Annotated in this window: 64 protein-coding genes (1 of these 64 only partly in view); 57 read left to right on the top strand and 7 right to left on the bottom strand. The window is 48.7% G+C overall.

The window, feature by feature from the left end:
- From AAHA41_RS07535 to AAHA41_RS07490, 10 genes are all read left to right on the top strand, one after another.
- On the top strand, positions 1-385 hold the 3' portion of the coding sequence (locus tag AAHA41_RS07535) for a hypothetical protein (RefSeq protein WP_136502030.1). 644 nt of this gene lie to the left of the window's left edge; 385 of the gene's 1,029 nt are visible here — the last part of the coding sequence; the start codon falls outside the window, past its left edge; it ends in the stop codon at positions 383-385.
- Positions 386-639: 254 nt separating this feature from the next.
- A complete protein-coding gene (locus AAHA41_RS07530; RefSeq protein ID WP_323071432.1) occupies positions 640-1,488 on the top strand; it encodes a Dam family site-specific DNA-(adenine-N6)-methyltransferase in 849 nt (282 codons plus the stop codon).
- Positions 1,489-1,608: 120 nt separating this feature from the next.
- On the top strand, positions 1,609-2,319 hold the full coding sequence (locus AAHA41_RS07525) for a hypothetical protein (RefSeq protein WP_323071433.1): 711 nt from the start codon (positions 1,609-1,611) through the stop codon (positions 2,317-2,319).
- Positions 2,320-2,327: 8 nt separating this feature from the next.
- Complete coding sequence (locus AAHA41_RS07520) at positions 2,328-2,729, top strand: hypothetical protein (protein WP_323071435.1); 402 nt, start codon at positions 2,328-2,330, stop codon at positions 2,727-2,729.
- A gap of 308 nt (positions 2,730-3,037) precedes the next feature.
- Entirely contained in the window at positions 3,038-4,009 is a 972-nt protein-coding gene (locus AAHA41_RS07515) for a hypothetical protein (protein WP_323071436.1), read from the top strand.
- Positions 4,010-4,290: 281 nt separating this feature from the next.
- Positions 4,291-5,208 carry a hypothetical protein gene (locus AAHA41_RS07510; protein ID WP_323071437.1) on the top strand — a complete coding sequence of 306 codons (918 nt, stop codon included), beginning with the start codon at positions 4,291-4,293 and terminating at the stop codon, positions 5,206-5,208.
- Positions 5,209-5,292: 84 nt separating this feature from the next.
- Positions 5,293-6,396, top strand: coding sequence for a hypothetical protein (locus AAHA41_RS07505; protein ID WP_323071439.1), 1,104 nt, complete (start codon positions 5,293-5,295; stop codon positions 6,394-6,396).
- Positions 6,397-6,440: 44 nt separating this feature from the next.
- Positions 6,441-7,541 carry a hypothetical protein gene (locus AAHA41_RS07500; RefSeq protein WP_323071441.1) on the top strand — a complete coding sequence of 367 codons (1,101 nt, stop codon included), beginning with the start codon at positions 6,441-6,443 and terminating at the stop codon, positions 7,539-7,541.
- Between the two features lie 86 nt (positions 7,542-7,627).
- Positions 7,628-8,377, top strand: coding sequence for a HEAT repeat domain-containing protein (locus AAHA41_RS07495; RefSeq protein WP_323071443.1), 750 nt, complete (start codon positions 7,628-7,630; stop codon positions 8,375-8,377).
- Between the two features lie 30 nt (positions 8,378-8,407).
- A complete protein-coding gene (locus AAHA41_RS07490) occupies positions 8,408-9,412 on the top strand; it encodes a hypothetical protein (RefSeq protein WP_323071444.1) in 1,005 nt (334 codons plus the stop codon).
- Between the two features lie 42 nt (positions 9,413-9,454).
- On the opposite strand, the gene AAHA41_RS07485 is transcribed toward AAHA41_RS07490, so the two are convergent.
- Positions 9,455-10,633 (bottom strand): tyrosine-type recombinase/integrase, encoded by a 1,179-nt coding sequence (locus AAHA41_RS07485; RefSeq protein ID WP_323071446.1) that lies wholly within the window; start codon positions 10,631-10,633, stop codon positions 9,455-9,457.
- A gap of 406 nt (positions 10,634-11,039) precedes the next feature.
- Between AAHA41_RS07485 and AAHA41_RS07480 the strand changes: the two genes are divergently transcribed.
- Together AAHA41_RS07480 and AAHA41_RS07475 are read left to right on the top strand one after the other, a co-directional pair.
- Positions 11,040-11,711: a type II CAAX endopeptidase family protein gene (locus tag AAHA41_RS07480; RefSeq protein ID WP_323071506.1), complete on the top strand. Its 672-nt coding sequence runs from the start codon at positions 11,040-11,042 to the stop codon at positions 11,709-11,711.
- Between the two features lie 597 nt (positions 11,712-12,308).
- Positions 12,309-13,121 carry a hypothetical protein gene (locus AAHA41_RS07475; protein ID WP_136502020.1) on the top strand — a complete coding sequence of 271 codons (813 nt, stop codon included), beginning with the start codon at positions 12,309-12,311 and terminating at the stop codon, positions 13,119-13,121.
- Positions 13,122-13,127: 6 nt separating this feature from the next.
- On the opposite strand, the gene AAHA41_RS07470 is transcribed toward AAHA41_RS07475, so the two are convergent.
- Together AAHA41_RS07470 and AAHA41_RS07465 are read right to left on the bottom strand one after the other, a co-directional pair.
- Entirely contained in the window at positions 13,128-14,408 is a 1,281-nt protein-coding gene (locus AAHA41_RS07470; protein ID WP_136502019.1) for a CHC2 zinc finger domain-containing protein, read from the bottom strand.
- Between the two features lie 272 nt (positions 14,409-14,680).
- Entirely contained in the window at positions 14,681-15,379 is a 699-nt protein-coding gene (locus tag AAHA41_RS07465) for a hypothetical protein (protein ID WP_323071508.1), read from the bottom strand.
- 447 nt (positions 15,380-15,826) lie between these two features.
- Between AAHA41_RS07465 and AAHA41_RS07460 the strand changes: the two genes are divergently transcribed.
- The 4 genes from AAHA41_RS07460 to AAHA41_RS07445 all read left to right on the top strand — a co-directional run bounded on the left by AAHA41_RS07460 (position 15,827) and on the right by AAHA41_RS07445 (position 23,281).
- Positions 15,827-16,954 carry a ParM/StbA family protein gene (locus AAHA41_RS07460; protein WP_323071509.1) on the top strand — a complete coding sequence of 376 codons (1,128 nt, stop codon included), beginning with the start codon at positions 15,827-15,829 and terminating at the stop codon, positions 16,952-16,954.
- Positions 16,955-17,002: 48 nt separating this feature from the next.
- On the top strand, positions 17,003-17,842 hold the full coding sequence (locus tag AAHA41_RS07455; protein ID WP_342697321.1) for a hypothetical protein: 840 nt from the start codon (positions 17,003-17,005) through the stop codon (positions 17,840-17,842).
- A gap of 657 nt (positions 17,843-18,499) precedes the next feature.
- Positions 18,500-19,342: a hypothetical protein gene (locus AAHA41_RS07450; protein ID WP_323069856.1), complete on the top strand. Its 843-nt coding sequence runs from the start codon at positions 18,500-18,502 to the stop codon at positions 19,340-19,342.
- 2,673 nt (positions 19,343-22,015) lie between these two features.
- The gene (locus tag AAHA41_RS07445; protein ID WP_136501938.1) at positions 22,016-23,281 is read left to right on the top strand and encodes a hypothetical protein; all 1,266 of its coding nucleotides are present in this window, start codon (positions 22,016-22,018) and stop codon (positions 23,279-23,281) included.
- A 91-nt stretch (positions 23,282-23,372) separates the two neighbouring features.
- Here the strand turns inward: AAHA41_RS07445 and AAHA41_RS07440 are convergent, their stop codons facing one another.
- The 3 genes from AAHA41_RS07440 to AAHA41_RS07430 form a co-directional block, all read right to left on the bottom strand.
- On the bottom strand, positions 23,373-23,783 hold the full coding sequence (locus AAHA41_RS07440) for a hypothetical protein (RefSeq protein WP_323069857.1): 411 nt from the start codon (positions 23,781-23,783) through the stop codon (positions 23,373-23,375).
- The gene (locus tag AAHA41_RS07435; RefSeq protein ID WP_136501936.1) at positions 23,767-24,069 is read right to left on the bottom strand and encodes a hypothetical protein; all 303 of its coding nucleotides are present in this window, start codon (positions 24,067-24,069) and stop codon (positions 23,767-23,769) included. The genes AAHA41_RS07440 and AAHA41_RS07435 overlap by 17 nt, the downstream gene beginning before the upstream one ends.
- Positions 24,070-24,165: 96 nt before the next feature.
- Positions 24,166-24,450, bottom strand: a complete 285-nt coding sequence (locus tag AAHA41_RS07430) for a hypothetical protein (RefSeq protein ID WP_323069858.1) — start codon at positions 24,448-24,450, stop codon at positions 24,166-24,168.
- A 138-nt stretch (positions 24,451-24,588) separates the two neighbouring features.
- Between AAHA41_RS07430 and AAHA41_RS07425 the strand changes: the two genes are divergently transcribed.
- The 41 genes from AAHA41_RS07425 to AAHA41_RS07225 all read left to right on the top strand — a co-directional run bounded on the left by AAHA41_RS07425 (position 24,589) and on the right by AAHA41_RS07225 (position 56,832).
- Positions 24,589-25,230, top strand: coding sequence for a 3'-5' exonuclease (locus AAHA41_RS07425; RefSeq protein ID WP_323069859.1), 642 nt, complete (start codon positions 24,589-24,591; stop codon positions 25,228-25,230).
- A 57-nt stretch (positions 25,231-25,287) separates the two neighbouring features.
- Positions 25,288-26,382, top strand: a complete 1,095-nt coding sequence (locus AAHA41_RS07420) for a hypothetical protein (protein WP_323069860.1) — start codon at positions 25,288-25,290, stop codon at positions 26,380-26,382.
- Positions 26,383-26,396: 14 nt separating this feature from the next.
- Positions 26,397-26,912 (top strand): hypothetical protein, encoded by a 516-nt coding sequence (locus tag AAHA41_RS07415; RefSeq protein WP_136501932.1) that lies wholly within the window; start codon positions 26,397-26,399, stop codon positions 26,910-26,912.
- A complete protein-coding gene (locus AAHA41_RS07410; protein WP_136501931.1) occupies positions 26,905-27,174 on the top strand; it encodes a hypothetical protein in 270 nt (89 codons plus the stop codon). Before AAHA41_RS07415 ends, AAHA41_RS07410 begins: the two co-directional genes overlap by 8 nt.
- 180 nt (positions 27,175-27,354) lie before the next feature.
- A complete protein-coding gene (locus tag AAHA41_RS07405) occupies positions 27,355-28,074 on the top strand; it encodes a hypothetical protein (protein WP_323069861.1) in 720 nt (239 codons plus the stop codon).
- Positions 28,075-28,276: 202 nt separating this feature from the next.
- Positions 28,277-28,939 (top strand): hypothetical protein, encoded by a 663-nt coding sequence (locus AAHA41_RS07400; protein WP_323069862.1) that lies wholly within the window; start codon positions 28,277-28,279, stop codon positions 28,937-28,939.
- A 104-nt stretch (positions 28,940-29,043) separates the two neighbouring features.
- On the top strand, positions 29,044-29,469 hold the full coding sequence (locus tag AAHA41_RS07395; protein ID WP_136501928.1) for an AP2/ERF family transcription factor: 426 nt from the start codon (positions 29,044-29,046) through the stop codon (positions 29,467-29,469).
- A 100-nt stretch (positions 29,470-29,569) separates the two neighbouring features.
- Positions 29,570-29,797 (top strand): hypothetical protein, encoded by a 228-nt coding sequence (locus AAHA41_RS07390; protein ID WP_136501927.1) that lies wholly within the window; start codon positions 29,570-29,572, stop codon positions 29,795-29,797.
- Between the two features lie 410 nt (positions 29,798-30,207).
- On the top strand, positions 30,208-30,468 hold the full coding sequence (locus AAHA41_RS07385; RefSeq protein WP_323069863.1) for an AbrB/MazE/SpoVT family DNA-binding domain-containing protein: 261 nt from the start codon (positions 30,208-30,210) through the stop codon (positions 30,466-30,468).
- Complete coding sequence (locus tag AAHA41_RS07380; RefSeq protein ID WP_323069864.1) at positions 30,468-30,830, top strand: type II toxin-antitoxin system PemK/MazF family toxin; 363 nt, start codon at positions 30,468-30,470, stop codon at positions 30,828-30,830. The genes AAHA41_RS07385 and AAHA41_RS07380 overlap by 1 nt, the downstream gene beginning before the upstream one ends.
- A gap of 14 nt (positions 30,831-30,844) precedes the next feature.
- Entirely contained in the window at positions 30,845-31,156 is a 312-nt protein-coding gene (locus AAHA41_RS07375; protein WP_323069865.1) for a hypothetical protein, read from the top strand.
- A gap of 268 nt (positions 31,157-31,424) precedes the next feature.
- The gene (locus tag AAHA41_RS07370) at positions 31,425-31,688 is read left to right on the top strand and encodes a hypothetical protein (RefSeq protein WP_323069867.1); all 264 of its coding nucleotides are present in this window, start codon (positions 31,425-31,427) and stop codon (positions 31,686-31,688) included.
- Between the two features lie 13 nt (positions 31,689-31,701).
- On the top strand, positions 31,702-31,938 hold the full coding sequence (locus tag AAHA41_RS07365; RefSeq protein WP_136501923.1) for a hypothetical protein: 237 nt from the start codon (positions 31,702-31,704) through the stop codon (positions 31,936-31,938).
- Positions 31,939-31,971: 33 nt separating this feature from the next.
- Entirely contained in the window at positions 31,972-32,205 is a 234-nt protein-coding gene (locus AAHA41_RS07360; protein ID WP_136501922.1) for a hypothetical protein, read from the top strand.
- A 12-nt stretch (positions 32,206-32,217) separates the two neighbouring features.
- Complete coding sequence (locus AAHA41_RS07355; RefSeq protein WP_323069869.1) at positions 32,218-32,460, top strand: hypothetical protein; 243 nt, start codon at positions 32,218-32,220, stop codon at positions 32,458-32,460.
- 3 nt (positions 32,461-32,463) lie between these two features.
- Positions 32,464-32,658, top strand: a complete 195-nt coding sequence (locus AAHA41_RS07350; RefSeq protein WP_323069870.1) for a hypothetical protein — start codon at positions 32,464-32,466, stop codon at positions 32,656-32,658.
- A gap of 12 nt (positions 32,659-32,670) precedes the next feature.
- Positions 32,671-32,820, top strand: a complete 150-nt coding sequence (locus AAHA41_RS07345; RefSeq protein ID WP_323069871.1) for a hypothetical protein — start codon at positions 32,671-32,673, stop codon at positions 32,818-32,820.
- A gap of 54 nt (positions 32,821-32,874) precedes the next feature.
- Positions 32,875-33,366, top strand: a complete 492-nt coding sequence (locus AAHA41_RS07340) for a GNAT family N-acetyltransferase (RefSeq protein ID WP_323069872.1) — start codon at positions 32,875-32,877, stop codon at positions 33,364-33,366.
- 502 nt (positions 33,367-33,868) lie between these two features.
- Positions 33,869-34,405 carry a hypothetical protein gene (locus AAHA41_RS07335; RefSeq protein WP_323069873.1) on the top strand — a complete coding sequence of 179 codons (537 nt, stop codon included), beginning with the start codon at positions 33,869-33,871 and terminating at the stop codon, positions 34,403-34,405.
- A 318-nt stretch (positions 34,406-34,723) separates the two neighbouring features.
- A complete protein-coding gene (locus AAHA41_RS07330) occupies positions 34,724-35,764 on the top strand; it encodes a hypothetical protein (protein ID WP_323069874.1) in 1,041 nt (346 codons plus the stop codon).
- Between the two features lie 48 nt (positions 35,765-35,812).
- Complete coding sequence (locus AAHA41_RS07325; protein ID WP_323069875.1) at positions 35,813-36,340, top strand: hypothetical protein; 528 nt, start codon at positions 35,813-35,815, stop codon at positions 36,338-36,340.
- Between the two features lie 59 nt (positions 36,341-36,399).
- Positions 36,400-37,041, top strand: a complete 642-nt coding sequence (locus tag AAHA41_RS07320; RefSeq protein WP_323069877.1) for a hypothetical protein — start codon at positions 36,400-36,402, stop codon at positions 37,039-37,041.
- Positions 37,042-37,351: 310 nt separating this feature from the next.
- Entirely contained in the window at positions 37,352-38,776 is a 1,425-nt protein-coding gene (gene sbcB, locus AAHA41_RS07315; RefSeq protein WP_323069878.1) for an exodeoxyribonuclease I, read from the top strand.
- A 554-nt stretch (positions 38,777-39,330) separates the two neighbouring features.
- Complete coding sequence (locus tag AAHA41_RS07310) at positions 39,331-39,822, top strand: hypothetical protein (RefSeq protein ID WP_323069879.1); 492 nt, start codon at positions 39,331-39,333, stop codon at positions 39,820-39,822.
- A gap of 101 nt (positions 39,823-39,923) precedes the next feature.
- Entirely contained in the window at positions 39,924-40,412 is a 489-nt protein-coding gene (locus tag AAHA41_RS07305; protein WP_323069880.1) for a hypothetical protein, read from the top strand.
- An 87-nt stretch (positions 40,413-40,499) separates the two neighbouring features.
- Positions 40,500-40,763, top strand: coding sequence for a hypothetical protein (locus AAHA41_RS07300; protein WP_323069882.1), 264 nt, complete (start codon positions 40,500-40,502; stop codon positions 40,761-40,763).
- Positions 40,764-40,769: 6 nt separating this feature from the next.
- Positions 40,770-41,243 (top strand): hypothetical protein, encoded by a 474-nt coding sequence (locus AAHA41_RS07295; RefSeq protein ID WP_136501909.1) that lies wholly within the window; start codon positions 40,770-40,772, stop codon positions 41,241-41,243.
- A gap of 288 nt (positions 41,244-41,531) precedes the next feature.
- Positions 41,532-42,119, top strand: a complete 588-nt coding sequence (locus tag AAHA41_RS07290) for a helix-turn-helix transcriptional regulator (protein WP_323069883.1) — start codon at positions 41,532-41,534, stop codon at positions 42,117-42,119.
- A 74-nt stretch (positions 42,120-42,193) separates the two neighbouring features.
- On the top strand, positions 42,194-43,429 hold the full coding sequence (locus AAHA41_RS07285) for a hypothetical protein (protein ID WP_323069884.1): 1,236 nt from the start codon (positions 42,194-42,196) through the stop codon (positions 43,427-43,429).
- 40 nt (positions 43,430-43,469) lie between these two features.
- Positions 43,470-44,243: a hypothetical protein gene (locus tag AAHA41_RS07280; RefSeq protein WP_136501906.1), complete on the top strand. Its 774-nt coding sequence runs from the start codon at positions 43,470-43,472 to the stop codon at positions 44,241-44,243.
- A 45-nt stretch (positions 44,244-44,288) separates the two neighbouring features.
- Complete coding sequence (locus AAHA41_RS07275) at positions 44,289-45,158, top strand: HEAT repeat domain-containing protein (protein WP_136501905.1); 870 nt, start codon at positions 44,289-44,291, stop codon at positions 45,156-45,158.
- A gap of 4 nt (positions 45,159-45,162) precedes the next feature.
- A complete protein-coding gene (locus AAHA41_RS07270) occupies positions 45,163-46,074 on the top strand; it encodes a hypothetical protein (protein WP_136501904.1) in 912 nt (303 codons plus the stop codon).
- Between the two features lie 2 nt (positions 46,075-46,076).
- Positions 46,077-46,508 carry a hypothetical protein gene (locus tag AAHA41_RS07265; RefSeq protein WP_323092157.1) on the top strand — a complete coding sequence of 144 codons (432 nt, stop codon included), beginning with the start codon at positions 46,077-46,079 and terminating at the stop codon, positions 46,506-46,508.
- Between the two features lie 4 nt (positions 46,509-46,512).
- Entirely contained in the window at positions 46,513-47,598 is a 1,086-nt protein-coding gene (locus AAHA41_RS07260) for a HEAT repeat domain-containing protein (protein ID WP_136501902.1), read from the top strand.
- A 2,893-nt stretch (positions 47,599-50,491) separates the two neighbouring features.
- Positions 50,492-51,289, top strand: a complete 798-nt coding sequence (locus AAHA41_RS07255) for a hypothetical protein (RefSeq protein ID WP_136501901.1) — start codon at positions 50,492-50,494, stop codon at positions 51,287-51,289.
- Positions 51,286-51,864, top strand: a complete 579-nt coding sequence (locus AAHA41_RS07250) for a hypothetical protein (RefSeq protein WP_136501900.1) — start codon at positions 51,286-51,288, stop codon at positions 51,862-51,864. The genes AAHA41_RS07255 and AAHA41_RS07250 overlap by 4 nt, the downstream gene beginning before the upstream one ends.
- Positions 51,864-53,798 carry a helicase C-terminal domain-containing protein gene (locus AAHA41_RS07245; RefSeq protein ID WP_136501899.1) on the top strand — a complete coding sequence of 645 codons (1,935 nt, stop codon included), beginning with the start codon at positions 51,864-51,866 and terminating at the stop codon, positions 53,796-53,798. The genes AAHA41_RS07250 and AAHA41_RS07245 overlap by 1 nt, the downstream gene beginning before the upstream one ends.
- Positions 53,795-54,514, top strand: coding sequence for a hypothetical protein (locus tag AAHA41_RS07240; RefSeq protein WP_136501898.1), 720 nt, complete (start codon positions 53,795-53,797; stop codon positions 54,512-54,514). Before AAHA41_RS07245 ends, AAHA41_RS07240 begins: the two co-directional genes overlap by 4 nt.
- Before the next feature lie 13 nt (positions 54,515-54,527).
- Positions 54,528-55,550, top strand: a complete 1,023-nt coding sequence (locus tag AAHA41_RS07235; RefSeq protein WP_323069887.1) for a hypothetical protein — start codon at positions 54,528-54,530, stop codon at positions 55,548-55,550.
- Positions 55,551-55,702: 152 nt separating this feature from the next.
- Entirely contained in the window at positions 55,703-56,296 is a 594-nt protein-coding gene (locus AAHA41_RS07230; RefSeq protein WP_323069888.1) for an HD domain-containing protein, read from the top strand.
- A 5-nt stretch (positions 56,297-56,301) separates the two neighbouring features.
- Positions 56,302-56,832, top strand: a complete 531-nt coding sequence (locus AAHA41_RS07225; protein ID WP_323069889.1) for a hypothetical protein — start codon at positions 56,302-56,304, stop codon at positions 56,830-56,832.
- Between the two features lie 151 nt (positions 56,833-56,983).
- On the opposite strand, the gene AAHA41_RS07220 is transcribed toward AAHA41_RS07225, so the two are convergent.
- Positions 56,984-57,258 (bottom strand): hypothetical protein (locus tag AAHA41_RS07220; RefSeq protein WP_342697320.1); only part of this gene is annotated, 275 nt, incomplete at its 5' end.

Here is a 57,258-nt window from a genome sequence, read left to right as displayed (position 1 = left end):
TCTGATTATGCAAGTAGGGGGTAGTGGACTTGTTCCTATACGTCTTTTCAAAAACCCATGTTTAGATCTCAGTGTATTGCTTACAGGTGATGTTTTTTCATCAGCCACTCCTGAATGGATTGGAAAATTGTTCAAACACTTGGAATCGCGTTTAAAAGAGCAAGATCCAAAGATTTTTGAAGCGATTGGTCAGGGGCTTTTGGATTTAGACCGACAAATGCCTAGCGCCCTGGGAGATGTCATGCTGGCCCATGGCCACGCGGAGCTGTACCAGTCAATTCAATCCATTTTTCTAGCACAGAAAGTCGAGTCGATTGCATCAAAAGGCTCGATTGAAAGCCTGCCTGATACGCTGGAGCTAACTCGGCCAGGACGCCACTTATAGGGTGTTTAAGTACACGGAGTGGTTTTTGTGGGGTGATTCCTATGCCAGCATACATCTATTTTTGTTCAAAAATTAAAGTTCAGCCATCGAGTCAGTATTCAGTTGAGCAGGAACTGCATTCCTCAATCAAAACTATGTTTATATGATACCTTTTAAGGTATTATTTTTGTCGTTGTAAGTAACTGTTTCGAGCTGGTTGTAACATGGTTTTGTGTGACAACTGGCATTTTTGAAGCACAACCAGATGGCATGCTATGGCTACGCAAAAATCATTTTTGAAATGGGTAGGTTCAAAAGCTAGGTTGATTCCTGATCTTATGCAGGTTCTTCCAAGGAGTGGGGCGGTTTTGCGAGAGCCATTTGCTGGTAGCGCAACTATTTTTATGAACACAGACTATGAGACCTATCATCTTAATGATGCCAACATAGACCTTGTTAATACGTTTCGGTTCCTGGCTAGTGATTGCGATGCATTCACTAATGAATTGCGTTCGTTGTTTATTGGTGGGAATTGCGTCGCTACCTATCAACAGCGAGTGAAACAATTCAATGATGCTTGTGATTCTAGAGAGAAGGCCCTTCTGTTCAATTATTTAGTCAGACACTCTTTCAATGGCTTATTCCGAGTTAACCAAAAAGGTTTTTTCAATGCGCCCTTTGGTAACTATGCGAAAGTTTGCTTTCCTGAGCGAGAGATGGCGTTTTTTGCAGAGAAAGTGACAAGGGCCAAAGCCGTTTATTTTACTGCCAATGACTATCAAGACTTTTTGAAGTTGCATATAAGCCAAGCTGATGAGGGGGATGTTTTATATCTCGATCCGCCTTATGTTCCCTCGAGCCAAACCGCCGATTTTTGTAGCTACACTGGGTCTGGTTTTGATGGTTTTCATCAAAGAGTGTTACATCAGTATGCTTTGATGTTCGTTGCTGCTGGTAATCAGGTTGTGTTGAGCAATAGTGATACTGCGATGACTCGTAAATTATATAGTGGACAGGATATACACGTAGTGGACGTCCGTCGAAGCATTTCCTGTAACGGGAGTCGGCGCGATAAAGTTCGAGAGCTCATCGTTAATTATGAACAAAGACATGTGATAGACTAGGCGATCGGGCTTGGCTAGGTGGTAGCCGTACTGCTATGCCAGCATACAAATACTATGGCACTTTAATGCTACTAACATCGAGTTTCTTCAATTGCCATAAATGGTATATGGGGGAGGGTTATGCAAACCGTTGCTGACATTTTGAAAATACGCAATTCATTGCAACCAAAAATTGTACGGCAGAGGCTTTACCATGGCACCAATGTCGAGTTTGATACCTTTGCCATAACGGGAAAAAGACTTCCAGCAATGGGATATGGGCATTATTTAACGCCAAACATAGAAAAGGCGATGCAGTATGGCCATATTGTGATGACTTTTGATGTTGCTGCAAACTTGTTGAATTGGAAGTCTTTGGATGATTTGGAGCGTTCAGCTATTGAATTTTTGTTGATTGAATCAATACCGAAGGAGCGAGTTGCTGGTTTTTCAGCGCTTGAGCAGAAGTTTTTCACTGGAGCAGAAACGACTGAAGCCAAAGCGTTTTATAGGGATTGCCGTGAGAAAACAAAAGATTTTTGGCACGACCGTGCAAAGGCTCAGGTCTTGCCCCAAAACGGGGGGTACATAATTCAATGGCGAAATGGCCATGACTTAGCAGCTGCAAATAGTGAGCAGTTGATGGGGCTGGCGCAAGAGTATCGTCATGATATTGCTAGAGAGCTCGGCTACCAAGGCGCCCAGTTCGGAGATGAGGTTGTGGTTTATTCTGCTGAATGTGCAGTTAAAGTGAACATCGCGCCAGACGTAACAGGGTGTTACGCTCAGAGCTCCAGGCCTAAAGAAAATGATAGTGTGTTGCAATTGAATCGGTCTGATATGAGACCGTAGTTAATGATATGGCTGATAACAATGCAGGAGTGATGATGGAAGTAATTGAGAAGGGTCTGCCTCGAGCGATGGGGGCTGAGGCGTTCAAAACATTACGTCAAGAGTTCGGTAATGCTCCGATCGGTGAGAGTATTGTTGCCACACTGGTTGCCAAAACATGGGGGAAATCAGTTAACTTGAACTGCTTTTTTCACCAAGAGGCTACTGGCAATAAGTTCATGATCAGTGTGTTTAGAGAACATGCTGGACAACGCTATACGGACAGAGCCGGGGATGTTGATTTCTCTGTGGTAGGCAACGAAGGATCCATTTATGAGTTGACCATCCGAAAGAGTAGTAGAAGTAAATTCCCCGCACTTATAAGCGCCAAGCTAGTCGAGGCTAAAGCACTCGACTGTGAAGTAACGTAGTGGTGTGTAGTGGCTATGAGACTGAACTGACAATAACGGGGGGATCTCCAGGAGCATGAAATTAGTGATAACTTATATTATCACCATATTTAGAGTCAGTGTGATTCGGCAGCGTGCCGGTCTGTTACGCCTATATATGGGGTTATCGGCGTCATTTAAGTTTGCATGCTTGGCCCTTTACGTTAGCCCTGATAATTTCAAATCTTAAATGCTACCAAAAAAGCATTTGTTCGTTCATCCTCAGTAATGCTGGTGTTACGATACCGCTTGAATGCATTTTCTTTACTACTGTGGATAGAGGCGCTTTTATGCAGCAACGTCATGATCTTGATTCTCTTGGTTACAATGGTCTGCTCGAATTGGCACACCAACAGGATTGCCCGGATGAGGTTTTTAATCGACTGTTAGATCGTTATGCTGTCGATGATATGTGGGCTAAGCGGATCGTAGAGCATCCTAATGCTCAAACTGGAACAAAAATGCGAATAATGGAGAAGGGTTATCATCTTAAAGCTCCTGGAGTTGCGGAAGCTTTGTTGTCAGCACTTCCCAGTACAGCGCACCTTGTCGATGAATTACGAGTGGCCTATGCTGATTATTCATTAAATTTAAACGCTGTTGGTGTGAAGACTGGCGTGTTAGAACAACACAGCTATCCCCTGCTCCACTCTGCTGTTGGCGATCTGATCAAGCCTGAGTATCACCTCGGGAAAGTATTACCGGTAGATGGTGCGAAGTTAACACCTTCAGACGCCAATGACCTGGTCACACAATTTTGCAATGCGTACAAAGACTATCCTGGTACTAGCGCAATCCCCAATTTTGTGACGAGCATCCTGCAACGCAGTGACAGACTTAATGATCAGTCTATTTGGCATCTTATTGAACTTGAAAGTAGTAGTTCATCTCCTCGAAATTTCCTTACCAGCGTCAATGATGTAAACGCGATTTTGCGCCAGAAATCCTTGAGTGAAAATGTTATTGGCAAGGCGCTTGAGCGTTCTTCGGGGGTCATCTATGGGTTCCAATCAGTCTTAAAAGAAAGCTTTATTTATGCCTCAGATCAGATACAAAAAGTGGTCAGGAGCATCGGGGTTTCACTGGACGATGCAGATATCAAGGCGGCCAGACAGAAACAAGCTGGTGCTGAACAAAAATCCAAGTTTGGTTTACTGGGTGTGATCGAAGACATCACCCATAGAATTGCCCCTTCTGGTGCTGGTCATATCTCTGACAACGAGGCCAGAGAGAAGCACCCGAGTTATCGACCGAGAATGTGATATAGCCGCGTCATCCTCGTGTCTATACCCTCCCCCTACTTAGCCCCAAGTGACGAAGTCCTTGGGGTTTTTACGTCAGCATTGGTCTCAAAGTATGCCCTGTGTGTGATGTTTAGAGGTCAACAAACCCCCTGAAGAGAAATAAATGCTTAAATGCCACTAAAAAAACATTGTTTCATGTTTTTGACGGTGGAGCCTGGTGTTAGGATGTCAATTGCTATTCGCTTCCCCTTTTGCATATGGGGTAGCGGTAAAAATTGAGATTATTACAGGTGGAAAAAATGATTAAGACGATAGCGGCTGGCAGCACATTCTACAGAGGCGCAAAGGATGCAATGCAAAATGGAGTTCAAGGTGCAAGCCTTGATCGTCAGCCACGGCACTATGCTGATCCTCTCGCGGCTAGTTACGACATGCTTTCTTCTGGTACAACATTGTATCGACCATCCAAACCAGGCTCTCTATCTCAAGAGTTCACGATTTACTCAGCGTTGGGGGCGCCTTTAAATGAGCAGCTATCTGTGGTCAAGGGATTACTGGAGCGCAATGGATATACGTTCAGAACGCAACCAGTTGCTGGCTCGGAGCTGATGACAGTTTCTGTTCCTCAATTCAATGGCCACGATGTGAAGGTTACATCGCGAGACATTATCGGATTAGCATGTAGGACCCTTGGTTATAAATTCAACGCTGAAGTTAACTTCACTCTATATCACGAGAATGGGAAGGCAATCGCACAGTCTGAAGCCGTGTCCGGGTATCTCGGAGTGTCAAAGTTGCTTGAGGATGTGAGACTTTTAGATCTAAATACACCTGAGGCTAAGCAAATATTATCAACCTTAGGGACAAAGGGTATTGTAGATAAATGCCAGGAGCTGGGGTGTGTAGGTGTTTATAGAACAGAATCAGTTCATACTCATGACTCAAGTGTAGTAGATGTTCCAACGATAACAATGCTCCATGGACATGAGAGAAAACTGACCGGGGTGGTAATTAAAGCCGTGGCACCATTGTCTAGCAATCATATTGATATCATGAACTTCAGAGATAATGCGATGGGGCAAATTGGTGCTGGCTCCCCTCCTCCCAAGTTCGGATTGCATGACTCGATAAAAGCCGCTAATTCATGTCCTGGCCTCCCTGATGTTGTCTTGGCTGGCGATCATCAAGCAAATAGGGCGAAATTCAGAATGAAGTAGCTAGCTATAAAATAGATACCAGGTGAGGTGCTGCCTCACCATCTAATGGATTTCAACAACTTGAGATTGATAGAGAGATCACCAATGAATGATGACATCGCGATGCGCCGGGCAAAGGATCCTACCACCTCCTCACAGGACCTAGAGGAACTGGCCAAGCATGAAAATCGTTGGGTAAGAGCTTATGTGGCTGAAAATCCGAACGTAAATGTCGATACATTGAGTAAACTCGCGAAAGATGATGATTGTGTGGTCATTAAAGCGGTGATATCTCAGCCTGCAACTCCCACATCCGCACTTGAGTTTATTGTTAAAAATCTGCAAGGCACAGCGGATATATATACGATCCTAAATCGACCAGCCATTGATGAATCATTGCAGTTGTTACTGGCGAGCCATGAAAGTGAAGATGTAAGGGTGGCTTTAGCTGAACACAAATCAACATCTACTGATGTACTTAAATTATTGATGGGATGCAACTCCAGTAGAATAAATTCCAGAGTTGCAGAAAACCAAAATGCCAATGAAGACATGTTGAGGCGGTTGCTTAGGCTTAATGCTTACCACGTGTCATTAAACCCATCTTTACCTCCTCAAATGATGCGCGAAATGCTATCCGATGTGAATAACCGAAGGGTGTTTTCGGTGCCGATCGTTAAAAATCCAAATTGCCCAGATGATCTTCTGGCGCAAATGGCTGATGTAAATAATTGGCTGCCACACCAAGATTATAGTTCAACTGAAAGAATTGACCTCTTATGGGTAATGGCAGGTAAGTCACGAATCAATGACTCGACATTTAAAATTTTAAGAAAGGGAGATATACAGGTTCGCGAGCGACTTGTGAACAATCCAACAATACATCCAAAATATTTAGCTTTAATGGCACTTAAGGATGCATCTAAAGCGGTAAAATCAACAGCTATTCAGGCTATAGACTCATCTGAACACATAGTGGATTTGATTCGACATGGTGAATTCAGCCTTTCTGATGTGTGTATCGAAGACAGGAAGCAAAGAATGACATTTGGCGATTTCATGCTCAAGATTAATATGGTAGAGCGATATCAAGAACTCCAGAGCTATGAGTTGGAGGCTGTAATCAATAATAAAATTGCGGCCCCGCTTGCTACCGCCATGCCAAATGCTGGATGGGAACCGAGTATGGCCGGAAAAATGCACATGTAAAATGCACCGTTGCTATAACGGTTTTGAATGTATCCGGAGTGAAGATGAACTTAATGGATCAAGATGAAGACCTTGAACACTTATTGGCCGCAGCTCAAGATCCTGACGTTCTTGTGCGCAATACTATAGCTGGCGATTCAACGATCCCCCTGTGTGTGCAGCAGGTGCTTGTTACCGATACAGACAAGTCTGTCCGTCTTCATCTTGCCCGTAATCCATCGGTTGATAGCTCAATACTGGAGATCCTCGCAACAGACGATTCAGATGAGGTTCTTTATGCTGTCGCTGCTCATTCTGATGCGCCGAAGCATATTCTCTATGACATGGCTGATTCAGAAGATTTCCGTTTGCGTAATGCTATCGCCTCGAACGTGAATTGTCCGGTAGATGTTCTTTGCCTACTTGCTAAAGATGCCATCCCAATTGTTAGAGGTCGTGTTGCTCTGCATAAATCCACCCCAAGAGATATTCTTGGACACTTTTGCGAAGACACATCACTTGCGGTTAGGCAAAGTTTGGCACGAAATCATAGCTTACCCAGTGATCTGATTGACCAGCTTGTATTGTTTGCAGAGCAAGATTGTGCCGTTTATTTATCTCAACATCCAAATGTCGCTATAGAACATCTGGTTCGATGGGCTGATGAGCCAGATTGCCTGGTTAGGCAAGCGGTTTCCCAGCATCCATCAACGCCAGTGGAGGTACTAGACCAGTTAGGGGATGACCATGATGTCTTCGTCCAGAATTCGGTCCTTGATAACCCTAATGTGTCAGAAGATACCTTGAGTAGAATGGCCGAAAGTGATTTTTCCGGTATTCGGTCTAAAGTTTGCGGTCACAGGAATGCCCCACTGAATTTGGTGCTAGATATGGCTAACAACGATCCAGATGAGGATGTACGGCAGGCCGCGTGTATTGGGATGATGCAGATCGGTGACGACGTATATAGGGGGGCAATAGCAGATGAGGTCATCTCCCTAAGTATGCCATTTGGCCCTGGCAGACAAACTCTTGGAGACCACTTGCTCGATGCTGGCCATACTGATTTTTACCAACGCCTGCAATCCATTGAACTTGAGTTGAGAGTTGCAGCATCGGGAGCTGCTTTACCTAGTGTGCAGAAGAAAAACAGTTTTAGGATGTGAGTGAAGTGAGGATACCTTTAGTTACTGATCTTGTGGCATTAGCCCAAGCGCCAGAGACTCCAGCTGAAATACTTCGTGGATTGGTTTTGGATCAAGATGATCAGGTCGCCATGCTGGTCGCTGTTCACCCTAACCTCCCTGATTCTGCTCATGACGCATTATCATTGCACCCTTCATGTGAGGTGAGATTGATGGCCGCACGAAGGGAGAGGATTACTGAGCGCGCCCTATTGCTGTACTCACTCGATCAATCGCCCCTTGTGCGCAAAGCAGTAGCCGAATCTTCAGCTTCAACGCCATCTGTTCTGACCAAGTTGATAAGTGACAGTAATGAAGAGGTCCGCCGAGCTGTGGCATCAAGTAAAAACGTGACAGATGCAATTCTGCGTTATTTCTCAAATGACATCAGTCCAATGGTTAGGGCCGCTGTGGCCGAAAGCCCTACGGCGTCAGGTGATGTTTTGGCGCGGCTTGCATGTGATGAATCAGTAGTTCAATGTGCAGTCGCCTCCAATCCTTTGACTCGCATTGATACACTCTTTTGGTTGATAGTTGATGATAATGATGACCGAGTCGTTGAAGAATGTATAAATGCCCTACGAGTGCGCCCTCTTGAGTCTTGGATGCAGCTAGTTGGTGAGCAAAAAATTAATCTGCAAAGTCGCGCAGGGATTGAAGATAGCGACATGCAGTTAGGTGATTGGTTATTGGATAAAGGGATGACCGATTGCTATCAATGGATCCAGGCGGCGGAGTTGGCCATCAAGGTAGAACAGCATGCCGTTGCTAGTCAATGTGAATCGACCGTATCAAGTCGGGTGAGATTTAGTCTGTGAAAGGCAGAATAACTTTGAAGGAATTATGTGATGAGTAACCACACGTATGGGTTAGCCATGAAGAGTTCAACTGGCGTTGAAACCCTCCTCTTGCTCACCGATGACCCAGATAGTGCTGTCCGGCGTGCTGTTGCAATTAACCCTATAAGTAATGAAGCGGTACTGCGCAAGTTGGCTGGAGACTCTGCTTCAGAAGTGCGCAATGCGGTCATTGGGCATCATTCCGCCCCGGATGACGTCATCTTGGGATTGCTATCGGGTGCATCGTTGGCAGCTAGATGTAGTCTGGCTCAAAAGCCTAAATTGAGTCTTAAGGTAATTGAAGCGCTGTTTTTTGATGGAAATGAAAATGTTTTGTCACGACTAGGCCGGAATGAGGCAACTCCTAATGAAATTTTAAGTAAGTTAGGCGCTCACAGTAATCCTGAGATCAGGGCGGCTGTTGCATGCAATCCCGTGTGCAGTATTGAGCTGTTAATGAGCCTCTCTAACGATCCTGATTCAAAGGTTGTTGGCAAAGCGGCTAGTAACCTAAGTATGCCTAGTTGGCGCTTAGATGAGTTGGCCAGGTTAGATGGTGACAAGTTCAATTCAATTAAACTATTTATAGCAAACAACCCGTCAGCTGAAAGCCGCACTTTAATGTGGCTTTTCGACTTGTCTTCAAAAAAAGGCATGTTGCTCCGAGCGCTATGTAAGCATCAGAATTTTCCATTTGAATTGAAGCTTAAGGTTGCATTACTTAATGAAAATCCCAAAATAGTGGAAGAATTACGTAGTGACATTTCATTGAAATCCGACCAATTTTGGATGGATTTGGCATCAGGTAGTGAGTTGTTTTTGAGCTCAGAGATCGCCCATGACGGGAATGTTTGTAGTTTTGGAGATGCACTCATTAACGCAGGAATGGTAAATGTTTTTCAGATTTGGCAGAGTGTGGAATTGGCCAAAAGCATTGACGGAAATCAATCCATTTCGCTATCAAATAGTGAGTCAGTTCCAGTCAACACAGGAGCAAAAAGGCTTCATTTTTAGTATTAATGCCGCACAGCGGCATTAATTTTTCACATTGAAATGTCAAAACCCGTCTTGCAAAAGGACGGATGAAGACTCTTCGGCATCTATGTTTCTGGTATAGCGCAACACCATTGCTTCATTGGTCCAACGTCCAGCATGCATGATGTCCTGGATTTTTACTCCGTCAGTTATGCGCAAATCCTGTGCTGCACCGATCCTAGCTGAGTGCGCAGTAAATGGTCTTCCTTGCCTATCATTGTCATTTGTCAATTCCCACGCCTCATTGAATACATGTCGGATAGATTGAACCGTCAATGGTTTTATTCGTCGAATTGATTTTTTCCCATTGGATGAAACTGAGCCAAATAAATAACCCTTGTCTGTTATTGAACGACCATCAGCAGCCAAGTATCGATAGACATGAATCATCTGTCGTTCAATTATGAATACAGAGTCAGGATTGCCAGAATGATTTGTCTTGGAGACCGGTATTGTCAATACAGCGCCTCTTTTACTATTTATTTCGAAATGTTCAAGTTTCACCCTGGCTAATTCACTTCCTCGCAATAAAGTGCTATAGGCGAGCACCATCATTGCCAAATCACGCATTTGTTTAAGTGTTGCGTTTTCCCCTCCCCACTTTTGCACAAGTGTCTTCATGGCAGATTTACGCATGGCGGTAGCTTGCTGAGTTATGTCATCATGAACAAAGACAAGATCCCTTTTTAATTTTGATACCAGGCCCTTTATGCGTTGTTCTTCTGTCGGGTCAGGACAGCCTCCTTCGCGATGAAATCGTCTAATTGCCCACTGATCCATAACTAAGCTATGCTTGCTCACACCACTATTGAAACGATGGTTCAGGTAGTTCTCTACCGTTTCAATGGAGGCTGGCAGCGTACTGTAGATGCCATTGCTTTCACACCATTTGACAAATACATTCCAGTTAGACATCAAAGATCTCACTGTATTCGAGCGGTCTTTAGGTGAGTCTAAAGCACCAACACGATTTTTGAAATCTGCTATGAACCGTTTTATAGACTCCTGAAGTGTCGGTGATGTTGTAATGTCGATCCCACGCATCCTACTCATGCGAATTAATTCGGCCTGGTCAGATGGAGTTATAATGCTGAAATCAATGCCTGACAGCAATGATTCAACCCTGGGGTCTAGGCTATAGGCAATCACTTCACTGTGGGTGAGGTTATGTGAGTGGCCAATAATGGCAGGCAGTTTCATAGTGATTTTACAAACAAATGGTGAATGTTTGTCAGTGCAATGACGCAAATCATTTTAAACACCCCTTGGTATTGTTGTGCCAATTAAATTTGGTCAACATAATAAATTATTATATGCTGTATATAAAAACAGTACCACGAGGTGTTTTCAAGGTCAAATGGATAGGCATCTATGATTCTTTGGGGCGATTTTCTTGATGAAAAATAGTCGTTTCTGAAAAACAACATGCGCTTTTACGTATAATTTGGCACCCTGTAACAGTAAGTGCCGCCCAGTGAATTGCGTACCCCTGTAAGTGGATATGCATAAAACCTACCATCACCGGGCGGCAGTAATAGCCTACTTGATGATAACTAGACTCGCAATACGCTTGTGGGTGCGATTTAAAATGTGAGGGAAATTAATTGTGACATTGTTCAAGGAATGCTACAGGATCGGCTACAGATTCATTTTGTTTGCAATTGCGCTTTTGGTTTGGTTCGGATGGCTTCATTCAATGCAGTATGCCACCGCACTGTCTATTCAGTATGGATTGGGTAATTACTATTTGGCCTTGGGGCATATGGCTGGGCTGGGCTTTTTGCTGGTGGTTTTAGCCCCCTATCATAGATGGGTTGCTCCATTGGGAGTGGGTAGAGTAATGCAAAGATCATCTGCCTGGCCGACAGTTGCAGTGATTCTTGTGTATTTGGCTGGGTTCATCTACAGCAAGTTGCTTTCTGAACCCCCAGAACAATGGGTTTTAGATCTGCTAAATAGACCAGCAAAAGAGTTATCAGTTGTATTCATCACCATCTTCTTGTTGGCTCCAGTCGGTGAGGAGATCTTATTTAGAGGGATGATGCTGAACGCCTTCAAAACATCGCGCAGTTGGACAATTTGGTTGGGGGCATGTCTTGTCGCAGTTTTATTCTCGCTTATACATAAGCAATACAATAACATCAGCACTTTTGTGGAGTTCGTAGCCCTGTCAGGCGTTTACACTTGGGCAAGGATTCTGAGTGGAGGGCTTTTGCTTCCAATATTGCTGCATTCATTATCAGCACTAACAGCAGTGATCCTGATTTATTTTTATTGATAGTATGTGGCCCAGTCGTTGTCCTGGGCTTTTTTGATCATGCCACGCCCTCGCCCCCGTCCTCCTCTGTAGAATGCCATATCGTTCATTTTTGTGATGCAACTTGCACTTGGATTATAAATTAGTAGTCCGTTATCTCTCACTCCCCTAGCCCAGCGTCCATCAAGTCCCTCCACAGACGCACTCTCAGCTTATTGGTGTGCAAACTTAATTGATCAAAAACCACCCTTGCGTACAAGTTTTGTCGTGCAAAAACAATCTGAAAACCATGTTGATGGGAGTTATTAACACACTTTGTTTAATTTTAATTAGATCTACTCAGTTAAATATATGTTAATTGCGGGTCCGGTGATGGCCATGTGTTGTGCTGGGCAATCAATAGCCATCACCTACCCTGCCGTCTTCGCCGATCAGACTGTAAATACACAACTGCGCAACCGGATATTTTATGTTAAATTGGCTTCGGCAGGTCAGCTGTGGCGGGGCTTTGCGGCCAGGTCCCATTCTTGTGACTCATTTTAAGCCCGAGTAAATAGGAGCTGCAGATCTTAAAACAACCCAGTATAGTAGCTGCAGGGATTTCAATGAGTCGCAGCTATGAGTTTGGAACTAAAGGCAGGGACGGTTTTGTATAGCGGGTGTAACTCGAAATTAGTTCACTCCATGAAACTCAAGTCCTTAGCTATCGTGGACTCACCGGTCGTTGCTGCGCGTTTAGTTTTTACAAATAAATATTACGTTATCTCGAAACTGTTTCAGGATAAGATTGGTGGGTTTGAGTTTGTTGCGACGTCCAATAGTCGACATTGCTCAAACTTGGAAATAAAGACGCTACTTGAAGACAATGGTTTTGAGTTTATCCCTACCCTGAAGTCAGGCGGCATTGTTTATTATAGCCCACGATTTGAGAATAAGTTCGTCACCGTAACTGGGAGCGATGTGGTTAAAATTCTGGTCAATAAATACAGTTACACATATGACCCAGTTGCTGTTCTTCGCGTCTATACAGACCATTGTGGAAGAACTCTTTCGTTTAATGATGTTAACAAAGGATACCTTGTTCACCTTAAACTTAAGACTGATATACGAATTGAGAAAGTAGATGATGATTGGATTAATCATGACTCATTTGATGAGGTCGCTAGTAAGTTGACTACAGGTGTTATGCACGGATACTTTAGAGGTGCGCGGATTAACTGTGGTTTATCTGGATTTCACTATTATTATCAATTTCTATTGTCGCCATTTGCATTAGGCCTAGTGGAAGTGGAGTTAATCCCTATTGAAGCTCCGTCATTTATATCTCCAAGGAGCATCTCATATATAAATGACGTGCTAGCTAAACATGACCGAAATGAAGAGGTTAAGAATGATAACGTGGCCTACCTGCCAACCTCTAGGCCACGATAGAAAAAGCTATATTTTTAAATTAGCTCGCCTGGCTGGATTGTAATTGCTTTCGGAGGCGTCTAACTTTGTAGGCTCAAGTGTAGGTGATGGATTATTGAATATATGATGGTTCTTTGTGATTGCGTGCCGAACAAACTCAAGGACCTGTTGTTTAAGCATCAATGACGCAAATCGATGTTGGTCTGGTCTAATTTTCAGGTCGACCATGTTTTCATTCAACAACCTTTCCAGATCAGCCTGCCGCTCTGGAGCCTCATGCAAGGCAAGTAGCAACCGGCTTGATAGCAGGTTTCTGAGGTATGTTATGAGCCCTTGAGGCTCTGAATTAAAATCATGGGTTACATAAAGTAGATCGCCATCCTTATAAGTCCCCAAAAGTTCCTTTGTTTCTGGTTTAAGACGCTCCGGAATATGGAAAATTATTTTTTCACTGTAGCGAAGTAACGCTGCCTTTGATAGGGACCTTATCTTCATTAGGTTATCTCGATTCATAAATGAAATATGACGAGACTCTGGAATGTGTTGAAAAGAAGCATCCCCGGCTATAAAAACTTCAATTGCATCTGTCTTGCCCCTGCTGATTTTATTGATCCCTATTAGCGGAATGTCAGGGTTTTGAGACCAAACCTCCCCCCCAGGAGTTAATAGGCCGACAATTTCATTGTCTGAGTGTCCTGTAAAAGTAAGCAATGCTGTTGGCTTCTTTAACTCTGATAGGTTGACACCGCAGTAAGTGATTGCCTGGAGAAGCCGCTCTTTAGTTGTATTAGTTAGTAACTTATCTGCATACTCACTTCCTCCCCACCAAATAGGTGTGACGTTTGTGAAGGCGCTCCATTTCTCTTCAATCTGACTCAGTATCTTTTTTTCATATTCACTTGGAGTGTGCAGTGAGCAGGCTAAACTTATATTTGAAAATAAAAGCTTAGCCTCTTTCTTTATGTTTTTAATGGCAATAGCATCTTCTGACTCCGTCATGTTCTCTGGAGTGGGCATTTCGATATGATATTCTTCAGCTAATGCATGCACTGTAGACATGAAATCGAGGCCTGTCGCTCTCATATGTAGCGTTATGACACCGCCATGTTCACCACATCCAAAGCAATGGAAAAATTGCTTCTCCTGTGAGAAGCTTAATGAATCTGATTTTTCCTCATGAAAAATGCAGTTGGCAAAATAATCTCGGCCCTTTTTTTTAACGTCTAAAAGCCTGGATGCATGATCAATTATATCGATACGGCTTTCCAATTCATTGAGAAATGATTTTGGTAGTCGATTTCTGCTCATTTAAGTTTGCCTCAAAAGACCCAATGGCTATTCGGCAATTTCACTCAATGGGAAAGATCCAGCAAGCGAGTACGTGGAGGTGGCTAGAATTTTCGGATGATAAAGCCAGCTCATGTAATCGAAGCGTCTTTACGCACGATTGCCTATGTTTATATGCACCCATATTAGCACTAAGCGTGGTTTTCATAAACTACTGTAAGACAATCAGTCTCGGGTCTTTGATAGATAAAAAAAAGGCTGCATCAAATGCAGCCCTTCTTGACTTCAACTTTTTACATGCTCAGTGAGCGAGAGTGATTCTCATTAGTCTTGTTCAGCGTGAGGTTGTCTACGAGATCGCCACTCGATGATTTGAACAGTGTTCGGTCAAGCTCAAACTTTGCATTCTCGAAAATCGGGCTATAAAAAGTGTCGTAGTTTAAGTTTTCATCCCGGAAAAGGATCCCACGAACACTACGCTTGCCATCATCCTCGATGACTGGGTACACGATCACATCGAGGTGGTTGAACGCTTCATCATTATGCAACTCAGAGACAAAGTCGATGTTCCGAGCGATTTCGCTGCAAAGCATTTTGACAGACGACACGTTTGTGAACGATCGCCCATGCTTGTTCATGAACGCTACAAATAATGGGCAAATCAGATCCGCAATGTACCGATCGATTCTTTCCAGGTGCATGAACTTTGCCTCTGGCAGCTCATCCTTGGTCAGCATGCCATCCGCACAGTTACCTACCACCTCAAAGTTAATTTGGACAAGGTTCGTCCCCATATCGTTCGCATGTCTGAAGGCCAACGACAGTGACTGGGTGCTAGTTGTTTTAGCGCCGTAATAAAAAGATATGCCACCTTTTGGAGCTGACACTCCTGCGGGCAACAAGACATTTCCGACGGTGAAAACTTCGCATGTCGATTCGTCTGTGGTCTTTGTAAAAACAGTTCCGATTAGCGGGATGTTTTTGGGTTTCATGTTCTTCTCCAAATTCAGAGCCATTGCCTACGAGCAAGATGGTTCAGAAATCGCCTGTGTTAGGCTGTGTTCTTCTAGTTTGATATGAGTAGACCCTATGGTCTTTGTATTGCATATATCCATTTGGATTATGCACTTCTTTTTATTATACCTTGTAAGAGTATAGATACTCTAACTCTCATATGTCCACTGTTTAAACATTGCAGGTAAAAAAATTGTAACTATACGTGACAGCATGCGAACAAAACTGACGCGCATAGTTATGCGGAAATTCTGTGCATCATAACTGCCATGCAGAAAGTTAATAGTAGATTAAAAGGGCATTGCATTTAGTGTGGTTGGCAATTGCTTTTCCTTGGCATTTGATTGCAATCGCATTGGATTCATGTTGGTTTTTTTTGATTTTGCTTATATGCTACGTTGAAAGCATTTTAGCTGGAGGTGGATATGAGTTTTCCAAAGGCCGGATTGTCATACGTAGGTATTGACAATGGGTCAAATCAAATCAAGCTTTACACCCAAATCAATGGGCGAGTAGTTACTCGTCAAATTCCTAGCCATGTTGGTTTTGGGCTTGCGAATCTCCGGTCTTCGGAGAAGGATGATGATGACAAAACCACAATGGCAACGAAGGGGGGAGATGGAAAATTAGGCCTTTACCATGTGAATGCTGCTGTGCCATTGGAGACTACTAACGCTGACTACCAATATAACGAAGTCAACCGTATTCTTGTGAACAGGGCTCTTTTTGAGGCCAACCTTGGTGGTCCAGAAAAAACTCTTCATCTATGTGTCGGCCTGCCTATTATGGCCTATTACCACACTCATGATTTTAGCTGGCGCGAAGACAACATTGCCAGAGTGGTTCAAAATCTAAACACACCTGTTTACCACTATGCAGATACCACTCCAGAGGGGGAGGTTAAGCTATCTGCCAGCCCTGTAGCCAACATCAAAAAGGTAGATGTAATGGCTGAAACGGTTGCGGCCTGGATGGATGACCGGATGGTTGTCAATGAACAGGGGAATATCGTCGTCAACAAAGCGATTTCTAAAGAGTCTCGGATCTACATTGATATCGGTGGCAATACTACCGATGTTTTGATTGTCGGAGATTCCAAGATTGATGCGGCATCAGACTCCTTGCAGATAGGTGGTAACCACCTCTTTGATTACATTGGACGAATGATCAGCAGCCGGACAGGCATTCCACGTAATCGTGTCACTCACGCTCAGATTGAGCAGGCACTCAAGACCAATGCGGCACGAACTGCTCACGGTTCGCGCATCGATCTTGAGTCTGACATTGAAGCAATCAAGAACGAGTTCTTCTCAAACCTTCGTCACAGCATCAAAGGCCTAATTGGATATAAGGGCAGCGAAGTTGAACGCGTGGTACTTTTGGGCGGCACAGCCAAGGAACATTACAGTCAACTGCAGCTTTTTGACGAAGATCTTCAAAGGCTCCACGATGAGCCGGTGTTTGCGAATGCTCGAGCTATGTGGAAGCGTGCAAAAATGCTCCACTTAGCTGAGCAGCGGCAGTCTTCACAAGGTTCGGCCAGATCCTCTTGATGTAAACAATTTAACGGCCTTCGGGCCGTTTTCGTATAGAGGTGAATTATGAAACCAAGCAGATACTGCTTACGTATCGTGAAAATCGGGCTCATGAGTGAATCCAACACTTTCCCATCTGGCACTGCGACTCCTGACCTAAGAGTGGCTCTGACCCAATTATTTGCGATCTATCCGGTAGCAAGGCAAGAGGTGCTCGCGGCATGCTCTGCAGCAAGAAATTTCATACAGAACATCCCTGCAGAAAGACTTGCTGAGCAGAGACTGGATCTCACTGGTGACCTGGCGAGTAAGTTCAAGAGCGTGATCGCGGCATATAAAAAAACCGCTGCCATCACTTCGAGTGAGCTATGCGTGGCAGCGATCCTCCTGCAGATTAAGCTAGGATTGGCATTTGACCAGGCTATTCATTCCATTGACAGTTCAGCGGTGTTACAAGCCAATAGAACTTTTATTGACTACATGAGTACACCTATTGCATTGGATCTTGCCGGTCGTAATCAACCTGCCTCCCCTGCCTCCCCTGCCTCCCCTGCCTCCCCTGCCTCCCCTGCCCCACTGATCCAACATGCCTCGGATATCCAACTTACCCCGACCATCCAGCCTGAAGTTGTATGTCATGACTTGGCCATGATGCAGACACCTGGGCTTTCTGAGTTGAAGCAAGATGATAAAACATTGATGCAGGTAGTTGAGTCAGGTAAGGCAGCGAGCAATGAACTTCCCAAGCCACTGAGCGATGACAGTCTTTTAGTCAAAGACGAGAAACCGCAAGTCACCACTCCACAACTCCCTAGTGCGAGTGTTGTCCCTCCGTCTGATGTGACCGTAACAGATGGGGAATTTAGTGACGATTTTGAAGACATCATGGAATGTCTAAGAATCTAACTCTTCAATGAGTTGGCCCGTCTGGCCAACTCATTTCATCGTTGTTTCATCCGAAAATGCAAACAAACCCGCTTCCAGAGTGACGTTGATATCGTCATTTGGTTTAACAAACTTACCTGACTGTTTTTGCAAACTTTGCCCAGCAGGGTCCGCCACAGCACCGGGCAAGCCCTACCAATCACCTCGAAGTGACGGCAATATCGTCACTCGCTTTGACAAACTTATCTGACTGTTTTTGCAAACTTTGCCCAGCAGGGTCCGCCACAGCACCGGGCAAGCCCTACCAATCACCTCGAAGTGACGGCAATATCGTCACTCGCTTTGACAAACTTATCTGACTGGTTTTGCAAACTTTGCCCAGCTGGGCCCGCCACAGCACCGGGCAAGCCCTACCAGCCACCTCGAAGTGACGGCAATATCGTCACCGACTTTGACGGGCCAACCGTAAGTGTCAACCAAGTTTAGCTTGCATTGACCCTATATCTGCATCTGCTGAACCCATGAGTGCCGGTCTTGCATTTTTAGATCTGTATTGAGGCTTCCCCGATACGGGGGATTAAACATCTTTTCATTGCCTTTATAGTTGATGGGTAGTGGCAATCCATATGCCGAATGAGTTTATATGATATAATATAAACTCATGCTGGAGGGTTAGATATGCAAAACAATATGATGAATGAGTTGGATAGCTTCCTTGGTTCTAAGGAAGCGGAAAGCAAGCCTCAAGACTTAACTCCTGCACAGGGAACGGTCAGTCAGGATGCTAAAAAACGCCGAGTAATACCAAAATGCATTCCGCTTAGTGTTGCTCGGCCACAAGAGGCTGAGGCGAAACAAAAAGAAGATGATGTGGTGCCAGGATTAAAAAAAACACCGGATGATGAACAAGGTTGTCGTGTTCGCGGTGGATTTTCTCTTGGTGGTGTGAATATTGATATAACAAACAATGCTGATATACCAAAAGCATTACATAAGTCATTCTTTGATGTTAATGAGGATGATTTTATTAATGGGACAAATTGGCTTCTTGCTGATGCAGCGACAAAAAAAGCGGCGTATAAATGGTTTTCTGATTTAGAGCATATGGGATTTAAAGTAACTGTTGCTCATGCAGTGAAATGGATGTCCTCAGGCACTGTAGACATCCCCCTTAGTACCGGCAATAGCATTGAAATCAAAAAAAATGTAGCTAACTTTGATGCCGTACCATCGGAGTATGAAGAGATTGCAAAACTTATCATATCTGCAGCTAAGAGCGGTGCAATTAAGCCGACTATCTGGGGGGATGATGAGTTCATATCTTCAGTTAGCAAGTTTATCGAAGACGCCGGGGTTAAAGTAAATGTGATCACACTTGAGCAAGCACAATCCCAAGGATTCATTCAGGCTGATGAAGCAAAACATGTAGCTGGCCCAGCTAATTCGGAAAATAAAAAAGACCCCAAAATAATTTTGCCATCTTTATCTACATCGCCAAGATCGAGTCAAAAGATCATTTGATTTCACAAGGGCCTTAAGTGGCCCTTTTTAATTACCCCGCCCTTCTCCCACTCGCTCGAGTTACTAGAGCGTCATTTCGTATAACAATAAATCTCCCTTTAGCTACTGATGATAAGGCGTTAAAACAACGCCAGGCTTGGGTGGCCATTATCTCAATTCACGGAGTGGACCTCGGCTTAATGATGGCTGCGGAGGCTTCCCTCATAGTATCCACTCGTTATCCATACTGCGAAGGCGTAAAAATAACGCCAGGGCGCTCGATCGGAATGGCAACTCCGAACCTGGTTCCTCACTTATCTCGAGGCCATACATAACAAAGCGCCCAACAGCGGTGTGGCAGATTTTTATGGCCAGATACTAGAAATGGTCGCTGAAAGCCTGTGGGCGTTAAAAGAACGCCTAGAAATCAGCTCGCACACCTCAAAGGCGTTAAAGCAACGCCTAGGTGTCGACTAAAATGCCGCTTGGGCGTTAAACCTACGCCTTACTGTCTGTGTAAATGCCTTATAGGCGTTAAAAGTACGCCTAAATGGCTTTGCAATTGCTAGCTTGGCGTTATTTTAACGCCAATTGGTGAGAACAATGACTGTCGGGGCGTTATAACAACGCCTATGGGTAAGCTCGAATGCCGGGATGCGTCAAAACCAGTGTATGGTGGCGGGATTGGCACTTTTGGGAGCCTTTCTCAGAAAATGCAGTTCAGGGCCAAAGTCTATGAATGCCGCCTTTGTCTCAGCGGTTAAGTGAGCCGGAAAGTGTCCGGATCGCAATGACAGCCAAGTCTTTCTTTCGACCTGGTTGCCTACCCCACTTGAGCATCGGAGATGCTGTCGGCAAGGGGTCATTTATAGCCAGATTTGACGCACCTCGGGATGGATCTCTGGTGGTTTTTAGGATCACTTCTAAACAGTTTCTGTGTGTGGTTCTCTATGGTGGATTAGTGGATCGCTTATGTTGCAACATTAATATACACCAAGGCCCATTTCAGCCACCCCAAAACGACACAACAAACAGTGTTCATTGGCGTAAAATGCCCGCCACAAAACGCTCCAGAAGGGCGCCTTTCCGAGTTTGGATCCGATGATGATCGACAACACACCAACATAGCGGACTTAGATGCTGTCGGAGGTGCATTTCCCGCTCGATTGACCGCCATGAAACTTCGACAACCTCAAATACGGCTTCATCAGAATGATAAGTGAAGGGAGCGAGTGAAATGCACTGTAGGACAGCTATTTTGTTTGTGGCCAAGCAATAATGGCAATTTCAGCAATCAAAGTTGGTTATGCGTCGAGGTGGCAAGGTGTCATTTGTGTAAATTCCGGATGGTATATTAAGCAAGATGATACGCCAGCAAGAACATATTGATTCAAATGCGGATTATGGCTGCATCCAGATTGATTAATCACAGTTGATGATAAAACATTGATGCTGAGAATGGTGCGTTTCCGTCTTTCAAGAGCGAAATCCAGCAGTATTAAGTCGATATATTTGGTAGCGTTGAGGATATGAGTCATAACAACAGAAATTATTCGGTCTAAGCTTTGTTTTCATCACTGTTTGAAAACTATTTGAAAGCAATCTCGCTGATATAGCCGCCTTTCAGACTGGTGGCGCTCTGGCTGTCGCATAATTTCCGAGTTAATTTCTGTGAAGCCATTTTGTTGGGGCTCTAAATCAAGCTTGCACCAGAATTGTTCGATGCTGAGAACGGTGCATTTCTGTGATGCATGAATAAACGCATTGAATGCGCAGCGGGTATTCCATCTAGCATATGATGCAAGCAATCCTCTGTAACCATTCAAGGATGGCGCCTTTCCGAAGTGCGTATGCATATTGCTGGAATAGCATATTGAGTGCGAACATGATCGACCAATTCCCAAGGTGTCACCAATAGGCCTATTTCGAACCCATCTGTGCGATGGGGTGGTGGCGAGCATATTGCGGAAAGGCGGTTCTTTGCGTTTGCTTGTGTGATAAAAAGGCTGATTAGCCGACAATGCAATGTTTTTCGCCAAATCTTATTTAAATCCAAGAAGGGGAGAAAACACTGTTTTGGCGTCAAGGTGGTTTTTAATGCTTGTTATTGGGGCGATATTCTGAACACACTTAAGGTGAATTCCAATTGATTTCGTTGAGCTGTGCTTTGGAAAGGCTTCTGAATCAGCGGTATTCCCCACCCTCCCCCCATGGACATGCTTATTACGCTTAACGATCTCAATATTTGATATGTGTGGTATGCACCTGACGTATATGTCGCGATTGCGCTTAAGCGTTCTGCAGACTTTTAGTTGGCACAATGCTCCGGAAGAATTTCATTTGTTATAAATGTGTGAGATGGCATAGCTTTTTTGCCATATTAGGTGTCATCGAATGCATCGTCATCAGGTTAGGTTTCAATCAACCTATTGTCTGATGGCATAGGAGTTTCCTTCCACCAGCCCCAAGGCTGCCTACTCCAATTGTGACCAACTCAGCATCAGTTTTAGGACTGGATCTGGACGCGGCTTTCTGGGGCATAAAAAAAGACGACACTAAGGGTGTCGTCTTTTGTGGCTCAACCACAAGCCTTATGTACAGTCGTACTAGGGGTAGAAGCGGAGCTTCACTTTGGTTTATATCACACACCGATTAATCGAGTAAATGAACGGCCCATGGCTGGATGGGTGTAGAATGGAGACCTCAATCGCACCGCCAATCTCAACCTTCGGGGTAAGTATGGATGTCGACTTCAGCTATCTAAATGATGCCAATGCGGCCTTGCAGCCGGGACTGACCTCTCACGAAGTCTCTGTTCTTATTCGGCATCATCACCACTCGGTGAGGTGCAATCTTGCAAAAAATCAACATGTGGCCACTTGCCTGAAGGATGCGTTGCTATTGGACAGCAATCAGCTGGTACGAAGCAGTCTTGTTTCCTATAACAGGCTGCCGAGTGAATGGTTGCTGAAGCTAACCAAGGATCCATGTCTGGATGTTAGAAAGGCTGTTGCGGCCAGCGTTGATGTAACACCTGGTGTGATGGAGGCTCTTGCTGCGGATCCTGATGCGGGAGTCCGCGCTATAGCGCTAAGCCATCGAAGTGCGTCGCCTGAGCTCCTGATGGCCCATGTGCGCGATCCTGCCGACAAGGTGAGGGAAAGGGTTGCCATGCACCTAGCGCTTCCTTCAGAGGGCGTGTCAGCGTTACTGGAAGACGATTGCCGCGATGTTATACATGAGGCGTTGCGCAATCCTAATCTCTCGATAGGGGTTTTGAGCAAACTTGCCTCTAGCCGAAGCAAGGATGTCAGAAAAGGCATAGCTGAGAACCCTGCAACTCCAGCCGATCTTCTTGCCTGGTTATCGAACGACTGCTCGGAGGTAGTTAGAGCGGTTGCAGGTAACAGCAACTGCAGCGATGAGTTAGTTGGAAAGTTGCTTTGCTACCCGGATGTTGGTGTACAACATAACCTGTTGGCGAATCCAGCGTGCCAGGCAGAGCGCCTTAATGCGATCTGGGATTTAAAGAGTCTATCTCTGAAAAGCCGGATGCTAGAAAACCCGAATGTTCCAATACGATGCATTGAAGAATGCATGCACCAATCTGGTGGTCTGACGCACCTGGATGCCGTGAATTGCATGCGTACACCGATTGCGTTCTTGCTGGAGCTAAAGGTGCTTCATGAAGAGTGTGCAGATGAGTATTCATCAGAGCTCCTCTTTGCTGTGAACAAGAGGCTTGAGGTGCTGACAGATGGGGTGATTGGGGAGGCTATTGCTGCTTGTGAGCTGAGCCTATCCATGAAGATGTTGACTGTGCCTTGCTCATTGGGGGATGGCTTGCTTGCTGTTAATGAAACTGACCTATACCAAAGGATCCAGTACGCTGAGCTTACCAGTGGGCAAGCATCGAGAGTTAATCTACGTCGACAGGCAAAGACAAGGTGTCACCTGTAGTCTAGGGGATGTAACATCCCCCTCCCCTTCCAGTCACACGCACTGGTGCTTCCTCCAGATAGCCCCCTGAGAGGCCACCTAGTTGACTCACTTAACTGGGCTGACTTCCCGCACTATTTGCCAAGGTCACTGAGCGGTACTTGTAGGCTTCCCACACATCGACGCCGTTTGTCTCGTTACGGCAGAACTCTTCTATTTGCTCGCGAGTCCATTCAACCACCAGCGCATCTGATGGGGCGTCCCCTGCGCTAATCGCGGCACGGATTTTTGTTGCGACCGCCTCGCTGACTTCATAGGCGAACACTCCCGGCCAGCCCTCTTGGGTGGCATTCAGGGCGTCAGTCAAATACTCCTCTTCTTGAGTCACAAGGGTGGCGCACTCCCCAATGAAGCCATACAGCTCGACGCAGCCATTACCCCAAGCTTCCAGCAGCGAGTTGTCGATACCCATGGAGCTGGCAATGGCCACGGCGTTAAGCGTTGCGTTATTTGTTGTGTGCATGTTTTTTGCTCTTGTTATTGATAGTGGTCGCTCTGACCAGAATCACAATGATGCTGACTGACAGAACGAGGAAAAAGGCAAGGATGCTACTGAGGATGATTTCAGGGCCGAACAGCGGCTGCTCAATCACTCCAATGGCAAGGAGTAAGGTGTTTATTGCGGAAAGCACGATGACTGCAATAACAGCGCATACAGCGAGAATAGAGGTCCAAAGCTTTACAGCCTTCAGCTTGGGTATCGCAAAGGTGCCGCCGATAATGATCTGATTGTTTTTAAGTTGTCTCATGCTGCATGTCCTGACTGAGGTGATGGCCGTTGGCCGCTGACATTTAGATCATAGTTAATCGGCATCATCATGTCAACACAAGGAATAATAATGTGATTATATTTTCTTGATTTGGCGCAGCGCTTTTAGGCGGTCATGCTCTGCGAGGGCCTTTTTTGTCTCGGCCACCAGCTGTGAAGAGGTTTTTGCAAGCTCTTCAAGAATTTTGTTCTTCTGTCCACCTTGAAGGATGGCGCCAACCAAGTAGAAGCTGACTTGAGCGATGCTGTCGCCGCGCAGTAATTGGGCTCTTGTGCGGCGGACAATTTCTTTCACATAACTGGCGTTTGCTTGAGGGGTGCGGCCATTTTGCATGTATTTTGCCTTTGGTTTTGTAGTCATGCTGGGTCTCCATTGCTCGGTTATTTTGTCATTTTGGCAACATAAAAACAGTGTTGTCCATTGCTTTATTTCTGTCAACATATACAATAAATAGCGTGAATAAATTCATTTTATAAGCTGGTTTTTTGGAGATTTAGCATGCAGTCAGGTAATCAAGTGAGCCATTACCCCCGCCACCCGACGGTCACGCCATGTGTGGCGCCGTTAGATATTGAGACGCTCGCAAAGACTGTTGATGCTGTTATCGCGACCATTGCGCTAGTAGCCCGGAACGTCGTGACTAAAGAGGTCCTCGGGGAATTCTATGTTCGGGTTAATTTAGAGCAGCCTGGCCGAGTAACGGATGAGGAGACTCTGTCTTTTTGGCATGGGCAGAGAGAAAGCAATCCGGAGGCATGGGAGGAGGTGTTTGGTTATTCCGATGAGCGCATCCAGCTGGTGGATGCATTAATTGGACTGAAGTCATTTATTGAAGACATTGAGCGCAGTACCGGCATGTGTGTTGAGGTAATGGGGAATGGGCCTGAATTCGACAACACCATTTTGACGCATGCTAGTCAGCAGCTTGGTCTGGGTGACCTGTGGCATTTTCGCCGGAATGAATCAATGCGAACAGTCGTCTGGATGGGGCGTCTATTGCTTGGCGTTGACCCGAAGTACCAGGTGCCATTTATTGGTGTTCCCCATCATGCGCTGCATGATGCGCGTCATGAGGGATGCACTATTACGGAGATCGTCCAGGCCTTCATCCATGCATTACCCACTCCCGGACATGAATAAGAGCGAGTTTATGTGGGCGTAGCGCTGGGTGTAGTGATTCTGGAATAGGAGTGAGATATGGATCCCCTGATGAAAGGCGTTGATGAGCAAACACGGTGGGCATTAGCCAAAAATCCAAAGACGCTCCCTGAGACATTGGAAAAACTGTTTTTTGATGATGTGGAAGCAATCAGAGAGGGGGTCCTTCGCAATCCGTCCGCACCGGCACATACGCTTGCACTGGGGGTGTACGAGCCAAACAAGGAATTCCGCAAGTTGGTTGCGATGCACAGGTCTACTTCACCAGAGACGCTGCAGATGTTGAGCCGAGATCCTTCAGAGGATGTTCGCTTGGCGGTCGCAAACCACCGACAGGCACCGGCAGGGGCGCTGGTGGTTCTTGGGGGAGACCCGGAGATTGCCATCCGTCGAGTCGTTGCTGGGCATCCAAATGCGCCATTGGCATTGTTGGCTGAATTGGCCAGTGAGCCTATTTGGCAGATCAGGCGTGCAGTGGCGACAAATCCCAGTGCGACAGAGACCGTGTTGTCAAAGTTGGCTGCTGATGAGAACAATTCGGTCAGTTCTGGTGTGGGGGCGAGTGATGTGGCATCCCCCCGGTTGCTGGAACAGCTCTCCCATCATCATAGCCACACGGTTCGCCACGTAGTTGCAGGCAATGCCAAGCTTGATGCTGATAGTTTGGCGCGATTGGCGGGCGACCCGGAGAAAGCGGTTAGAGATCGGGTGGCCAACAGCCCCTCCACCCCACAGGGCGTACTCAAGGCGATGTTGAAGGATGAATGGGAAATCCGGCAGAGCCTCGCACAAAACCCAGCATTGAGCCCCCTTGTTCTGCTGACATTGGCGGTGTGGGATAATAGCTTGAATGTACGTGCTACCGCTCAAAACATGCTGGTCACCAAGCCACACACCTACTGGAAAGAGGCTGTTGACGACGGCAGTATCAGTGAAACCACTTCTTGGGGGCGCGGGCGTGGCCGCAAAGTGCTGTGTGATGCCATGCTGGCGCAAGGTTTGGCAGGGTTGTACCAGCAGCTGCAGTCCATGCTGCTGGAGAAACAGATCAATGCTCTGGCCACCAGCCACCCCATACACCCCATCCAACCGGTAGGCGCTATCGCGCCAGCTCGGCAACGGATGGCTTTGTAGGTTGAGGAAATACCATGTTCAGAAACGAATACGAAAAAGCCTTGGCGCTGTGTGACTTCACTATGTCGCAAACCAATGCCTTGTTAGATATTGTCGAGGAGTGTTTCCCAGCCGGTCGAGAGGCTTTTATTGGGGGGTGGAGCGATGGCGTTAACTCCGTGTGCCGGTTCCTTTATGGTGACATGCTCTCTCATGATGAGTTCGAAGATGATCACCCGACGCGTGAGCTCGGGTATCCGGAATTGCAGAGCGAAGCTCTGTCTTTGCTAAACGGGGTTTCTTTTGATTTGGCGTCGCTCAAGTTAAGCGCAGAACAAGCCGTCACCCGCATGAAAGAGGAGATCCACGGCGCGAAGGTCGATGCCTTCATTGCAGCGATGCAAAGCCTGGCAGCACCACGCCTGTATTTCTTCATCAAGCGAGTTGCCGAAGATGGGCACGCCGACGATTACTTCGCAGGAAAGGCTGCCTGGTGGGTGATGTTCCTCCAGTGCTGGAATGATGCCAAAAAGGAGTGTTGCCATGCGTAAGGCGTGTATCAACCTGGACGGCACATTCAAAATGGCTTGGCTCATTAGCGGCGACTTGGGGACTGGGAAGACCCTCCACTATGTCGAACTATCCAATGCCAACCAGACATATGACCCAACCCCGGAAGAATGGCAGCGGGGACTGGATGAGTGCTACCAGAAAGCCGCAGAGCTCAAATACGAAGTCTCGCGGGTTCGTGGTCTTGCATTTGTGAAGGAACAACGACCGATGGACCGTTTCAAGTTCGACGTGAAGCAATAGATAGGCATGCGTACCGCTGATAAGAATGCTGGTTCACAACCGGTTGGCAAGGACAGTGGGGACAATGCACTACTACGCCAACTCACCATTTTGATACCTGGTGATGGGCAGCCAAAAGATCTCAATCTGGCCCACCAGCCATCATGGTCTGTTTAGCCGACAAAAGGAGCTATGCGCTCAATGAATGACGTAATGACAAACATCCTCAGCCAGAAGACAACCAGGTTGATCGATGGGGATAAACATCTGCTTGCTGAGCTGGAACGAGAGGTGCTCGATGAAGATGGGATGCCGAAGGTTGTGCCTGCAGAGGTCTATCTGAAGTACCCCCATGATCAGCTTCGTGTGTTTGGCGGTCTTAACGGTCTGTTCGTGTTTCCCACCTGCGAGCTCGTCGACTTCCTGCGCAAAGAGATCGGCACTGGTAAGGCTCTCGAGATTGGCGCCGGTAACGGTGTTGTGGCCAAAGAGCTTGGAGCCATCGCAACCGACAACTACCAACAATCGCCAGACTTCCGGCCAGAGCCAAAGTTTCAGGGATTGTGGCGACAGTTGATGGATAGCTTAACCACTACGGGGAATGCCCCAGTGCGCTATGGCGAGCATGTACTTCGCCAGGACGCGATCTCTGCAGTAGTGAAGCATCGTCCGGATGTGACCTACGGCTTGTTTGTGACCCACCGGGTCCGTGTGGGCGAGAGTGGCGGCAGCGTCATGGGGATCGAGGAGCACAAGATCCTCAAGCGCAGTCGTTACATCATGGCCGGTAACCTGGTTACTCACGAACACAAGCATCTGCTTGCCCTCCCCCATCAGGAGATCACCTTACCAGGGTTGGTTACCCGCGCCGCCGTGCAAGATGCCAACCGTATCTTTATCTGGGAAAAGCAGGCGAGATAACTGGTGCCCGTAGCCGCGAGAGCGTCTTTTACTAAAGAGGTGCCTTAAAAATAGCGGGGTATCAAAATAACACCCCCTCACAACGTAGCTTGGGCTGAACGCGCAGGTGAAGGGTTCAGCCGCAGACATTGAGCTATTGAGGGGCCCTTATGGTGCGTTTTCGTTCCATTCGATTTCAAGCACCCACTACATAGGTATCATCATGAAGGCATTTGTCATGAAGGCATTTGTCAGTAACTTAACGGCGCCCAAGTGGCAGATCGCACTGAAGAGCCCAGAGTACCAACTGCCATCAGCCTTGTTGCTTATATTGCCGGTGCTTACTAGGAATGCACTGGTGTATGGCGTGAGCTGGGAGTCCACCCTTGTGATCAGCGTACTGCTGCTTTCCATCTATATGAGAATCCGATGCTTAATACACAAAGGGGCCCTGGTGTCCCTCCCGCTTAACTCACCGAGATTGCAATGGTGCCTGGACGTGAAAGGTCGCTTGTACCCGCACCTTGAACATGGCTTGGCCAAAGATGTCCCAAACGGCGTAATGACTCATGGCATCAAGAAACAATGGTTTGAGAGCGCCTTTGATACGATCGAGGAAGCAGGCATGTTTGGGAGGCCCATTGTGGTTAAGACGCCATTTGGATTGGATAGTCTTTGCTCCCGGCTTGAAGCTTGTGGCTGGCGGGTTGAGCGGAAGCCGAGTGCCACAACACCGTTGTTACAGCGGATTACACTGGTTCTGCGTCGAAGCAGCTGGAAAAATCGCGCCCCATGGTGCAGGAACTGGCGTGATGTTGGCGTAATGAACCACGCCATTTTGTACCCGGTGCCGACCGCGTTCGAAAAACAGGTTTTGCAGGATTAACGATGCCTTCTGGTTTTGAATCGACTCATTGAATTTCAATCCACCAGCCCAAAAGCCCTATCGATGTGGGATGGAAATGGGTGATCAGATTAGAGGGAAAAGTAGTGAGTCCGTTCGGTAAATACATCAGTTTGACTGGTACAACCCTCATGGTACGGGTGCCAGGCGATAGACAAAGAAACTATCCGATCCGTCATGCAAGAGCGGCGATGGCGGCTCGGGATGCTATCGCTGCCTCATTCGGCCTGACCGTGACGCTTCAAAATGAGCGGGGGCGGAAAACGAGGCGAGCCAATAAAAGCAAGCTATCAATCGGGCTGCCCAGTGGTGTGTCGTTCTGCGAGAGCCATCAGGCTTTTGGGGTCGTCTGGCGCGAGGGCCCTGTTGGTTCCCGCACTACCAGATTCAAGTCATTTTCCATTTCCACCTATGGGACAGAAGCGCAGGCGCGTAGGCTTGCTATCGAATGGCGGGCCCATATGGAGGTGTTGCATTATGACGATGTCAAAAACAAGCCAGTGGACGTGTGACAAGAGGAAAACGGCATTGTGCAAAGCTGAGCTTGGGGTGATCCATTTCCCAGCTCACTTCTTAGTTCACTCGACTGCTGGTTAGAGGAGTACACGACAGATGGCAAGCAAGAAATTGGTTAGGCTGGCCCAAGCTGCTGCGAAAGCCAGCGCGAAAGCGGCGGCGGCCCAGTTGGTTTGGGTTGAGGCGTTCAAAGCAGAGTTCGGACACGACGACATTTCAGACAAACTTGTGGAGGCTATCGACTACGCGAAAGGCGGCGGTTATGAAGCAGACGAAATCACCGCCGAGTTTATCGACGCAAACTCAGAGCCTGGAATGGGCTAAGTCAGAGGAAAACAGCAATTGGACGGAACGGTTGTCCAAGCTGCCCGATGACTTTGAAGAGCACCCGGTCACCGAGGATGAAAATAAGCGGTAGCGCGGGGCGGCTTATCAAGCCGCCCGTCACACATCCACCAGCATTTGCTTAGCGCGATTGATTGAGCGCCGGATCCCGCATCATTACGCCTAAGTAGTGGTCATCCGCAAATTTACACACAGCCCCTCCCCTCTTAGAGCAACAGGGTGGGCCTGTTGGTGATCAGTCCAGCAGACCCTCCCTTATGCTCATGCTCCACTCCCCAAGACAATCCGCTGCAGAATTCAGGTCCTTAGTAGATACATATGTTGACACATGCAGAGGTGAGTCATAATGTAGATACATGTGTTGCTACAACCATGTGTGAGGATTCTTTATGCACAGTGAAATTAAGCGTTGGGGGAACAGTGCAGCTGTTCGCATACCCAGCAAGATTTTGGCTCAAGCCAATCTGGATGTATCCAGCCCAATCAGCATTGATGTGAAGGCCGGGAAAATTGTTATCGAAGCTGCTGTGAACACAAAGCGAAAGGTAAACCTGCCGTTCAGTGAGGCCTTTTTGCTGAAAGGACTGGATACGCATAGCGCACATGCCGATGAGCTTGCTCAACCTTCTATTACTGAGCTGGGGGTTTGATGGCGCAGTACCTACCAGACCGTAACGACATCATTTTGCTGGACTTTGAACCTGTCAAGGGTAAGGAGATCGGTAAATACCGCCCCGCCCTGGTACTGTCCTCAAAGCAGTACAACAAGCAAACCGGGTTGCTTATCTGCTGCCCAATCAGCACCAGTATTCGCAATCATCCGACCGAAGTCCCGGTAGGCAATATTGATGAGCCGTCGGTTGTCGCCTCAAGCCTGATCCAAACCCTATCGTGGAAGGAGCGCCGAGCTAAGTTTGTCGCCAAGGCGGAGCCTGGAGTCATGGATGAGGTGCTGGTGCGTATCATCCCGTTGATCGGGGCTGATGGCGTCATCGAGAAATTCATCGAGTAAGAGGAAAAAAAGCCATGACCATGGATCTTTCTCAAGCGGCCCTGGACGTTTTGGCAGAGCGTAAGCGCCAAGTAGTCGAAGAGGGCTGGGACGCTGACAGCGACGACAGCTATGTTGATGGCGAGCTGGCCAGCGCCGCGCTGAACTACGCATCCCCAGAAGCAGTAAAGCCGATATACAAGAAGCAGCCCCCTTTCCGTACTGTGTGGCCATTCGCGCTCAAATGGTGGAGGCCACGCTCATATCGCAGAAATCTAGTGAAGGCGGCAGCATTACTGCTGGCAGAAATTGAGCGTCTTGACCGCGCAGCATCAAACAAGAATTGAGGAAAAAGACCATGTTTTGTCACGGGAATGAGCAAGATATGTATTTCCAGAGTGCCAATGCTAGTGAGTTGTGCAGCTGCGTCTCAGTGACGTTGACTGACTCTCAAGCTGCCGCAATCGACCGCCATCCAAAACGGCAAGCGCAAATTGTTGGCGCAATTCTGGCAAAAGGTGAACAGGCTAGGCATACCGAACCAGGGTGTCCAATCTGCAATGGCTATGGCATTAAGCCAAGCCAGAACAAAACCAACTGATTGAGGGTGGACGGATGGCTTATGAGAATACAGCCGAATGCAAAGCTGCAGGGCTAGACCCTGCCCAGGTTCGCCGGATCGCCAAGGGATTGTCCCGTTACGCCAAAGAGGCTCAAGCGCTTGGCCTGACAGTTTTTGGCGGTTCTGGTCAGGGCTCATTGCGAGTAGATGATGGCGGTGACGGCCAGCTCATAGTTGCATACCTAGATGGTTGGATTGATGGCGGCGCAGGTGACTCCAGACACGATGCCGCAGGGCTCCTGCGCGGTGAACTTTGATTGAGGAAAAATCATGGCAATTGAACTTGTAGCACCGTCCTCCGCAATAAACATGATCGGGCCATATCTGGCAGCCTATGCCGTTTGCCCTTTCTGCAAATATGAGAACATTTTTACTCGTCTTGAAGGCCCTGTAAGCCCGGTTAAGGCGGTTTCCGTATGCGAGCATATCCGGGCTCACTTCATTGATGATGAAGGCGAAAGCAAGTTTGAGTTTGAAAATCAGATGACTGCCCTGAAAGGGCAATGATAGATCACAGCAGAGTTGATAAGGAGTCATAGGATGGGAGCATATTGCCGCGCAGCTATCCGTGATGCTGCCGCAGATCGACAGGTTCGCCTCAACGAACAGCGGGCCAAAATCGCCGGGCTAGAGTCCGTGATCGATGAACTGGTGCAGTTGCAACTCGACATGGTAGAGGATGGCATGACGCATGCTGCAGCTGCCATCGGCAGTGACTTGATAGCATTTCGCGCCGAGTTAAGTTCTGAGCAAAGCGCCTTGCGGGCAATATAAGAGGAAAAGTCTGTGGATGAACATTCATTTGAAACTGACCCACACACCTTTGGTTGGGACTGTTTTTTTAACGGCGGTAGCGAGTCTGATAATCCACACCTGGCTGAATCGGCGGATTTTAAGCGATGGTTGCGAGGATTCCATGAGGCCGCCGCAGAAAGTGCCGATGCGCACTCCTGTGGGGTAAATGCAGAGTGGGTCGGTGCCGAAAAATTTTGCATAGTTTGCGGCAAAAAAACCGACGAAATGGAGTGAGAAATGACCAATAAAATGATTTTGGTGTTTGTTTCAGCCTGCCTTTTGTCTGCATGTGATTCGGTCACTGAGCTGAAAAATACGGTGGTCAAAGAGCTGGTGGATGCGACCCCTCCAGTAACGCTGGTGTTCCCATCTGGCAGTAAATTGCTGGTGGGTGGTAAGCCATCTTTCATCTCTGGCTCAGATGCATGCTAGAAGAACTGCGTGGTGATCACCCCTGATACCGAACTGGTGGAGGTGTTTGTGGCGTCATCTTCCGCTGATGCCCCGCGTCGAGAGATATGGACGGTAAAACGAGATGGAGATAAAACCATGCTGCTCGGCACTGACGGAAGCCAGATCGGATATGTCGACTGAGCGACGGGTAACGGCGTGTGGATGGCCTCGTTCCCCCGCACAAAGGAGATGTTGATGACACCAATGACGGATCCACATAACGCGCTTGTCAGCTTCCAGGCAGCAATCAGCTCGGGCAGCATTCATCCCCATCCATGTCCCCGGCATGAAGGCCTGTTTTTGTATGTGGATGGACCTTGCGCTCGACCAAGGACTACCTTCGCCATGATCGACCACCAGCATACCGTGAAGGCCTTGGTTACCGGTGTTTGCGATCGCTATGTGGACGCCATTCCAGGTTTCAATCTTGGCTATGCGGTTGCAGAGCCATTCAGAAGACAGGGTGTGGCCACAGATATTTTGCGCAAGGCAATTGGAGAGATGCAGTTTCTGGCCGCAAAAGCCCGTCAGGACCAGCTCTATGTGTTGGCGGTGGTCGGTGTGGACAATCTTGCGTCCCAAGCCGTGGCAAGCCGATGCATTTGTGAGTCACCGGTACTCACCACTGACGGTTTATCAGGCCTCCCGGCATTCCTCTACCAGCGTTTGCTTAGCGCGACTGATTAAGGGGTATAGATGGCCACGAGTGATGAACATCAACGATTAGTAGCTATGTGCGCTCGCTGGTTTAAGCGCCAGGGGTTTGCCATCGTTGCTACTGAGCTGGCGAGCTACGGCAATCGTGAGCAGCCAGACGTTTATGCGTGCCGTCAAACCTGCTCCGCTGTTGCTGAAATCAAGGTTAGCCGGGCTGACTTCCTGGCAGACAGCAAGAAGCCGGAACGTCATAGCGGAGGGCTCGGCACTTACCGATTTTATCTCTGTCCAGAAGGGCTGATTTCGCCTTCGGAACTACCGGCACGATGGGGCCTTCTGTATGCGAAGGGTAGAAGCATCATTTCGATACATGCCCCCGGTGGGAACATGTGGCCAGGGCCAGGCAGGCAAGACGAAAATTGGAGGCCGTTTGCTCATGAGACTGACCATGAAGCAGAGCGGGCCGCGTTGTTCTCCATTGCCCGTCGTTTAGCAAGCGGGCAGCAGACGTACAAGTGAAAGAGGTGATTTGATGAACGGTATTGAGTTCTTAGAGCGTTACCTGGACAAGATGGATCAGCCTCTGGCTGTTGAACAGGAACGCTATGGTGGTGGGTATCGAGTGATTTTATTACACCGAACCTCCGCTGAGTTCTTATTCGACATGCTGGAAGGCGATGACAATGAAGGCACTCAAGCACAGTTCTTCTTGGGTGAGAATATGCTTTTCCCTAGTGCATGGGGTCGTTCGCTGGGTCAGGCTCTACGTCGGCTTAGTGCCAAGCTGGAAGCCATGTATGAAATCACAGACAAGCCAGGTAGATCTGGTGTCGCACGCAAATTCAAGCTATTGGCTGAGTACGACACTGAACCAGGAGAAGATAAGTCCTACTACGATGTCGAATTTGAGCAAGTTGTGGATGACTGTCGACATGGCGATTGGTACTGGTTTGAAGACGCCAAAGAAAAGTGCAGTCAAACTGAAAACCGGAATCTTCATGCATGGGTAAATTTTCAATGGCCAGCAGACTTAAAAGAAGCTGTAACCAAGGCAGAAAAACTGGAATAAATGAGAGGCAAAGCGAATTATGACTGAAGTTGAATGCCCTGCTTGCAAAGGCCGAGGTAAGGAAGTGACATTTCACAATGCCATCCAGGAGCAAACCAATCGTTTGTCGCTGGAGAGCTGCTCTGTTTGCACCGGGACTGGAAAAACCACTCCGGAGATCGCGGATAAGATCATCAGGAGACAAAAAGCCTGGGACAAACTCCTGAATGGAGCGTGATTAATACACCAGCAACGGTGTCATAAATGCCTTTATGGCACCATATAAAGATTAACTCTGCGTGGTAGCAGCCCCTTCTAACAAGTTATACTGGTTGCAAAATGTCGACCAAAGAAGGAAATGGCATGCTACCGCTGACGAATCCCATCGATGATGGTGATGCCAAGACGCTTATCCAAAATCCGAATGCGCCAACTGACGAACTGGAAACACTGTTTTTAACTGCAGATGACGACATCAAAGAAGGAGTCCTGGTCCATCCCGCCGCCCCTCAGCACCTGCTTGTACAGCATGCTGACTCAGACAATGCAAAGTTCAGAGGATCGGTAGCAAAAAATCCCTCAGCCCCGATAGCGATACTGCAGTCCCTCAGCGAAGATCCTGAGTCGGAGGTTCGTCATGCAGTATCCAAGAATGCAAACACCCCCTCCTACATCTTGGAAACGATGAGTGGCGATGTCGATATAAATATTCGCTACATGGTTGCTTGCCACCACAATACCCCACCCCATGTTTTGACGGCGATGAGTGCAGTTCTCAATGTTCGCGTCCGTGCTGAAATTGCTTTGAACGCGAATACCCCGGCAGCAACGTTGGACGAATTGGCGGAGGATATTGAATATCAAGTCCGCGCAGCTGTAGCAGAAAACCCACAGGTGTCGGAGCGGTTGCTGATTGAGTTGGCTGAGGATAACGAGGAGTTTGTGCGCAGATCGGTTGCTAAAAACCCAAATACGCCAAAATACATATTGGTTCTACTCGCGAATGAATTTTTTGATTGTGTGCGTTTCAATGCTGTACTCAACCCATCATTACCCCCGCTGTCACTGCTGACTCTGGCCATGCTGGACGAGGACGATATGATGACGACAGCTCAAGACATGATATCGAAAAAAACGCTCACTTATTGGGAGGCTGCAGTAGCCGATGGCAGTCTAAGTGAAACCACTATGTTGGGAGAGGGTGAAAACCAACGACCCCTTGGTGATTCACTTCTGGAAGCCGGGTTAACCGACCTATACCAGCAACTGCAGTCGCTGTTCCTGAATAAGAAGCTCTTGGAGCTGACCACTAATCCCCCTGCCCTGACTGAACTGCAGCAAAGCACTCCCGCGCCGGTTAGCAAACGAATGGCGCTATGACAAAAACATATGATCCGATCCGGCTCATAATCTAAAGAGGCAAACACCATGATTGATGTGTTTATTCGCACAAATACCCCCATTGACGACATCCCAAAGGCCTTGTCTGGCTTTGCTGCTGGATCCACAGTGCAAGTGCGTAATGGAGGGCCCACGGAAGTCTGGGTACACACCCCAAACGGGTGGGTAAAAGATCGGCCTGGAATGACCCTTCTCGAATGCCTTTCTTCTGACTACATTGAGCTTTGTGGTTATGTGAACAAATGGGCGTTCTCAGAACCTGTCGACGCCAAATCCCTTCGACTTACTGAAGACGAGGCTAAACAATGGCTGGCATCCATGGAACGCCACCGGTATCTCCTGGAAGATGGTATCGGCTGCTCCGTTAACATCGAAGTAGATAACCATACCTTGACGTGCGCAGTGGCGACATTTGCTTTGTCAGAGTTCAAGCAGCATGTCACAAAGCCTGGCACAGAACTGAATGACAAAATATTGGCCTGGGCTGACGATATGCTGAAGGCTGGCGCAGATGCTATCGACGTATGTATTGCATGGAATAAAAACAGATCATGATTAAGGTGCCAGGTGAGAGCCTGGCACGCCCCTCGCTAAGCTTTGCGCCAGCAAGATAGATGTCGGCGATCCAAACACAAGTAAAATTATTCTCTATGTTGACATCGCTCAGCAATTTGCCTATTCTTTTGTTAAGCTGGAAATCAAAAGAAGGGTGTTTAATTATGTTCGTCATCGCATGGTTTAAGAAGCATCGATTGCAAATTGCCCCGTTGGTGGCGTTGTTGCTCATGGCCGCCTCTATCCTTTACCTTTCATTAAAGTATGAAGATGACTATCAGTATGTTGGTATGTATGAATCAATAACCAGCAGTCATAATCAGGACGCAAATCGTCCTGAATTGCAGAGTGATGATCCGAAGGATATCAAAAGAAAACAATTGGTTGATGACTACAAAAAGAAACCGACCCCTAATGTCATACTTCAAGGGCGATATAGCGGAAAGTATTTTGACGATCAAGAAGAAACACTTACGTTCGTATTTGGGGATGATAATTCCTTAACGAAGATAGTAAGGTATGGAGAAAATCGACATACGACAGGCAAAGCAACATATAAGTTCAATGGGTCAACATTGGAGTTTACCAACATAACAGGACAGCCCCGTTTGTTCCCCTCCGCTGGCGAAGCCATAGTCGTAAACGATTTGGATTCAGTCACTCTGCCTGCGTTTAACTATCTCCGGCTTAAGCGGGAATGATGACAATCATATAGCCGTAGGGGATTAGGGCTGTGCCAAATGATCCGCTTCACCTCCTACGATAACCAAAAGGACTGAAATCATGGCAGGAATGGTCGAGTTAACCCCACCCTCGGTATGGGACGTGATTATATTTCTGGTAACCTTCCCGTTCGCTCTATTCGCGATTTTTATTCTGATAGCGATTTATCTTTACTACGCCTGCGCAGTTCCTAACCTTATGTGGCGATGCTTCGCGAAGATTGGACTCAAGACTAAGCCTCCCTCAAAGCCGTTTATTTTGTAAGCGATACAAACTGGAGTGATGTCGATGAATGACTCGGCTTGTAGTATTGCACCTACCTTTTACATCCACGACTACGAGACCTTCGGTCTTAGTCCCTCTATGGATCGGCCCGCACAGTTTGCTGGAATTCGAACAGATCAGGATTTCAACATTATCGGTGAGCCTCTGGTGATCTATTGCAAACCGCCAGTCGACTATTTGCCGCAGCCAGAAGCATGCCTGGTTACTGGGATTACACCCCAGAAAGCAATGAAAGATGGCCTATGCGAAGCCGACTTTATGCGCCTTATCCATGAGCAATTCGCCACTCCCGGCACCTGTGTGATGGGCTTCAACAACATTGCTTTCGATGATGAAGTGACACGGTACGCGCTCTATCGCAACTTCTATGACCCCTATGCTTACAGCTGGCAAAATGGTAACTCTCGCTGGGATATCCTCAATGTCGTGCGTGCGTGTTATGCATTGCGGCCAGAGGGCATTAGCTGGCCAGTAGATGACAAGGGCGCACCGCGATTCCGACTTGAAATGCTTTCCGCCTCCAATGGCATCAGCCACGCGAATGCGCACGATGCGCTCTCTGATGTGATAGCTACCATTGAGATGGCCAAGCTGGTAAAGAAGGCCCAACCCAAGCTGTTCAGCTACCTGTTTGATCTGCGAAATAAAAACAAGGTCAAAGCACTCATTGATGTCGTGAGCATTAAGCCGCTAGTCCATGTTTCCAGTCGGTTTCCGGCAACCCAAGGCTGTATGAGCTGGGTTGCACCGCTTGGCTGGCATCCAACCAATCAGAATGCCGTGATGCTGGTGGACCTGAGCCAGGACATCTCCCCTCTTCTTGAACTCAATAGCGATGAGATCTGCGAACGACTCTTCACGCCTAAAAGTGAATTGGGCGATCTGGCCAGGATCCCCGTCAGTTTGGCTCACATCAATAAATGCCCGGTGCTGGCCCCTGCTTCAACACTGGCAGCAGAACGAGCTCAGCAACTTGGCATCGATAAAGAACTGTGCCTGAAGAATCTTGCGATGTTGAGGGCCCATCCAGAGGTTAGGCAGAAACTCGCTGATGTCTACTCACAAGAATTCACCGGCAGCAAGCACACAGACCCCGACACCCAGCTGTATGATGGGTTCTTTAGCCAGGCCGACAAATCAACGATGGATCTGGTTAGAGCAACTCCCCCGGACTTACTTGGTTATCACCCATTTAAATTCAATGATCCTCGCCTGCCAGAAATGCTTTTTCGCTACCGCGCGAGAAATTGGCCCCACACGCTGAGTGAGGTTGAACAGAAACGCTGGGGTCAGCACTGCACCGATTACTTCAGTTGCCACTTGCAAGACTATGGTTTGCATCTTGAAGAACTGGTGGAGAGGAACAAAGGTAAAGAGCGCGAATTCAGCATACTGAGAAACGTTTATGAGTACCTAGTGAGCCTGTAAAGCATTGTTAACCATCAAATAGATCAACAACGGCATTGACTTGTTCACAATGCCTGCATTTGACTACATCAGGCTTAAATTAAGAAAGCCTAAGGCTTGAAAACTTGGAGCTAGTATGAAAGATTCAACCATTGAGATGGTAGTGACTTTGACACTTGCGTTCTCAATTGTGTTTGCTTTTATTATTGTTCGACTTAATTGATTTTTTTTGGGAGTCTCGCGTGGTGAGATATAAAACATCTTTAATATGTCTTGCGTTGTGCGTATTGATGCTAGTGGTTGGCCTGTTGGATATTAACTACCATTATTTGGGCCTTTATGAATTTAAGGGTGTATTGTCCATCCCCATTGGGGGAATAATTGGTTCGCTGCTTGGGATGTACCTGCATTACCGAGATTCAAACAAGCCTTAGGCCAACGATGATTTATTCCGCGCGGCGTGAATGATCACTCACTCAATCACCAAGAAGACCTCAGGTGAGGCGAACCAAAGGGTGATAGGCGAGTTATGGCCCTTGGTGGGGATTAGGTCGAGATCAGAGGTGAAATTGGATATGGACGAACTGAAGGAAGAGATCCGCCTCGCAATGGACGGTCTTGGTGGAAACGATGTAGCTTGTGCCGCTGCCTGTGTCGCATTGGAGGATTTGGACCCAGCCCAGGGTGAAAATTGGTCTTGGGTGCAAGCAGTGTTAGCTGACTACCCCATGGCCAAAGAAGCCGCTCTGGTTGTGCGACAGGAGATGGAGGAAAGGAATATCCAATCTCGAGCCGCAGACCAAAAGCGTTTTGAGGCCTGGCTGACCCAGAATGCCCCCTATCTTTCGATCCTCTGGGACTTTGAACGCCATTATTTGAGTCTCCCTATGGTAGATAGCTATCTGGCTACGGCCACCAGCGAACAAGCAATTATGTGCCGGTTCGCAGCAGGTGTCTGGCAAGGAAGTAATGATTACCAGTTTGACCTGGTCAGTGCTGCCGGGATCCTGAAAGACGAACAAAAGTCAGCTATCGCAGCTTGGTTTACCTCCCCCTTCTGGCCGTAAGTCAAAGCCAAAAATTGCCACCAGCTCGCCACCTGCATTGCTTAGATGGTATGATTTAAGTTAAATGCCATGTTGGCAAATCTTAACGCGGTAGGTGAAAAATGAATTTCTTTCGAGTGTTATTAAAATCAGTAATCAAGTTTCCGTTCGTTATATTGCTTTGGCATACCCCATCAATGATGCGGGCATCGATGCCGTTAGGAATGAACGAGGTTTTTTACCTCTTGGGCCTTATGTTTAGTCTCATGGTTTTTGGCCTCTATGATGTAATTGGCTTCATTCAACGTGAAGGCCTATGGCTGTATGCGGGTTTGTTCTTGGCCGCTATGTTTGTGATCACATTTAAGCAAACAGCAAGGCATATGAAAGAAGATGCAGAATATGACGCTCGTTACGAAGCTGAGCGTTTAGAGAAGCTCGCTAAAAACCCTTGGAAGCCATACCTTGGTGAGCCTGTTGCAGCAGATGTCAAAGTGAACATCGAGCTAAAAAATAGCTCAATTTTATGGCGTGTGCCTAGCAGTGCGCTGCGTGAAATGGCCGACGATATTAAGCTTTGGATGCCGGTGTCCCCCAGGTCCACTAACTAATGAAATTGTGTTGATGGCAATGATCGCTTTGCTTGCACTCGAACCTATGAATGGCCAACTAAGCTTGAAACTATAGAGGGATAAATCATGTATCCGTACTTTGCATATGACCCTGAAAATGGATTTAAAAATTTCAAAACCCAAGAGGAAGCGATCGCCTTCGCTAATGCAGCCATTGATAATTATCGGGAAGATTCAGCTGACGGCTGGGATGAGCTTGTCGAGCAGGTTTGCTGGGGTGACATCAAGCAGATGGCCAAGGTGAAGGAGCCGCAGCCAGTGACCCAGGAATGCGGCTGTGACTATGCATTGTCGGATTTAACTCCTGCAGTAGCCGTATTAGAGGAGTAGTTTGTTGTGTTGGATAACGGAGTGCTGTGGACTGAACAGGAAGAGTCCTTTCTAAAAGCCAACTACAAGACGATGACTCATAAAGAGATGAGTCAGCATATGAACCGAACCGTGGAGGCGGTCAGACACCGCTGCAAGTTCCTCGGTCTTGCCAAAAGCCCGCATTGGACAGCTACAGAAACGGCTTTTTTGGCAAGCAACATTCACAATATGAGCCAAAGTGCGATCGCCAAAAAACTGGGGCGCTCATTGGCTTCTGTGCAAAAACGAGCACTACGGCAAGGGTTGTGCAATCCAAAGGCAGATATCTGGACTGAGGAAGACAACGCCTTCATTACCGCGAACCAACTAAGCATGACCTCCACAGAAATTGCAGAAAAGCTTGGGCGTACTGTTGGGGCTGTTAAGTTGCAGGCTCACAAGTTGCGCTGGAGCGCTATCAACAATGAAGGTCAAAAGGATTTGGTTACCCCGACCTGATCTGCAGGACATTGTTTTCCCAAAAATGGCACGCGGGGAGTGACATGAGTCCTCGGCTAGGGGATAATGGCTGTGCGTTACGGCTACCCGACTGTCACGCCATGCTCTTCTTGGTCGCTCCCATCGCGGCCTTTTTTTTGCTCGGTTTTGACCGTGTCCCGCTTGTTGAATACTCGCGCCAATGCATCCCCACTACTCCAGCATCAGCTGATGAATTGACATCGAGGCCTATCAGAGGCTAACTGCGCCATGGAAATACTGAACGTGTGGAGGAGCACTCAATTCGTCATGACCGAACAGCTCGTCGATTACAGTGAACGCGACAACTACATCAGAGAAAACTACGGCCCGCTCACCATCACTGAAATGGCGTCTCACTTGGGGGTGTCTATCAGTGCGCTATCCAGGTACATCAAAAAAAAGGCAATTCCGAAGGGGGATCGCCTCACAGATCAGCAAAAAAAACGCCTCCAAGAGAACTACTCAAAGCTTGGGCTGGTGGAGTCGGCTCAGGATTTGGGAGTGTCACGTTCGGTTACTGCAGCTGCAGTACGATCCATGGGGCTCAAGAAGCGAGACATTATGGGCCCTGCCGGTCGTCAGTTCCTCCGGGACCATTACAAAACGATGGCCAGCGCGGATATCGCCAGCGCCCTGGGGGTATCGATTCCGACAGTCGAACGGGCCAAGAAGGAGATGAATTTACGAAAGCGGCATGAATGGACCGATGAACAACGTCAGTTCATCGCTGATCACTGCCATCTAATGAAAATGACGAAAATTGCTGAGCATCTGGAGATCACCCATTCTATGGTGAGGCATGAAATTGCACGCCAACAGCGCGTCAAAGAAAAATCTGAGCAGCCCTTGGCTTAATCCACCAGCTCAACGCGATATCACATTGCTTATATGGTATGTTTTAAGCACATCAGCATTTCGTGGCGCCTCCTATGAATGACAGTTACCCGGTTATCATATCAATGCAGGATATGATCGAGTCACAGAACGTGGAACTCTCTCAGCTCAAAGCTCTTGCCATTGATGAACAGGAGTGGATCCGGATGTGTGTGGCGATGAGACCTGAGTTGCCCGCTGCAGTGTTTGCAATCTTGGCTGCCGACAAGTCCGTTGAAATTAGGACTGAGGTCGCACATAGAGATGACGTGCCACCAGCAACTCTCGTGGTTCTGGCAAATGATGAGGACGTAAACGTGCGCCTACATGCAGCCAGGAATCAATCCATGCCGGTCGAGCAGCTTGTGCAATTGCTCGATGATGAACACGAGTGGGTCAGACATGCCGTGATCGCAAATGCTGCCCTCCCCTCAGGGGTATTGCTGGAGCGCGTTAACTCGATGCCGGTCAAAACAAGGATCCGGATTACACTCTTGGATCCGCTGGATGACGGGCTGGCCTTCAAACTGGTTAAAGATCCTGATGTCAGCGTGCGACTCTCAATGACTGGCCATCCGTCACTCCAGGAAGCCGCATACGAGCTCTTATCGCAAGATCTAGACCCAACCATCCAACAGCGGTTGAGTAGCAATAAGGCGTGCCCACCTGAAGTTTTGGACCGGCTATCAGAGTTCGATATGGAAACGCGGCGACTTGTGGCCAAGAACCCTAACGCGAGCCCGGTAACATTAGCCAAATTAGCCAATTACCAGGACGATGTACTGCGCAGGATGGTGGTCCAAAACAGGAACACCCCGCAAAACACTTTGCTTCAGCTTGCTCAGGATGAATCAATCCAGGTAGTGAAGGATGTCGCACGCACCGCCAGTGAAATAACCCCGGAATTAGCGGCAATATTGCTCAGTGGCGATGCTGATGTTAGAGGTGACTTTGTTCAGAACAGAAACCTGCCTCTTGACGCACGCCTGAAAATGGCCTTTTTGGATGACAATGAGAGCGTAGCTAAAAGCGCCATGTCTGTTTTGAGGCATGGGATAACTGACGAAGTCTGGGCGGCCTACGTGGCGGGTGGCGCGACACTGGGGGATGAACTTCACCATTGCGGCCAGAAAATCACGATCGCCGATGGACTGATCGCCAAAGGCCTGACCCGCGAATTTCAGCTGATGCAAGCTTGTGAGCTTGCTGACCGGGTCCAGAAGGCTTCTGACGCATCTCGGAATGATGTCGCTATGTCGGACATGCCTAGCAGCCGAAGATTCGCATTATGAGCGCACAGGGTCTCAGGATGAACATAATGAATAGAGTGAGATGAACGGTATGCATAGACAACAACCTGAACAACCAATCATTCCGGACATACAGTCAGAAGATAACCTTAACGTTCGCGCTGCTATCGCTGGAAATCATAATACCCCGCTGAGTACGCTGGCCTTTCTTTCTGAGGATCCAATAGATTTAGTCCGCGTTAATGTGGCACTGAATAGCAACTGCCCTGTTGAACTGTTAGAACGCCTGGTTGTTGACCCGGACATAATGGTCCGAAAGAGCGCTGTTGCACATCCTAAAGTGTCAGGTTCATTGCTGGAGAGCGCATTTGAAAAAAATGAACCCTATATGCGGTGGTCTATTGCGTCAAATCCTAACTGCACTTCCGCTATGTTAGAGCGCTTGGCGGGCGATAGGGAGACAGAAGCTACTCGTTTTGCTGTGATGGGTAACCCTAATGCCAAAATTGAACTTCTACTGCAAATAGTTTGCTTTGATGAAGATCGGGATGTTCGTGACTGTTGCCGCGATAAATTAGAGGCGCTTGAACCAACCAAATGGAAGGAGTCGGTGTCGGCTGGATTATCTCTTGCTAACGCTATGGAGTGCTCTATCAATCCTGATGCTGTCGTACCATCGGGTTTAAGCTTGGGTGACACTCTGCTCAGTGCTGGGCTAACGAACATCTATCAAACGATCCAGCTGGCAGAATTGGAGATGAAGATCAATAAACTAGGCCAGGACACCCCACCAGAAACGCCTGAGAATGATGCCGCCATACCAGACATCCAGAACAGCCGAAGATTGACATTGTGAGTGTGTAGGCCCACTGGATAGGCGCAATGGATAGAGAGATACGGCATGCATAAATCACAATTAGGGCAATCAGTCATTCAGGACCTGCAGTCAGTAGAGCCTGTTGTTGAAAACATTCTGCTCCGATACGAAAACGACTTGGCCAGATGTGACGAAGTAAATGTTCGTGCGTCGATTGCGGGAGACCAGAATACGCCGCTTGAGACACTTGCCGGATTAGCTGCGGATCCGGTAGGCATAGTCCGTCAAAAAGTGGCCTTAAATGTCAGCTGCCCTGTCGCCCTACTGGAAGTGTTATCCTCGGACACAGATAGATGGGTTCGAGAGGCGGTTGCTTGTCATGCATTGTGCCCTGTCGACTTGCTGGAACGATTGATTGCAGACCAAGACATAATGGTCAGGATGAGTGCTATTGCACACCCAAATGTATCTGGATCGATGTTGGAAACACTGTTTGAACAAGGAGCCCCAGATCTTCGACGAGCTATGGCGTCAAATCCCAATTGTACTCCAGCCACGTTGCATCGTTTGGCTAGTGAACCAAATCCTTCCACCCGCCTTGATGTGATCGCTCATACAAACACCCCGGTCTTACTTCTACTACAACTCGCTTGTTTTGATAGTTACCAACATGCTCGCGACCAGAGCCGCGATAAATTAGAAACGATGGAACAAACCAAATGGAAGGAGTCGGTGTCAGCTGGATTATCTCTTTCTAATGCGATGGAGTGCTCTGTCAATCCTGACGCTGTCATATCACCGGGTTTAAACCTTGGCGATACCCTGATCAATTCCGGGCTGACCAACATCTATCAAGCGATCCAGCAGGCCGAGTTGGAAGTGAAGGTCAATCAACTTGGCAATGGCGGTCCAGTTGAGCAACTACCATCGACTGCTGTCAAAATGAGGATGTAAGACAGTGAACCTCGAGAGCTTAACTTTTAATGAAAAGTCGATGCTAGCAGCATCACCTACCACTTCACCGGAAGTGTTAAGTAAACTGGCGGGTGACGACGACATCTTAATCAGGGGGGAGGTTGCATCTAATCCGAATTGCCACATAGAACTGCTGTCAACCCTGGCAAGCGACGCTCTGTGGCAAATTCGCGCTAGCGCGGCGGATAACAAAAACCTCCCACTGGTGATACTTGAAAAGCTCAGTTTGGATGAAACCCGGACAGTTAGAGCAAATGTGGCTAAAAACCCGGCTTGCCCTCCATCTCTTCTGCGCACACTGGGGCGGGACTCTGCCCAATTAGTCAGGGGGGTTGTTGCATCTAATCCGAATTGCCCCATAGAACTGCTGTTGACCCTGGCAAACGACGCTCAGTGGACTGTTCGCGCTAACGCAGCGGACAACAAAAATCTCCCGCTGGGGACACTTGAAAAGCTCAGCTTGGATGATGAGCGGACAGTTAGAGCAAATGTTGCTAAGAACCCAGCTTGCCCCCCTTCCCTTCTGAAAACCCTGGGCGACGATATTGTCAGCGATGTCAGAAGGGCTGTCGCCGAGAACGCTGGCACACCAATCAGATTGTTGGCAGACATGCTTGTAGATGATGATGATGGCGTCTGCTTGGTGGCAATCCTCTCACTTGGAAATATGGATGCTGCGGCCTATGCCAGAACCTTGAGTGAAGGCTTGGGTCTGTCCACCAGCATTGGACCCATTGGTCACCAAAAGCAGTTTGGAGAGGCACTCCTGGACGCTGGGCTGACAGATGCCTATCAACATATTCAAGCGGCGGAGATGGCCAATAAGATCCGGGACCGATTGATTGAGGCGCCTGATGCTGCTGAGACCATTCAGATTTCGAAAATGAGGATGTGAACATGTCAATCCGGACAGAAAAAAGATCGGGATTTACTGAGTTGAACCTCTATCTGTTGGGGTTTTGTGTAAATGGCAATTTCGGATGCCTTGAGGGGTTCGATGACAATGAAGAGACCGTGCATAAAGTTTTGGGTAATGCATCAGAGGAAGAAGATGTTTATCTCATAGCCAGCTTTTACAACAAAGAATGCGCAAAAAAATTCTGTGACATCATCAACTTATTGGATGTAGACAAAGCCAACCTGTCACTCGCTACTGACATCGGTCCTGTTGGATACCAAAAACAGTTTGGGCAAGCGCTATTGGATGCCGGGTTGGCTGACGTCTATCAGCGCATACAAGCCGCCGAAATGGCAGACAAGATCCGGGAACTGTCAATTGCTGTCCCCAATGCTGGTGGCGCAACTCAGACCGCCAAAATGAGGATGTGATGCCATGGATATTGACAGCTTAACAACGCAAGACCGGCTGAAGTTAGCGCAGTTGCCAGACACCCCACAGGACATATTGCGCCTTTTGTCCACGGACGAGCAGTGGATCATGCGCAGCCATGTCGCTAGCAATGAAAATTGCCCAGCTGATGTTCTGGAGACTCTTGCACTCAATGATATCAACCCAATTAAGAGAGATGTGGCGGTCAATCCAAATTGCCCCGTGTATGTATTGGAAATATTGGCCAACATGCCAGGTGATAGCGATCTGACAGTTAGAAGATTGGTGGCTGCACATCCTTGCTGCACCATTGAACTGTTGTCGACCCTGGCAAATGACTCGTTTTCGACAGTTAGAATGGAAGTGGCAGCATCCGTGAATACGCCCCTCCATGTTTTAGATAGTCTTAGTAGAGACCAGACCGGCCCAGTCCGACATGCAGTGGCTCAAAACCCCATGGCCACAGATAGTATTTTGACAAGACTTTCAATGGACATTGTGTCGTCCGTCAGACTTTGTGTGGTTAAGCGCAGCACATGCCCCGCCCACATTTTGATCGCATTATCCGAAGAAGATGACGATCCACATGTCCAACATCAGGCAATCAAACACCCTGATTGTCCAATCAGCATTTTAGAGAGGCAGGCTTCAGCAGGTGATGACTTGCTCAGGTCAGCAATTGCATCAAACCCGGCTTGTCCCCCTGCCCTTCTGAAAGCCTTGGGCGGTGACGCTGTCAGCGATGTCAGAAGGGCTGTCGCCGAGAACGCAGGTACACCACTCAGATTGTTAGCAGATATGCTTGCAGATGAAGATGAGACTGTCTGTGCGGCTGTGGTAAGCACGCTTGGCAAAAAGGATGCGGAGTCCTATTCGAACGCCATGAGTGAAGGCTTGACTCTGTCCACCAGCGTTGGCCCAACCATGCATCAAAAACTGTTTGGGGATGTGCTCTTGCATGCCGGGCAGGCAGATGGGTATCAGCATATGCAGGCTGCAGAGATGGCCCATAAGGTTCAAACTCACGCAATTGATCTCTCAAGTATGCGCGAATCCGTATCGACCAGAAAGGCAGGCTTGAGGTTATAACAGCAAGGGCATGATTGGTGGTCTCCCTATCCTGCCCAATATGCTTGTCCGGCCACCTGGGGCGAGAACCCCATTACTGGGGAGGTGCGACTGCAGCACTACGCCAAACGAGCCACGATACCGTTAACCCCCCGAGCTATGGGGGGAATGCTCATCAGCCGAATCGTCAGCAACCATCACGCGCCGTTAACCCCCGATCCGGGGGACATGTTTGAACGCTGATTGAAACTCACCGCCACAAATCGTTAACCCCTGCACACAGGGGAAATGCTGGTAATGGCGCTCGCCGGTCAGCAACTTGTCCCGTTAACCCCCGAATGGGAGACTGGTCAACTTGTGGCGCTCACATGCCGGGTTGAACCGTAAACCCCATACTGGGGATTTCCCACAACCGCAAAACCAGCAAAGGGGATTGCAGTTTGGGGAAGGCTATGCTGATGGCAGCAAAACCTACATCCAGCGTTAACCCCGTGCGGGGTTACACATGATGGACACCCCAAGGACGTCCGCAACGGCCCGCTAACCCCTCTTGGGGAGAAATACTCACACACTGCGAGCGACTTGATTTGGTAACGCCGATAACCCCGCGCTCCAGGGAGCTCCCTCTGAATTCGTCACGGGAAAGTCTATTTTGAACCGTAGAGAGACCACGATTCATCGGGTGTACCTAAACCCCAATGGGGACATGATTACGACGTAACCAAGTTTGGGCATCTCATTAATCGCTAACCCCTGCACAACAGGGGAATCCTAAAAACTCTTCGTTGCAACACGATGCCGCGATCGGTAACCCTCGAAAGAGGGGGTATCTACCCAGTTGAGCTAAATCAGATCTTTGCGCCGTTAACCCCCTTGCCGAGGGAATTCGTCTGTTGAAACTGCCACATTCAGTTGTCAGAACGCAAACCTACTCACGTAGGAAAGATATTCCCGGTACACCCTGATTACATCAAAACACGTTAACCCCTTCAAAAACTGGGGATACTCAGAGGCTCGCTATCACAGGCAGATAACCAAGCCGTTAACCCCGGAAAAGGGGGATCTAGTCCAACTATATGGCCAATAACATCGACGGACGATAACCCCACGGGGAGGCATCCCATGAAAAATGCCGAGCAATTTGCTCCCATCGACAACCCCTGAAGCTCAGGGGCAACCCATCTGGGCAACAGTAAACGTCAACAGGTCGATAACCCCAAAGCGGGGAAGCCGTGTAAACCGCAACTTGTTGCTATATGGACTGCGCCGATAACCCCTGGGAGGGAATTATACGGGAGTCTGGGTAGCAAATACGATTTCGCAGCGTAAACCCCAGATGGGGAGACCTCAGAACGAACCTTCAAAAACCGATTTAAGATCCAGATAACCCCGTTCACGGGGAAGCTCTCGAGCAGACGATGCCGGAGACTCGTTATTATGCGTTAACCCCTCAAGTGGGGAGAATTCAACCTTTTTGGAGTTGAAGGTGCCCATCGTTCGTTAACCCTCACAGGGAAGTACCATGTCCACCAGCCAACAAAGGCTCATTCGAACTCGATAACCCCTGCTAAGGGGGTACTCATTTGTAAGATGAGTGATGTCAATGCCGTTATGCGTTAACCCCTGGCTCAGGGGATACATCTGATTGCCCTTCTCATATATGCGTCCACAACGACAACCCTCATAGGGAATATGCAATATAGAGGTGATGCCGGGTCCCATCAGTATCGCTAACCCCTACACGGGGAAATACGGCTATACCTGCTGTGGCGAAAACGAAACTGCGTGCGTTAACCCCCATACCCTGAGGGGGAGATGCAGCTGGCTGCGCGTCAAGTACCAGTCACGGCCTCGTTAACCCCAACTGGGGGACATACTCGAAATATCGGCGGGCCCGAGCCAGCATCGCCCGTTAACCCCCACGCTAGGGGGAAATGCGCAAACCATGTTCAAGATCGAGTCCTTCAACGCCGATAACCCCGCACGCAAGGGGGATACGATGAAGCTGATGCGACATCAATGTCAATTTTCCCGTTAACCCCTCGTTCGGGGGAGATACACCGGTCAGACCGCGCCCTTGCTCAGCCAGTCCCGTTAACCCCCGCGCTCGGGGGAGATCCGCAGAGCGCTTTGGCCAACTGCTGCCCGCTGCACCGCTAACCCCCGCGCACGGGGGAGATACCAAGGTGTGCCAGAGATTGCGGTTCGTCGCCACCGCTAACCCCCACGCACGGGGGAGATACTCATGGCGCGATGACTCGACCAACGCCCCGCACCGCTAACCCCCGTGCTCGGGGGCGATACTTGATTTTTTGCTTGAGGCATGGTTTTAACGCCCGTTAACCCCCGCGCACGGGGGAGATACTGACGCCCCAGAGGTACGGGAGACCATGGCCCGGCGTTAACCCCCTCGCTCGGGGGAGATACAATAAAAAAGACCGAATCCTTACGGGTGCAGTCCGATAACCCCCGCGCTCGGGGGAGATACAGCAGGTGCTCACCATCAGTCGCCGTAAAGGCCCATTAACCCCCGCGCTCGGGGGAGATTCACACGCAATACCAGGGACGGCGTGAAATCGGTCCGTTAACCCCCTAGCTCGGGGGAGATTCTTCTGGGTTTTTGAAGGCTCTAGACCTACCAGCCGTTAACCCCCTAGCTCGGGGGAGATTCGGTCATGGCGAGTAATTGGTATGCCTACAATACCGTTAACCCCCTAGCTCGGGGGAGATTCTCTAAAAATAGCGACAAATAACTGCTTTTTGCGGCTTTTTCGCCGATGTTTAAGGTGCGCTGCATTGGTGCAGTTATCGGGATGCCGGAAAGATACCATATTTTCTCACGCATCGGCTTCCATTCCTAAAAATAAGTTAATAAGATGACGCAACAAAATCAACCGTAACGTGGAGTTGTGTTGTGCAGCATCCAGTAGCAATTCTCTATCAACACCTCACTAGCATCCTCGATCATGTCTTGGGTGATTCAGTGCATACAGACGCGCCCTGTACATGCTGTCTGCGGCCAGCATCAGAATTTGGTCATGTCGGTTACGTCGGCCAGGACAGCTACAAAACACCGGTCTCTCACTGCCCGGCATGTCGAGCAATGAATGTTACCGATGTGGAGGTAATGGGCATTGAGCGGGCTGCTGGTAAAAATTTTGTAGGCCAAAAATTCGGCATGTTCAGTGGTGTCGGCTGGGTTCACGAAATCGAATCAGGTCGATCTACACTACTCGCTCCACCTGGGGTAACCGCAAAGTTCCCTCCTTCCTTTTTCGAAAAAGTGACAGTAGTTGAGATGACGGTGGCAGGTCATCTGCCATGGATTGCACAGAATGCGAGCTTTCCTTTGCTGTACATCGAATCCTTCGGGCGTAAAACTACCGCCCTCATGCGCGGACTCACTATTTCACTATCTTCACAGGCACTCTATTGCTGCAGTGATGACGGAATGGACTCAGTTACTCGCGTTAATTCAACGGTTGATCTCGATGCGGCCCTGCGCCTCACCAAGGAACTGGCAGAGCTGGAAAATAGCGAGCGAAACGCATTCAACAAATTGGTTCGGGACCTTTCTAATGGTCGGATCACTCCAAAGGAAGCGACTGAGACCATCAAGAAAAAAGCCATCTTCGCGCCCTTATTCCGGCTGTTGCCTGCAGATCCACACCAGCGGATTAGAATCATTGCTATCACGGAGAAGCTGAAATGATCTTTTACGAAAACAGCCTCAAGTTGCGTGAAACCCCTCCTGCAATGCCATACGTCGCCCACCAGCGTATTGATTTCCTGTTGCAAGAAACGCTGAAGTCAAAATTGCCTTACAGCTGGAAACGCGTCGCTCATCCTGATGAGCTAAACAGTACCCTGGTCTACCTGCGAACTGCAGCGCCACTGAATTTGCCCGGAGAAAAAGCTCGGGAAATGTCATTGCGTGTTGGCGATATGCTGCTCTGCCACACCAATTTTTGTTTCCAACGCAAAGAGACTGTGACGACCCCAAAGGGGCCCAAGGACAGGGCGGTCCCACTAGAGGCCGACGCACTCCCAGAAGTGTTACATCGCCAATGCGAAAAGGCCGGATTGTTGCTGCACAGCCATTCAGCCGGTACAGCATACCGAGAGCATTATCAGAAAAAACGTCACAAGTTCTTCCTCAAAGTGTTCCCGGTCAGCCTGGTTGTCGAAATTCGTGATGTGTCTCTTGCTGAACAAGCAATCGCTTACGGTATTGGCCACAAAAGAGTGTTTGGCTATGGCCAGCTGACGGATATGGAGTTGCTGTGATGCCCCAGCTCATTGATACCGCCACGTTTAGCGATTTGATGGCCGCTGGTGGACTGGTTGCTCGGGATGAGCAGAAAGAATATGCCGCGCTGGTAGCTGAAGCGCTATCAGACCCTGGCATGATCGCATTGATCCATGCTGATACCGGTTTGGGCAAATCCCTGGGTTACCTGCTGCCAGCCATGCAACATGTTTTTGCCAGCGGTAAAAAGCGTCCTCGGGTGTTTATCGCCACGCATAGCCATGCGTTGATGAATCAGCTGGTCTCCACCGTCACCGGGGTGCTGAGCACTGTGGCTGGTGGCTATGGGCTCCCGCCACTTTCTGTTGGTCGCCTCTTGGGGCGCATGAATTTCGTCTCGCCTGAGCGTGTAACTGCTTCAACATATGGTCTCAAGATGACCACGGATGAAGCTGCAGCTATAGCTGATTTAGCTCAATGGTCCGGCACCATTGCAGCTTTCGAGGACGAGCATGGCGGGCTCCCTTGTGGGCTGACTGCAGCTCAAATTTGCATGACTTCAGACTGTGTGAACGAACAACTGGATGAGCAGCAAAGAGACGCGTTATCCAGCGATGTTGTGATCACGAGTCATGCAATGTTGGCCGTGGATCTGCTCCTTGATAATGCGCTCTTAGGAGACGCTGAGCGCCAAGCAATTCTGATCGTGGATGAAGCTGATGCGTTGGCATCTCAGTTACACGAGTGGACCCAGCGGCGCATGAATTTGACCCGGCTGACCAATTTACTGATCCCTCATCTCACGTCCAGACAGTTATTGCCACTCACCAAGCGAATAGAGCAGATCCATCAAGCCGTCGCAGGCCGTCACTATGCCTGGGATGTAGAGTGCTCAGAGATTGCGAGAGATGTGTTGAGCGAGCTCTCCAGGATCAGCAAGCTTGCAAAGCTGGATGAACAGATTGCGGTAGAGCTGCAGCGTCAAATCCAGAGTATCAGCAGCACTACTATCGGCTTGGGCATCTCGGAGACCGGGCAACCCGCTGTTGTGGGGATGAATCCGTGGTTCACACGCCGATTTGGCAAATATGCGACCTCTGCATATCGGTCTGTCTTGCTGACCTCCGGCACCCTTAGCATGACCCATGACCCGGTGAAAGGAATGGCCTGGATACAGACCGAACTGGGAATAGAGCAGTCAATTCTCGGGGCTATTGCCATCTTTACTCCTCATCAATACGGCGACATGTCATTAACGCTGGCGGGACCAGATTTCCCCCCCATCTACAAGACACAAACCCGCCAGAGCACCGAATTATCTGATGCATGGTTGGACGGTGTCGCGTTGCATATTGCCAACTCAGCGGGACGCGTCGTGGTTCTGACAGCATCCCATGAGGAAAGCAGGCTTTTGGCCGCCAAACTCTCCACCTACGAACAGCGACCCATGCTGGTCCACCAGCGCGGCACCCATCTGCGCATTCTGATGCAAGAGTTCATTGCGACATCTCACAACCATGGCAAGGCGATACTGATCACTGCAGCCGGGCACACAGGGCTCAACATCACGGACAAGTCTGGCCGAGTTGGTTTTGACCACCTGATCATTACCCGTATTGCATACGCCCCCCCTCGCATCGAAGAAGTGGACGCGCTTGCTGACTATCTGTTCGTCACCAAGAAAAAGACCCTGCGTAAAAGCCTGCGTCAGCAAGCGTTCATGCGCTCGCTCAACGCGGCAATCCGCCAGATGCGCCAGGCATTAGGCCGGGGTATCCGTTCGCCAGACGACCGTATTTCCGTGACGATCTGCGACCCTCGCTTCCCGCTGTCGCACGATCTCTCATCAAAGCATGCCGCACTGCGTAACGTGATCCCTTACCGGTTCGCACGGCAATATCGCAAGGCCAATGTCATGACCATGCAGAACAACAATGCGGTGACCACAGAGACTGAGGAGGTTTTCTTTTGATAACCACATTCCAAGCTTTTCGCCTAGCCTTGCCGCTGAAAACACCCGTGGTATTGACGGATTTTGCGCCTACGCTCGATGCCCTGGTTTATGAAGCGCTGTCACAGCGATCTCCTGCGGCCAGCCGGGAAGAGTTGCTGCAAGAAATGCGGACCTATTTACAGTTCAATGAGCAATATGGCGTATTCCATGCGTCAGCAATGCGCTTTGGCCTGACCCTGCAGCGGGGCCTGACGGCGGCCACCTACGTCCGCACCGATCGCCATACACCAGAAAAGCTCTCGTCTGAGATGTTTGCGCCAAATGGAGCACGCGGGAAATACACTCGCCTGCAACTGGCTGGTGGACCTACCAAGAACCGGTTGAGAGAAATGCCTGCTTATAGCGCCCCCTATGCAGTATTCGACGGATTTGGGAATCCCTACGCCATCAAGAGCCTGCTGGAGTTTTTTGTCCTGGGTATCGGATACGATGCCCAGAACTGCCAGATGGGCGCCTTTGACGATGTCCACATCGCACCCGATCTGGAAGAGGACTCCAGCTTGCTGCTGTCTGACACTGCCAATCGCCCTCTCCCCGCGTCGTCAGGAGTGAAAGGTGTCCCCGGTTTGTCGCCACTGCTTCCACCGTATTATTTGCCAGAGAAACAATCTGTAGTTACTCCCCAGCGGGTGCGTTCTGAACTGATCAGCAATCTGATCAACAACCTGATTTAACGAGGAAAATGACATGACCAATAAGACCTTCGTATTCGATGGCCACCTGACTGCAGTTGAGCCTCTGACAGTTACCATCAAAGGCGCCCTGGGTGGCCGCCTGCCGCGTAACGGAAGTATCGACGACCCTGCCTACTGGCCAGCCACCACGATCCGTGGGTCGCTGCGCCACGCTGCTCATCGCGTTGCATTCAGACACAACGCAGATAACAAGAATCCGGCATTTGACCTCGCTGAACACTTTCTGCTGGCCCAAGGTGTCGACATCGTCGGTGATGTATCCAAACCCGCTGACGGCGAAATCGATGGCACTCGCGATTTGCGTGAGGGCAATCCAATGATCAGCCTTTTCGGTTTGTGGGGGGTGGCATCCAAGTCGAACATTGGCTCCGCATTCCCGATCACCCCCAACGCTAGCGCCATGTTTGGCGGCGGCGCTCGGACGATTATGTTCGAGCGTTCACCTGATCTGCTTGAGGTCCTGGATGATACCGAGAAAGCTCGCCTGGAAAGCATTTTGGCTGAGCAGTCATTGGCTGCAGTAGACATTGGCGAGCTGAAAGCCAAACAAGCTGACCTCAAAAAACAGGCGCGGACAGCAGAGGACAAAAAACCACTGTATGACCAGATCGCCGCCCTTGATGCCGAGATTCAGGCTCGTAAAGACGCCAAAGGGGAAGCTCGAGAGTCGATCCGCCGTCCTATCGATCAGTATGAGGCTATTACTGCCGGTACTGTGATGACCCACAAAATGTCTCTGAAATCCGTATCGGATATTGAGCTCGGCTTTTTCCTGGCCGCTCTGTTGGAGTTCGCTCGCGAACCTCGGATGGGCGGTCACCAGGCTCACGGCTGCGGTCTCGTCTCAGGCTCCTGGGAAGTGAAAACATGGGAGCCGAAAGCGCTCACCCCCACCACTGTTGGCTCTATTGAGTTCGATAGTGAAGGGTTCCGCATCAATGGCGAGATTCTGGAGCAGGCCTACAAAAAGTGGTGTGATGACCAGTCCAGCCACTTTAAAAAGCGGACAGCCTAATTTGCTGGTCGCGGATATGAAGATGGGTTGCCAATGTGGCGGCCCATTTTTTTATGATCAAGAGATCGGTCGCTAGGCGCTTGATGATTAACAGCAATGTTAATTTAACATCAATGTTAATTGCCGAGCCGGAGTGACGTTAAGGAGGAAGGTTGAATAAAGCGATCAACGAACACGGGATCATTCACGTACTCCATCAACATGATATTGATGCGGCATACCTGTTTGCAAAAACGGTTCATCAAGGCCAGGTGCGTAAATTCACAGGAGCTCCATACATCCAGCACCCTGTAGAGGTAGCTAGGCTGGTGGCCAGTGTTACGGATGACCACGAATGCATCATGGCGGCACTAATGCATGATGTCATGGAGGATTGTGGTGTTACGGCCAGCGACCTCCACGCTGAGGGCTTCTCTGCCAATGTCATTTCGATGGTGGAGCAGCTGTCGGACATCAGCAAACCATCTGATGGGAACCGGGCAGAAAGAAAATCTGTCGATCGGCAGCACGCAGCGAGAGCATGGCCAAAGACGAAAACGGTCAAGCTGGCAGATATCGTCAACAACTGCGATAGCATATGCGCACACGACCTGGACTTCGCTGCAGTGTACCTACCGGAGAAACGGCTCCTCCTGGATGTGCTTCACGAGGGGGATGCCACATTGTGGGCGCGGGCCGACAACATCATCAAGAACTGGGAGATGAGTGAACCCACCGCCACCAAGATAAACCGGATGAGACCTTAACAACGATGGACATAGACCGCGATATCTTGCCTTTGGTCATGTCACTGCAACGGGCGGGGTTCAAGACCCTGGCCTCTTGCCATGGCCACGCTATTGGCCGCCATACCCCCTACGTTTACTTCCAGTGTTCAATAGAAGCAGCTCAAGACCTTGATATGGCCATCTCTCAATGCTCCGGGCTACATCGACGCTGGGAGGTTACAGGACATTTTGGCGAGGCCGGTTTGACATGGCTACTGCGATCACCTGACTGGGAGTCCGCATTGCAAGGATCCAGATCCGGCATTCTCTCGCCCCTGTTCACACCCAATGGCCGCCAGGAACTTGCTGATGACCTTTATCAGTTAGCTCAGTTGGTTGCCGGTGATCTCTCTGTAACGTCATTACCCCCTATCACCACAATGCAACACTTCTGGGCTGTTGCCATAGATGCATTGAGAGCTATGTGGTGGAGTTTCAGGTTTGGGCTGGGGTGTTTGGTCGGGATTGGGCTGTCGATTGTTTATGGCGCGATTGCTGGAGGTATGGGGGGATGATAATTCTGGAGGGGGCAACAAAAGGGAAGGAAAAGTCGGTTGCAGGCAAATGCATGTAAGATGGATAACTACGCCTGCAACCGGTGACGAGATGTTGTCACTACAAGGGATTAGTGTGAGGTATCAGGAGGGGCTTATCCCCTCCCCCCTCTTAAAAGAATGGAGTGCGGCGAACGTCCTGGTCCAGCGCTGCAATATCTTCGGCGCTCATGCTGATATCGTCACCTTCGATTGGCTCAACGGTGAAGTCAGTGAAGGACATCTGGTCTTTATCGTCCCCATCTACCTCGGGTGCCACCGCCTTTACCTCAGGGGCCGCTACCGGCTCTTCATCACCACCTTCCACCAGCACATCATGTGGGTGCTTGCCATCGCCTGAATCGTCTTCCGGCGCTTCCATCTCCAGCAGCTGGTCTTTCAGCGCAA

Source organism: Aeromonas sp. SER (assembly GCF_038739615.1).
Lineage (GTDB): Bacteria > Pseudomonadota > Gammaproteobacteria > Enterobacterales > Aeromonadaceae > Aeromonas > Aeromonas jandaei.
This window is presented reverse-complemented; position numbering and strand designations above follow the sequence as displayed.

Excerpts from the sequence above, each read along its gene's own strand:
- AAHA41_RS07325 (WP_323069875.1), top strand. The coding sequence starts at position 35,813 with ATGATTGATGTGTTTATTCGCACAAATACCCCCATTGACGACATCCCA.
- AAHA41_RS07365 (WP_136501923.1), top strand. The coding sequence starts at position 31,702 with ATGGCAATTGAACTTGTAGCACCGTCCTCCGCAATAAACATGATCGGG.
- AAHA41_RS07410 (WP_136501931.1), top strand. The coding sequence starts at position 26,905 with ATGCGTAAGGCGTGTATCAACCTGGACGGCACATTCAAAATGGCTTGG.
- AAHA41_RS07435 (WP_136501936.1), bottom strand. The coding sequence starts at position 24,069 with ATGAGACAACTTAAAAACAATCAGATCATTATCGGCGGCACCTTTGCG.
- AAHA41_RS07455 (WP_342697321.1), top strand. The coding sequence starts at position 17,003 with ATGAAACCAAGCAGATACTGCTTACGTATCGTGAAAATCGGGCTCATG.
- AAHA41_RS07320 (WP_323069877.1), top strand. The coding sequence starts at position 36,400 with ATGTCGGCGATCCAAACACAAGTAAAATTATTCTCTATGTTGACATCG.
- AAHA41_RS07400 (WP_323069862.1), top strand. The coding sequence starts at position 28,277 with ATGAAGGCATTTGTCATGAAGGCATTTGTCAGTAACTTAACGGCGCCC.
- AAHA41_RS07500 (WP_323071441.1), top strand. The coding sequence starts at position 6,441 with ATGAACTTAATGGATCAAGATGAAGACCTTGAACACTTATTGGCCGCA.
- AAHA41_RS07485 (WP_323071446.1), bottom strand. The coding sequence starts at position 10,633 with ATGAAACTGCCTGCCATTATTGGCCACTCACATAACCTCACCCACAGT.
- AAHA41_RS07430 (WP_323069858.1), bottom strand. The coding sequence starts at position 24,450 with ATGACTACAAAACCAAAGGCAAAATACATGCAAAATGGCCGCACCCCT.
- AAHA41_RS07250 (WP_136501900.1), top strand. The coding sequence starts at position 51,286 with ATGATCTTTTACGAAAACAGCCTCAAGTTGCGTGAAACCCCTCCTGCA.
- AAHA41_RS07300 (WP_323069882.1), top strand. The coding sequence starts at position 40,500 with ATGTATCCGTACTTTGCATATGACCCTGAAAATGGATTTAAAAATTTC.
- AAHA41_RS07360 (WP_136501922.1), top strand. The coding sequence starts at position 31,972 with ATGGGAGCATATTGCCGCGCAGCTATCCGTGATGCTGCCGCAGATCGA.
- AAHA41_RS07445 (WP_136501938.1), top strand. The coding sequence starts at position 22,016 with ATGGAGACCTCAATCGCACCGCCAATCTCAACCTTCGGGGTAAGTATG.
- AAHA41_RS07350 (WP_323069870.1), top strand. The coding sequence starts at position 32,464 with ATGACCAATAAAATGATTTTGGTGTTTGTTTCAGCCTGCCTTTTGTCT.
- AAHA41_RS07450 (WP_323069856.1), top strand. The coding sequence starts at position 18,500 with ATGCAAAACAATATGATGAATGAGTTGGATAGCTTCCTTGGTTCTAAG.
- AAHA41_RS07530 (WP_323071432.1), top strand. The coding sequence starts at position 640 with ATGGCTACGCAAAAATCATTTTTGAAATGGGTAGGTTCAAAAGCTAGG.
- AAHA41_RS07235 (WP_323069887.1), top strand. The coding sequence starts at position 54,528 with ATGACCAATAAGACCTTCGTATTCGATGGCCACCTGACTGCAGTTGAG.
- AAHA41_RS07510 (WP_323071437.1), top strand. The coding sequence starts at position 4,291 with ATGATTAAGACGATAGCGGCTGGCAGCACATTCTACAGAGGCGCAAAG.
- AAHA41_RS07275 (WP_136501905.1), top strand. The coding sequence starts at position 44,289 with ATGCATAAATCACAATTAGGGCAATCAGTCATTCAGGACCTGCAGTCA.
- AAHA41_RS07520 (WP_323071435.1), top strand. The coding sequence starts at position 2,328 with ATGGCTGATAACAATGCAGGAGTGATGATGGAAGTAATTGAGAAGGGT.
- AAHA41_RS07405 (WP_323069861.1), top strand. The coding sequence starts at position 27,355 with ATGAATGACGTAATGACAAACATCCTCAGCCAGAAGACAACCAGGTTG.
- AAHA41_RS07490 (WP_323071444.1), top strand. The coding sequence starts at position 8,408 with ATGAGTAACCACACGTATGGGTTAGCCATGAAGAGTTCAACTGGCGTT.
- AAHA41_RS07280 (WP_136501906.1), top strand. The coding sequence starts at position 43,470 with ATGAACGGTATGCATAGACAACAACCTGAACAACCAATCATTCCGGAC.
- AAHA41_RS07415 (WP_136501932.1), top strand. The coding sequence starts at position 26,397 with ATGTTCAGAAACGAATACGAAAAAGCCTTGGCGCTGTGTGACTTCACT.
- AAHA41_RS07285 (WP_323069884.1), top strand. The coding sequence starts at position 42,194 with ATGAATGACAGTTACCCGGTTATCATATCAATGCAGGATATGATCGAG.
- AAHA41_RS07335 (WP_323069873.1), top strand. The coding sequence starts at position 33,869 with ATGAACGGTATTGAGTTCTTAGAGCGTTACCTGGACAAGATGGATCAG.
- AAHA41_RS07505 (WP_323071439.1), top strand. The coding sequence starts at position 5,293 with ATGAATGATGACATCGCGATGCGCCGGGCAAAGGATCCTACCACCTCC.
- AAHA41_RS07245 (WP_136501899.1), top strand. The coding sequence starts at position 51,864 with ATGCCCCAGCTCATTGATACCGCCACGTTTAGCGATTTGATGGCCGCT.
- AAHA41_RS07370 (WP_323069867.1), top strand. The coding sequence starts at position 31,425 with ATGGCTTATGAGAATACAGCCGAATGCAAAGCTGCAGGGCTAGACCCT.
- AAHA41_RS07290 (WP_323069883.1), top strand. The coding sequence starts at position 41,532 with ATGACCGAACAGCTCGTCGATTACAGTGAACGCGACAACTACATCAGA.
- AAHA41_RS07420 (WP_323069860.1), top strand. The coding sequence starts at position 25,288 with ATGGATCCCCTGATGAAAGGCGTTGATGAGCAAACACGGTGGGCATTA.
- AAHA41_RS07225 (WP_323069889.1), top strand. The coding sequence starts at position 56,302 with ATGGACATAGACCGCGATATCTTGCCTTTGGTCATGTCACTGCAACGG.
- AAHA41_RS07465 (WP_323071508.1), bottom strand. The coding sequence starts at position 15,379 with ATGAAACCCAAAAACATCCCGCTAATCGGAACTGTTTTTACAAAGACC.
- AAHA41_RS07460 (WP_323071509.1), top strand. The coding sequence starts at position 15,827 with ATGAGTTTTCCAAAGGCCGGATTGTCATACGTAGGTATTGACAATGGG.
- AAHA41_RS07525 (WP_323071433.1), top strand. The coding sequence starts at position 1,609 with ATGCAAACCGTTGCTGACATTTTGAAAATACGCAATTCATTGCAACCA.
- AAHA41_RS07390 (WP_136501927.1), top strand. The coding sequence starts at position 29,570 with ATGGCAAGCAAGAAATTGGTTAGGCTGGCCCAAGCTGCTGCGAAAGCC.
- AAHA41_RS07380 (WP_323069864.1), top strand. The coding sequence starts at position 30,468 with ATGGCGCAGTACCTACCAGACCGTAACGACATCATTTTGCTGGACTTT.
- AAHA41_RS07375 (WP_323069865.1), top strand. The coding sequence starts at position 30,845 with ATGACCATGGATCTTTCTCAAGCGGCCCTGGACGTTTTGGCAGAGCGT.
- AAHA41_RS07425 (WP_323069859.1), top strand. The coding sequence starts at position 24,589 with ATGCAGTCAGGTAATCAAGTGAGCCATTACCCCCGCCACCCGACGGTC.
- AAHA41_RS07260 (WP_136501902.1), top strand. The coding sequence starts at position 46,513 with ATGGATATTGACAGCTTAACAACGCAAGACCGGCTGAAGTTAGCGCAG.
- AAHA41_RS07330 (WP_323069874.1), top strand. The coding sequence starts at position 34,724 with ATGTCGACCAAAGAAGGAAATGGCATGCTACCGCTGACGAATCCCATC.
- AAHA41_RS07385 (WP_323069863.1), top strand. The coding sequence starts at position 30,208 with ATGCACAGTGAAATTAAGCGTTGGGGGAACAGTGCAGCTGTTCGCATA.
- AAHA41_RS07265 (WP_323092157.1), top strand. The coding sequence starts at position 46,077 with ATGTCAATCCGGACAGAAAAAAGATCGGGATTTACTGAGTTGAACCTC.
- AAHA41_RS07310 (WP_323069879.1), top strand. The coding sequence starts at position 39,331 with ATGGACGAACTGAAGGAAGAGATCCGCCTCGCAATGGACGGTCTTGGT.
- sbcB (WP_323069878.1), top strand. The coding sequence starts at position 37,352 with ATGAATGACTCGGCTTGTAGTATTGCACCTACCTTTTACATCCACGAC.
- AAHA41_RS07470 (WP_136502019.1), bottom strand. The coding sequence starts at position 14,408 with ATGAGCAGAAATCGACTACCAAAATCATTTCTCAATGAATTGGAAAGC.
- AAHA41_RS07475 (WP_136502020.1), top strand. The coding sequence starts at position 12,309 with ATGAGTTTGGAACTAAAGGCAGGGACGGTTTTGTATAGCGGGTGTAAC.
- AAHA41_RS07305 (WP_323069880.1), top strand. The coding sequence starts at position 39,924 with ATGAATTTCTTTCGAGTGTTATTAAAATCAGTAATCAAGTTTCCGTTC.
- AAHA41_RS07515 (WP_323071436.1), top strand. The coding sequence starts at position 3,038 with ATGCAGCAACGTCATGATCTTGATTCTCTTGGTTACAATGGTCTGCTC.
- AAHA41_RS07440 (WP_323069857.1), bottom strand. The coding sequence starts at position 23,783 with ATGCACACAACAAATAACGCAACGCTTAACGCCGTGGCCATTGCCAGC.
- AAHA41_RS07340 (WP_323069872.1), top strand. The coding sequence starts at position 32,875 with ATGACACCAATGACGGATCCACATAACGCGCTTGTCAGCTTCCAGGCA.